General features: G+C 41.9%; 51 protein-coding genes and 2 pseudogenes. 42 read left to right on the top strand and 11 right to left on the bottom strand.

Features of this window, described 5'->3' with window-relative positions:
* Positions 1–296 precede the first annotated feature (296 nt).
* Positions 297–677, bottom strand: coding sequence for a hypothetical protein (locus tag MHB71_RS08750; RefSeq protein WP_076327486.1), 381 nt, complete (start codon positions 675–677; stop codon positions 297–299).
* A gap of 368 nt (positions 678–1,045) precedes the next feature.
* Between MHB71_RS08750 and MHB71_RS08745 the strand changes: the two genes are divergently transcribed.
* The 12 genes from MHB71_RS08745 (at position 1,046) to MHB71_RS08690 (ending at position 12,339) form a co-directional block, all read left to right on the top strand.
* Positions 1,046–1,195, top strand: a complete 150-nt coding sequence (locus tag MHB71_RS08745) for a hypothetical protein (protein ID WP_179086457.1) — start codon at positions 1,046–1,048, stop codon at positions 1,193–1,195.
* A gap of 575 nt (positions 1,196–1,770) precedes the next feature.
* Entirely contained in the window at positions 1,771–1,938 is a 168-nt protein-coding gene (locus tag MHB71_RS08740) for a hypothetical protein (RefSeq protein WP_155985137.1), read from the top strand.
* 21 nt (positions 1,939–1,959) lie between these two features.
* Positions 1,960–2,484 (top strand): DUF3841 domain-containing protein, encoded by a 525-nt coding sequence (locus MHB71_RS08735; RefSeq protein WP_340029327.1) that lies wholly within the window; start codon positions 1,960–1,962, stop codon positions 2,482–2,484.
* Positions 2,485–2,813: 329 nt separating this feature from the next.
* Positions 2,814–3,296, top strand: coding sequence for a MarR family transcriptional regulator (locus MHB71_RS08730; protein WP_017688279.1), 483 nt, complete (start codon positions 2,814–2,816; stop codon positions 3,294–3,296).
* Between the two features lie 20 nt (positions 3,297–3,316).
* Positions 3,317–3,892, top strand: a complete 576-nt coding sequence (locus MHB71_RS08725; RefSeq protein ID WP_340029326.1) for a nitroreductase — start codon at positions 3,317–3,319, stop codon at positions 3,890–3,892.
* A 17-nt stretch (positions 3,893–3,909) separates the two neighbouring features.
* On the top strand, positions 3,910–4,395 hold the full coding sequence (locus MHB71_RS08720; RefSeq protein WP_100527562.1) for a nitroreductase family protein: 486 nt from the start codon (positions 3,910–3,912) through the stop codon (positions 4,393–4,395).
* 93 nt (positions 4,396–4,488) lie between these two features.
* On the top strand, positions 4,489–4,635 hold the full coding sequence (locus MHB71_RS08715; protein WP_340029325.1) for a hypothetical protein: 147 nt from the start codon (positions 4,489–4,491) through the stop codon (positions 4,633–4,635).
* A 368-nt stretch (positions 4,636–5,003) separates the two neighbouring features.
* The gene (locus tag MHB71_RS08710; RefSeq protein ID WP_338706117.1) at positions 5,004–5,870 is read left to right on the top strand and encodes a sugar ABC transporter permease; all 867 of its coding nucleotides are present in this window, start codon (positions 5,004–5,006) and stop codon (positions 5,868–5,870) included.
* Between the two features lie 17 nt (positions 5,871–5,887).
* A complete protein-coding gene (locus MHB71_RS08705) occupies positions 5,888–6,766 on the top strand; it encodes a carbohydrate ABC transporter permease (protein ID WP_340029324.1) in 879 nt (292 codons plus the stop codon).
* A 36-nt stretch (positions 6,767–6,802) separates the two neighbouring features.
* Entirely contained in the window at positions 6,803–7,960 is a 1,158-nt protein-coding gene (locus MHB71_RS08700) for an RND transporter (protein ID WP_340029323.1), read from the top strand.
* A 40-nt stretch (positions 7,961–8,000) separates the two neighbouring features.
* Positions 8,001–9,332: an ABC transporter substrate-binding protein gene (locus MHB71_RS08695; protein ID WP_340029322.1), complete on the top strand. Its 1,332-nt coding sequence runs from the start codon at positions 8,001–8,003 to the stop codon at positions 9,330–9,332.
* Between the two features lie 94 nt (positions 9,333–9,426).
* Positions 9,427–12,339: a hypothetical protein gene (locus MHB71_RS08690; protein ID WP_340029321.1), complete on the top strand. Its 2,913-nt coding sequence runs from the start codon at positions 9,427–9,429 to the stop codon at positions 12,337–12,339.
* Between the two features lie 168 nt (positions 12,340–12,507).
* On the opposite strand, the gene MHB71_RS08685 is transcribed toward MHB71_RS08690, so the two are convergent.
* Entirely contained in the window at positions 12,508–13,452 is a 945-nt protein-coding gene (locus MHB71_RS08685; protein WP_340029320.1) for an NAD(P)-dependent oxidoreductase, read from the bottom strand.
* Between the two features lie 484 nt (positions 13,453–13,936).
* On the opposite strand from MHB71_RS08685, the gene MHB71_RS08680 reads away from it, so the two are divergent.
* Together MHB71_RS08680 and MHB71_RS08675 are read left to right on the top strand one after the other, a co-directional pair.
* A complete protein-coding gene (locus MHB71_RS08680) occupies positions 13,937–14,683 on the top strand; it encodes an ABC transporter ATP-binding protein (RefSeq protein WP_340029319.1) in 747 nt (248 codons plus the stop codon).
* Positions 14,667–16,295 carry a hypothetical protein gene (locus tag MHB71_RS08675; protein ID WP_340029318.1) on the top strand — a complete coding sequence of 543 codons (1,629 nt, stop codon included), beginning with the start codon at positions 14,667–14,669 and terminating at the stop codon, positions 16,293–16,295. The genes MHB71_RS08680 and MHB71_RS08675 overlap by 17 nt, the downstream gene beginning before the upstream one ends.
* Positions 16,296–16,562: 267 nt before the next feature.
* Here MHB71_RS08675 and MHB71_RS08670 read toward each other — a convergent pair whose 3' ends face one another.
* Both MHB71_RS08670 and MHB71_RS08665 read right to left on the bottom strand, forming a co-directional pair.
* Positions 16,563–18,119, bottom strand: a complete 1,557-nt coding sequence (locus MHB71_RS08670) for a BCCT family transporter (RefSeq protein ID WP_340029317.1) — start codon at positions 18,117–18,119, stop codon at positions 16,563–16,565.
* Between the two features lie 336 nt (positions 18,120–18,455).
* Positions 18,456–18,596, bottom strand: a pseudogene (locus tag MHB71_RS08665) (nitroreductase family protein); the annotation flags it as partial.
* A 142-nt stretch (positions 18,597–18,738) separates the two neighbouring features.
* Between MHB71_RS08665 and MHB71_RS08660 the strand changes: the two are divergent.
* The gene (locus tag MHB71_RS08660; RefSeq protein WP_340029316.1) at positions 18,739–19,674 is read left to right on the top strand and encodes an NADP-dependent oxidoreductase; all 936 of its coding nucleotides are present in this window, start codon (positions 18,739–18,741) and stop codon (positions 19,672–19,674) included.
* Positions 19,675–19,798: 124 nt separating this feature from the next.
* Here MHB71_RS08660 and MHB71_RS08655 read toward each other — a convergent pair.
* Positions 19,799–19,909, bottom strand: a pseudogene (locus MHB71_RS08655) (GlsB/YeaQ/YmgE family stress response membrane protein); the annotation flags it as partial.
* Between the two features lie 156 nt (positions 19,910–20,065).
* On the opposite strand from MHB71_RS08655, the gene MHB71_RS08650 reads away from it, so the two are divergent.
* From MHB71_RS08650 to MHB71_RS08640, 3 genes are all read left to right on the top strand, one after another.
* Entirely contained in the window at positions 20,066–20,773 is a 708-nt protein-coding gene (locus tag MHB71_RS08650) for a response regulator transcription factor (RefSeq protein ID WP_340029315.1), read from the top strand.
* A gap of 71 nt (positions 20,774–20,844) precedes the next feature.
* Positions 20,845–22,209, top strand: coding sequence for a HAMP domain-containing sensor histidine kinase (locus tag MHB71_RS08645; protein ID WP_340029314.1), 1,365 nt, complete (start codon positions 20,845–20,847; stop codon positions 22,207–22,209).
* Positions 22,210–22,310: 101 nt separating this feature from the next.
* A complete protein-coding gene (locus MHB71_RS08640; RefSeq protein ID WP_338706142.1) occupies positions 22,311–23,015 on the top strand; it encodes a hypothetical protein in 705 nt (234 codons plus the stop codon).
* A gap of 122 nt (positions 23,016–23,137) precedes the next feature.
* Here the strand turns inward: MHB71_RS08640 and MHB71_RS08635 are convergent, their stop codons facing one another.
* The 3 genes from MHB71_RS08635 to MHB71_RS08625 all read right to left on the bottom strand — a co-directional run bounded on the left by MHB71_RS08635 (position 23,138) and on the right by MHB71_RS08625 (position 26,067).
* Complete coding sequence (locus MHB71_RS08635; RefSeq protein WP_340029313.1) at positions 23,138–24,028, bottom strand: HAMP domain-containing sensor histidine kinase; 891 nt, start codon at positions 24,026–24,028, stop codon at positions 23,138–23,140.
* Positions 24,029–24,419: 391 nt separating this feature from the next.
* Positions 24,420–25,118, bottom strand: coding sequence for a response regulator transcription factor (locus MHB71_RS08630; RefSeq protein WP_076317761.1), 699 nt, complete (start codon positions 25,116–25,118; stop codon positions 24,420–24,422).
* Positions 25,105–26,067: a phosphatidylinositol-specific phospholipase C/glycerophosphodiester phosphodiesterase family protein gene (locus MHB71_RS08625; protein ID WP_340029312.1), complete on the bottom strand. Its 963-nt coding sequence runs from the start codon at positions 26,065–26,067 to the stop codon at positions 25,105–25,107. Before MHB71_RS08625 ends, MHB71_RS08630 begins: the two co-directional genes overlap by 14 nt.
* Positions 26,068–26,414: 347 nt before the next feature.
* Between MHB71_RS08625 and MHB71_RS08620 the strand changes: the two genes are divergently transcribed.
* Positions 26,415–26,780: a nuclear transport factor 2 family protein gene (locus MHB71_RS08620; RefSeq protein ID WP_245838029.1), complete on the top strand. Its 366-nt coding sequence runs from the start codon at positions 26,415–26,417 to the stop codon at positions 26,778–26,780.
* A gap of 302 nt (positions 26,781–27,082) precedes the next feature.
* Here the strand turns inward: MHB71_RS08620 and MHB71_RS08615 are convergent, their stop codons facing one another.
* Positions 27,083–27,652: a TetR/AcrR family transcriptional regulator gene (locus tag MHB71_RS08615; protein ID WP_076327468.1), complete on the bottom strand. Its 570-nt coding sequence runs from the start codon at positions 27,650–27,652 to the stop codon at positions 27,083–27,085.
* Positions 27,653–27,817: 165 nt separating this feature from the next.
* Here MHB71_RS08615 and MHB71_RS08610 point away from each other — a divergent pair, with 165 nt between their 5' ends.
* From MHB71_RS08610 to MHB71_RS08600, 3 genes are all read left to right on the top strand, one after another.
* Positions 27,818–29,323 (top strand): FAD-dependent monooxygenase, encoded by a 1,506-nt coding sequence (locus tag MHB71_RS08610; protein ID WP_340030144.1) that lies wholly within the window; start codon positions 27,818–27,820, stop codon positions 29,321–29,323.
* A gap of 423 nt (positions 29,324–29,746) precedes the next feature.
* On the top strand, positions 29,747–31,171 hold the full coding sequence (gene ascB, locus MHB71_RS08605; protein ID WP_340029311.1) for a 6-phospho-beta-glucosidase: 1,425 nt from the start codon (positions 29,747–29,749) through the stop codon (positions 31,169–31,171).
* 134 nt (positions 31,172–31,305) lie between these two features.
* Positions 31,306–32,478: an MFS transporter gene (locus MHB71_RS08600; protein ID WP_338706147.1), complete on the top strand. Its 1,173-nt coding sequence runs from the start codon at positions 31,306–31,308 to the stop codon at positions 32,476–32,478.
* Between the two features lie 91 nt (positions 32,479–32,569).
* Here the strand turns inward: MHB71_RS08600 and MHB71_RS08595 are convergent, their stop codons facing one another.
* Positions 32,570–33,322: a MurR/RpiR family transcriptional regulator gene (locus tag MHB71_RS08595; protein ID WP_076250570.1), complete on the bottom strand. Its 753-nt coding sequence runs from the start codon at positions 33,320–33,322 to the stop codon at positions 32,570–32,572.
* Positions 33,323–33,737: 415 nt separating this feature from the next.
* Between MHB71_RS08595 and MHB71_RS08590 the strand changes: the two genes are divergently transcribed.
* The 6 genes from MHB71_RS08590 to MHB71_RS08565 all read left to right on the top strand — a co-directional run bounded on the left by MHB71_RS08590 (position 33,738) and on the right by MHB71_RS08565 (position 40,882).
* Entirely contained in the window at positions 33,738–35,600 is a 1,863-nt protein-coding gene (locus MHB71_RS08590) for a beta-glucoside-specific PTS transporter subunit IIABC (protein ID WP_340029310.1), read from the top strand.
* 500 nt (positions 35,601–36,100) lie between these two features.
* A complete protein-coding gene (locus MHB71_RS08585; RefSeq protein ID WP_340030143.1) occupies positions 36,101–37,264 on the top strand; it encodes an MFS transporter in 1,164 nt (387 codons plus the stop codon).
* Between the two features lie 587 nt (positions 37,265–37,851).
* Positions 37,852–38,097, top strand: coding sequence for a hypothetical protein (locus MHB71_RS08580; protein WP_340029309.1), 246 nt, complete (start codon positions 37,852–37,854; stop codon positions 38,095–38,097).
* Between the two features lie 303 nt (positions 38,098–38,400).
* The gene (locus MHB71_RS08575; protein ID WP_340029308.1) at positions 38,401–38,964 is read left to right on the top strand and encodes a GNAT family N-acetyltransferase; all 564 of its coding nucleotides are present in this window, start codon (positions 38,401–38,403) and stop codon (positions 38,962–38,964) included.
* Positions 38,965–39,060: 96 nt separating this feature from the next.
* The gene (locus MHB71_RS08570) at positions 39,061–39,636 is read left to right on the top strand and encodes a TetR/AcrR family transcriptional regulator (protein ID WP_253508804.1); all 576 of its coding nucleotides are present in this window, start codon (positions 39,061–39,063) and stop codon (positions 39,634–39,636) included.
* Positions 39,637–39,841: 205 nt separating this feature from the next.
* Positions 39,842–40,882 carry an NADH:flavin oxidoreductase gene (locus MHB71_RS08565; protein ID WP_179087849.1) on the top strand — a complete coding sequence of 347 codons (1,041 nt, stop codon included), beginning with the start codon at positions 39,842–39,844 and terminating at the stop codon, positions 40,880–40,882.
* Between the two features lie 320 nt (positions 40,883–41,202).
* On the opposite strand, the gene MHB71_RS08560 is transcribed toward MHB71_RS08565, so the two are convergent.
* Positions 41,203–42,222: an alpha/beta fold hydrolase gene (locus tag MHB71_RS08560; RefSeq protein ID WP_036613928.1), complete on the bottom strand. Its 1,020-nt coding sequence runs from the start codon at positions 42,220–42,222 to the stop codon at positions 41,203–41,205.
* 145 nt (positions 42,223–42,367) lie between these two features.
* Here MHB71_RS08560 and MHB71_RS08555 point away from each other — a divergent pair, with 145 nt between their 5' ends.
* The 14 genes from MHB71_RS08555 (at position 42,368) to MHB71_RS08490 (ending at position 57,538) form a co-directional block, all read left to right on the top strand.
* Positions 42,368–43,276 (top strand): LysR family transcriptional regulator, encoded by a 909-nt coding sequence (locus MHB71_RS08555; protein ID WP_036613927.1) that lies wholly within the window; start codon positions 42,368–42,370, stop codon positions 43,274–43,276.
* A 66-nt stretch (positions 43,277–43,342) separates the two neighbouring features.
* Entirely contained in the window at positions 43,343–44,059 is a 717-nt protein-coding gene (locus MHB71_RS08550) for a class I SAM-dependent methyltransferase (protein WP_036613926.1), read from the top strand.
* Positions 44,060–44,314: 255 nt separating this feature from the next.
* Positions 44,315–46,246 carry a fructose-1,6-bisphosphatase gene (locus MHB71_RS08545; protein WP_076317751.1) on the top strand — a complete coding sequence of 644 codons (1,932 nt, stop codon included), beginning with the start codon at positions 44,315–44,317 and terminating at the stop codon, positions 46,244–46,246.
* 193 nt (positions 46,247–46,439) lie between these two features.
* Entirely contained in the window at positions 46,440–47,327 is an 888-nt protein-coding gene (locus tag MHB71_RS08540; RefSeq protein WP_340029307.1) for a chromosome condensation regulator, read from the top strand.
* 353 nt (positions 47,328–47,680) lie between these two features.
* The gene (locus tag MHB71_RS08535; RefSeq protein WP_047843207.1) at positions 47,681–47,881 is read left to right on the top strand and encodes a cation transporter; all 201 of its coding nucleotides are present in this window, start codon (positions 47,681–47,683) and stop codon (positions 47,879–47,881) included.
* A 29-nt stretch (positions 47,882–47,910) separates the two neighbouring features.
* The gene (locus tag MHB71_RS08530; protein ID WP_339282700.1) at positions 47,911–50,349 is read left to right on the top strand and encodes a heavy metal translocating P-type ATPase; all 2,439 of its coding nucleotides are present in this window, start codon (positions 47,911–47,913) and stop codon (positions 50,347–50,349) included.
* Between the two features lie 27 nt (positions 50,350–50,376).
* On the top strand, positions 50,377–51,255 hold the full coding sequence (locus MHB71_RS08525; protein ID WP_340029306.1) for a hypothetical protein: 879 nt from the start codon (positions 50,377–50,379) through the stop codon (positions 51,253–51,255).
* A 16-nt stretch (positions 51,256–51,271) separates the two neighbouring features.
* Positions 51,272–51,901 (top strand): nitrite reductase, encoded by a 630-nt coding sequence (locus MHB71_RS08520; RefSeq protein WP_282321244.1) that lies wholly within the window; start codon positions 51,272–51,274, stop codon positions 51,899–51,901.
* A 5-nt stretch (positions 51,902–51,906) separates the two neighbouring features.
* On the top strand, positions 51,907–52,110 hold the full coding sequence (locus MHB71_RS08515; RefSeq protein WP_076210398.1) for a heavy metal-associated domain-containing protein: 204 nt from the start codon (positions 51,907–51,909) through the stop codon (positions 52,108–52,110).
* Positions 52,111–52,143: 33 nt separating this feature from the next.
* Positions 52,144–52,383, top strand: a complete 240-nt coding sequence (locus MHB71_RS08510; protein WP_340029305.1) for a glutaredoxin family protein — start codon at positions 52,144–52,146, stop codon at positions 52,381–52,383.
* 240 nt (positions 52,384–52,623) lie between these two features.
* Positions 52,624–52,953, top strand: coding sequence for a metal-sensitive transcriptional regulator (locus MHB71_RS08505; RefSeq protein ID WP_127549284.1), 330 nt, complete (start codon positions 52,624–52,626; stop codon positions 52,951–52,953).
* Positions 52,954–53,212: 259 nt separating this feature from the next.
* Positions 53,213–54,052 (top strand): PRD domain-containing protein, encoded by an 840-nt coding sequence (locus MHB71_RS08500; RefSeq protein WP_340029304.1) that lies wholly within the window; start codon positions 53,213–53,215, stop codon positions 54,050–54,052.
* Between the two features lie 146 nt (positions 54,053–54,198).
* Positions 54,199–56,064 carry a beta-glucoside-specific PTS transporter subunit IIABC gene (locus MHB71_RS08495; protein ID WP_340029303.1) on the top strand — a complete coding sequence of 622 codons (1,866 nt, stop codon included), beginning with the start codon at positions 54,199–54,201 and terminating at the stop codon, positions 56,062–56,064.
* A gap of 13 nt (positions 56,065–56,077) precedes the next feature.
* Positions 56,078–57,538 carry a glycoside hydrolase family 1 protein gene (locus MHB71_RS08490; protein WP_340029302.1) on the top strand — a complete coding sequence of 487 codons (1,461 nt, stop codon included), beginning with the start codon at positions 56,078–56,080 and terminating at the stop codon, positions 57,536–57,538.
* Positions 57,539–57,671 lie beyond the last annotated feature (133 nt).

Raw genomic sequence — 57,671 nt, 5'->3', positions numbered from 1 at the left:
GTTTAAACTTTAATTTTAATCTAGGTATTCTTCGAGTTGCTGACGAGTTGAAGACATTAACTGGCGAAACCATCTTTATCGGTGTCTTGAATGATGATTCCTTTTATTAAAGAGCTTGAGCAAATTAAAAAAATCGGGTTTTGCGGTAGATAACGAGGAAGCCGATCAAGGAGCAAAGAAAACAGAATAACCCTTCTCAGAAATGAGGTGGGTATCCTGTTTATAAATGTTGGCATTTTAAAGTGCCCTCAATCATCATGGAGAGCCTTTTTTTGGGGGAGTAGTATAGTTTAGTGTTAATCATCTGAACTAGTGAGTAGAAATTTTCCGATAATATTCTCGTTGCTATCGTACAAGTTTATATACTTATCGAATTTTGGTTCATTCATACTCTGAATTGCTTCTTCGGGAGTTTGTGGCAAATCTTGATTCATATCTGAAGTCTTGATGTAACCTTCAGTTCCGTCTACACCAAAAGCCTTAACTAGATCTAATTCTGTTTCATCATGATAAATAAATGAACCATATGTTTGACCGTTATCATTGATTTTTATTTCCATTTGATCTTTAGAGGGACTAGTATCGGCAGATGCAGCTCCCCAGCCATAAACTCCTATTCCAATCCCTAAAGCACAAGTCACACCAACTGTAATTAATTTTAGTGATTTTGTTTTCATTAGAATATCCTCCTAATGTTGAATGAATGGTGTTTTAGAACCACCGTCATATTCATACTTACCAGACTGTCAAACGGCAAACACTGCCTCAGTTTCGTAATCCCCAGATCCTTAACCCCAGTCGAATCTATTAAATTACTCAATTTCAAATTAATGTAACATTTAATGTCGTAATTGTAAACCATTTTTAGGTTATTTAGATTCTTATGTAACCACGGAAAATTCACTGGCATATTCAGTCGCAATAGAGGGCAACCGGAGGAAGGAACAAATCCTTTTACAATCATTGTCAGTACGGTTATAATACAATCACCCGATGGATTACCCAACAAAGTTAAATATTGTAATTAGACACTGGAGGTATGGTTATGGTCAAGAAGAAAATGTCCAAAGCCCTCAGCGCAGCTTTAATCGTTTCTATGCTGGCTACTGGCGTGATAGTCGCTATCCAAGGTAAAACAACGTTAGAGGCATCATCAGGTGATAAAAAGGTTGAAGTAATTAAAGCACAAGCGTGACCTTACTATGAAGAAGCTTAGGTGCGACTATATCGTCCCAATTAGGGCATATTGAGCACCTGATGCGAAAACCTCAGCTCGGTTAACCGAGCTGAGGTTTTTTCATTATCATTATGAATTGATGTCGAGGGACAAGATCATGGTGCGCAATTACCAATTATACATTGGCACCTCGTGCAGGTACCTGGGCAATTTTACGATGGCATTCAGCCACCACTTGGCATGCCTTACGGATGGATTCGATTTCATAATCACTTTTTAAAATGATCATGTTCGTATCAGGCCTCATTCGTAATAGCTTGCATAATTTGTTCACAGTTTGTCATGTCAGCTAGAAACCGTTACGATGTGTTATATGGAATTTATCTTTGAGGCTCAATCAGTTATAGAAAAGAGAAAGGACAAGCGGCATGATACAAAGAGAAGGGAATGTAGCTTGGAACGCCAACTCAGAATATATATGGTGAGCAACGGGACTTGTTTAAGGAATTAAGCAAAAAAGATGAGTTATCTGTACTTCAGAGAGATCCAAAACTTATCTTAGTTGAACTATATTTTATAAGGAGACACGTAAGATGGAATTAAAATTTAGGGAAAAGGCTCTGTTATTTTATTTGATCGAGGCTAGATACAATGATTTGGAGTTACGAGAGGAGCAAGTATATCAGGAAATTGAAGATCTATACTTTAAATTTAAAGATGAGTTAGAAAGAGAATATGGGGAAGACTGGCGAGAAATTTAAAGCAAGGAGGTACCCAAGAAAATGATTTATTGGAGTATGCAGACATTAGAGGTTTGGAAACAAGCTCAAGAAACAGGTTACTTGGAGGGAAGCTCTGAACACTTAATGTTTCCAAAACAATACATATGGATGATGGAACAAATGAAAACAAGATTACCTAATTATAAAGGTGAGTATTCAATCTGGCTATGGATCAAAAAGCCGGATATGAGATCTACCGGACATTTTGAGGGAGGAACTAAATGCGTAAGATTGACCATTGATCTCAAGGAGACAGATGTACTAATATCAGATCTTGATAGATGGAACCTGGTACTGAACAATGGATTTTGCTCTGATAATGAACATGAAGAAGATGAGTTTAATAAGGGGATACTAGAAATGACGAAAGAAGAAAGTTGGGAGCGGATTTTTGATTTAAATCGAGCGGTTGATGTTAATTGGACAGGTAATGGTGCATGGCTTCAGGGAACTACGGGACGAATCTACTTAGAAAAAGTGAAGAGAGTAGAGCAATATATTAGTCGTAAATCAAAGTTATACTAATAACAATTATAACAATAAGGTAAATAAGACATATCATGACCTCTTTTCAAATGTTGTTGGGGGAACATTGAAAAATCCTTCCCTTTAATCGTTACTTACAATTCCAAGTTAGGATATGGCCAATAGCCTAAATGTGTGAGGGCTAAAGTCATTAATCTGGTGGTTTAGTACTCTAAACTCATCATTCATAATGTCAGAGAATATAGTTGATAAGCATTATCATTCATGATATATTGTTAACCAGTAAACTAAATATAAGAATTTATTTAGAATAACTCTATTTTTAAAAGAATATTTTTGTTTACAAGTAAATAAGGAGCGATCAAAGAATGATCTCAAAAGATCGAACAAAACAGTTGCTTTATGACCAATTTATCCGTTTTTTACATGTGTATGAGAACCACAAGGATACAGAAATCGAGCATTTCCTAAGTATCGCCCAGCGTGAAAGCATCGAGAAAATCCCTCAGCATTTGACCGCGGTTCATATGATAGATTGCATAGGCAAGCATGAGCCCATTAACAACACGGGTATTGCCGAGGCGATGAACTTGTCCAAAGCAAGTATCACCAAAATTGGCAACAAACTGCTCGAGGAAGGATTCGTCAAACGTACGAAAATGAACGACAACAAAAAGGAGAGCTATTTCCGGTTGTCACCGCAAGGCAAAAAAATCTTTGAATTGCATGAACGTCTGCATATACATGAGGCTGAGCGCTTCTATCGTACTCTTGACAAATATTCGGAAACGGAGCTAAAAGTAATCCATCAATTTCTACAAGACAGCAGTATAAATATTGAATCCAGATAGAACAAAGGAGAGTGAAGCATATGAGTCTGGCGGAATTGATCAGGGAGCGCAGGAGTATTCGTAAATGTAACTCTACGCCGGTGGACCAGGAGTTGGTTGTTGAACTACTGCGTAAGGCTATACGGCTTCAACCATTTGTTGAGTCTGGCTCATGGCGTGTAGTGTATGCCGGAACGCCAGAAGCACGCAAACGGTTGGTGGATTGCATGCTGGAACAGATGTCACAAAGCAAGCTCGGCAAGCTGATTCCTGGGAAACTTCTGGATGTTTTTAAAAAGAGATTTACCGATATTCCTGCGCACGTCATTGTTATGTCGACTGTAGGACCGAATCGTCTGACCAATGACCGCAATTATGCGGCTGCCTGCGGGGTGATGCAGAGCTTCCAACTGCTGGGCTGGGAACGAGGGTTAGGAATGTTATGGGATACAGAGTCCATGATTCAGCATGAAGGGTTCTTCAATGGAATTGGCTTACGTGAGGATGAAAGATTTGTTGGTATTCTTCATATAGGATATTACGACAAAGCGCCAAGAAGTCGGAAAAGGACACCAGCCGAGCAGAAGTGGACCGTATTGCGAGGACAGTCTACATAGGAGAGGAGGATAAGAAAATGAAATTGTCAGATCTGGAAGGAGACATGGACGGTCCGAGTGAGTTTTTGGATCAACCGGTATCGCAGGACCTAATCCTTGAATTGCTCAATCATGCCGTATGGGCGCCAAATGATGGCCTCCGAGAGCCGTGGCGATTTATCTTTGTTGATAACCAGTATGGGGACTTCATGCAGGGATTACAGAACCAGGCCCCTGCGTATCTTCTGGTCTTGGTGAAGGAAGAGGCGGATCAATATAAGCGGGAAGAGGATTTTGCAGCTGTCTGCTGCCTAATTCAGAATTTCCGCTTGCTGGCTCATGAGCAAAGTCTGGGTGTGCACTGTACCTTACATGACTGGATGTACGACCCGAGCCGTACTGAAATGTTTGGTGTACTGAGTAACGAGCGCATTGCTGCGGTTCTGGAATTGGGTTACGGTGCACATCAGTGGAAAGGAAATACGAAGTTACCTGAGACTCAACTTCATTTTGAACTGCTGTAAGGTGGGGACGATGGGATGAGACTCCAAATGGAAAACCTCGGCTCGTCATCGTCTTGAGCCGCTTATTACATAATAAATATAGGAGGTATGATTATGGTCAAGAAGAAAATGTCCACAGCACTCAGTGCAACTTTAATCGTTTCTATGCTGGCTACTGGCGTGATAGTCGCTATTCAAGGGACAACAACGTTAGAAGTAGCGAAGTCAGCAGGGGATAAAAAGGTTGAAGTTATTAAATAAAGCATACGTGAGACCTGCTAGAAAGTTAAAAGAACCTCATCTCGGTTAACCCGGCTGAGGTTTTTTTCTGTATCATTATGCATTGAAAAAATGCAACCCTAGATGAAATAAGAATAGAAAAAAAGTAAAGTGATGCCGCGGGGCAAGAGCTTCTACCAAGTGCCTATTAGGCGTATCTAATCATTATTTTGCCCTTTAATTCGTTAAGCTGCTCACGAAACCGCAAAATCAGTAAGAAACTTTAGAATTTTTTAATATCTTACCACTATTTTCTTAAACACTCTTTTCTAAAATGAGTGGAAGGGAGGCAAAACAGGAAACAGAATGAAAGACTAAAGTTAACAGTGAAAGGATGAATTTAGAAAACCATGAAAAAATGGCTCCGTAAGGATGCTTCGGCGGCCATGTTCTTCCTTGTGCCAAGCGGCATCGGATTTGCACTCTTTTACCTTATCCCGTTTGCCATGGGCGTGTATTATTCGTTTATGAGCCATTCGGTAGACGGTCATTTTGTGGGACTCGATAATTATCGTGAGCTGCTCGGAAGTGCTTCTTTCCTCAAAGCAGCTTCCAACACGTTATATTTCAGTACGATCAGTGTTCCACTTATGATCATGCTGTCATTGGGGCTCGCGATGCTTCTACATAAAAATGTCTATATCCAAAAATGGCTTCGAACAGCTTATGTGATGCCGCTTGTTGTGCCCACCGCCTCGATCATCATGATTTGGCAGATCCTTTTTGATTGGAACGGGTCCCTTAACGCCTGGTTGGATAGTTTCGGATACGGACGGGTGGATTGGATGAAATCCGAATCGGCACGTATAGTCGTGATTATGGTCTATATATGGAAGAACATAGGTTACAACGTTATTTTATTCCTTGCCGGACTTCAGCAAATACCGAAGGATTACTACGAAACGGCTCGTATTGAAGGTGCTGGTCGTTTACGGCAATTTCGGAGTGTTACACTGGTTTATCTGACTTCGACGATGTTTTTTGTAGTGATTATGTCCATTATTAACTCATTTAAAGTGTTTCGGGAAACGTATCTGATTGCTGGCGGTTATCCCCATGACAGTATTTACATGATGCAGCACTATATGAATAATATGTTCATATCACTCGACATTCAGAAACTAACCGCAGCGGCATCCTTGATGTTTGTCAGTATACTGCTGATCGTTCTAGCTCTGTTTGCGATGGAGCGTCGGCATCGGCAGTACATGGAATAGGAGGTGAAGTAAAGTCTGTGCGAATAGTCTACATATTGAAAAATGGTGTATTAACATTCATCCTGAGTGTTATTGCCTTGATCTTAATATCACCAATTGTGATTATATTCACAAATTCGATGATGACAGAACAGGAAATTGGGATCAATTATGGCCTCATCGGGCAAATGAATGAAGCAGCCGTAGGTAGAGACGATGCATTTGCAAACCTGAAGCTGATTCCGGATAAGGTCTCCTTTGCACAGTACGGGAAGGTATTTATCGACAACCCGAAATTTATGATGATGTTCTGGAATTCGGTGTTCATGGTCGTACCGATTATTGTAGGTCAGACTCTTGTTGCGGCTCTGGCTGCCTATGCATTCTCCAAGCTAAAATTTCGCGGCCGGGACTCTATGTTTTTGGTATATGTCATGACGATGCTCATGCCATTCCAAGTCACGCTGGTACCCAATTACATTATGGTCGATATGCTTGGGATGCTGAATAGTACAAGTGCCATCATTCTTCCTGGCATCTTCGCAGCTTTTGGCGTGTTTATGCTCAGACAATTCATGCTGGACATTCCCTACGCCTATATTGAAGCTGCCAAAATGGACGGAGCAGGACATTTAAGGATATTTGTTACGATGATTGTTCCGATGATCAAGCCAGGATTAGCCGCACTTGTGATTTTGCTCTTCGTTGATTATTGGAACATGGTGGAACAGCCTCTTATTTTTTTAGACGACCCGTTCAAGCAGCCGCTTTCCGTCTTTTTATCCACGATTAATCAAAGCGACAAGGGTATTGCTTTTGCTGCATCCATGCTCTATATGGCCCCGATGGTGATGGTATTTCTGTATGCGGAGTCGTATTTCATTGAGGGTATTCAATTATCCGGAGTTAAAGGTTAACTTTTCAGTGCTGGTTTTGGGAGGAGAAGAAAGGATATGGAGTTAAATACAGGGGCTGCTGAGCAAAGACAAAAGCGAATCATTCTAGTCGTGTTCATAAGCTTTATGGGATTGCTGCTGGTCTTCACATTGTTTAGCAATACGCTTCAATCGCTGACCTTACCGAAAGTGACTACGGAGCAGCCGAAAATGGGAGACATCCAGTTAGTTATTGAAGGTAGCGGAATCCTTCAGCCGATCGCTGAAGCCAAGTTATCCGGTTCAACCGAGCGGAAGACTCAGCAGATTCTTGTGAAAGAAGGCGATCGTGTAAAGAAAGGACAGAAGCTCATCACCTATGATAGTCAATCGACAAAACAAGAAATTGAACTTGAAGTAACAAATCTGGATAAGCAGAAGATTGAGCAGCAGAATCTTCAGGACCAGTTCATCCAATCGTCCCTCGAAGAAGATGAACTTAAGCTGCGCAGCGCACAACGTGAAATTGAAAAAGGCAAACTTGATATTGCTGCGCAGGAGCGCAAGATCAACGAAATGAGAGAACAACTGACCAAAGATCAGGTACTGACCGCTCCGTTCGACGGTATTATAACGAAGTTGAACGCGGTAGAAGGACTGGCTTCCGCAGGTGAGCCAGATATCATTGTCTCGAACAGCGGGCAAGGGTACAAGTTCGAGGTTAATGCGGATGCAAAGCGTTTGTCCAGGTTAGGGATATCCATCGGAGAGCGGATCAAGGTAGAGGTAGATACAGATCAAGAGCGGCAAGCCAACAGCATGGACGGCATCATTGAAGAAATCATTAATGCAGAGCCACTTATAGAGGGAGCATCTGATGAAGGAGCGGGGATGGTAACCCTCCCTCAAAAGATCCTTCGTATTAAGCTCCTCGATGCCGAACTGAAGGGAGGTGAGCAGGCTCGGGTTAAAATCGAGAAAAGTTCTCTCGATCAAGGGCTGCTTGTTTCCAATGAAGCTATTCATCAGGACCGGGAAAGCACTTATGTTTTTGTAGTCGAGGAGCAGCCGGGGGCACTCGGTAATGTATTTGTTGTTCGCAAAGTCAAGATTGAGTCCAGCGAGAAGAATCACAAAGAAACGATGATCCAAACCGACATCATCTATGCAGAGGATAAGATCATTCTGAAAAGTAGCGAGCCTCTGCAAGATGGCGACCGTATCCGCTTGGAATAGTGAGACGTAACAATAAGAAGAGTTCAGGAGGAATTATACAATGAAAAAGTGGATTTTGATCCTTTCTATGGGGGTTCTTATCACGAGTTTAACCGCATGCAGTTCCGGGGGAAGTAGTACAGCGGATAAAGTGACATCGAAAGATGGAAAAACAGTCCTTACCCTGTCTGTGACAGAGTCGACCCCATTCTATCAAACAGTGGAGAAAAAGTTCGAAGAGAAATACCCGGACATCGATCTGCAGATCAATGCATATAAGACGGGAGAACAATGGGGATCAGGGGACTACGAGAAGTATCGGAATTCTATGAATACAGCCATGTTATCGGGAAAAAGCATGGATATCAATGAAGTTGATGACCTCCCATTCAAAGAATATGTAAGCAAAGGTTTCCTTCTCGACATGAACGACTTGCTCAATAAAGATCAGACATTGGATAAAGACGATTTGCAAATGAATATTTTGGACGGTTTGAAGGTGAATGATGGAATGTATACCGTACCTTTGGGGTACATGTTACGAGCATTTGTAGGAGATGGGGAAATGCTGAGCAACGCTAATGTTAAGTTTGATGATAAGACCTGGAACTGGAAAGAGTTTGAGAAGGTTTCAAAGGAAGTAATCCAAAAGAAAAGCGGTACCGATGAGGTTTATGCGTTAGCGTCCTACCCGCCCGAACTCCTCTTTCAGGAAATGCTTGTTGAGAACTATGCTGCATTTGTCGATCCTTCGGCCAAAAAGGCCACATTCGATTCTCTCGAATTTGTGAATCTGTTCGAGCAGGTTAAACAAATGTACGAGGAAAAGATTGTGACATCGGAAGAAGCAAAGCCGGGCAATCAAATGTTCAATTCCACGTCAATTACGTCGCCAATTGATTTTATCGAAGGTCCCTACATGCTTTTTGATCAACCCAAGCTGCTGCAATCACCGCAGGCGGGAGAAACCGGAGATCGAAAAGGCTCGCGAGTAGCTACTATAAAACAGTTCGCAATCCATGCTAAATCGCTCGTAAAGGATGAAGCCTGGAAGTTCATCAGCTTCTTATTGTCGGAAGAAGTGCAAATGCTAAAAGATCGAGAAGGATTCTCGATGCTTAAATCCGTGAATGAAAAGAAAATTGATGATCTTCAAGAAAAAGTTAAAAATGGCGAATACAAGCTTCCAAATGGGGAGATGGCAAAAGTATCGGATGAACAGTTCGCCGTGTTTAAACAAATTGTTCAATCCGCTGATCAATATGTAGATCTGGATGTTAAAGTGTTAAGTATTGCCGGAGAAGAGTCCGTTGCATTCTTTAGCGGACAGAAAACTGCCGAGGAAGTAGCTAAACTGATCCAAAACCGGGTCACAACTTATCTAAACGAATAGGTAAATGGCGGGAAGCAGCCTGCATTCGTGCGCTGCTTCCTGCTTCACAGAATGAAAAGCGGGCAAATGTCTTTTTATACAGGGAGGTAGATTCATGTATAGGCCGAAAAAAACAGTTGTGACAATACTACTCAGTGCCGCCGTGTTGGGTCATTTCATGGCCCTTGACGTATACGGGGCATCCACGGCTGATCACCTCGTTTCCAAATCTGCTGTAGCCGCGTCTGGTCTGACATTAGATCAACTGGGCTCAGTTTCGTTGAAGCAGAGCGTCCATGTAAAGCTGACCGGGACGGATGTTTTTACACAGCCAGGCGGAAGTATTCTCATATATACGCTTCATTACAGTAACAGCAGCGGCAATAGGGTGGATCTTATCGATTATTTTTCCAAGATTTCTACGCCGAGTGGTACGACTATAAAAGGAAAAGCAGTGACCCGTGATGCTGATAAACGAACGGTGCCTGCGAACAGCAGCCTATCTGTGACGTACTATGCGAACATTGGAAACTCGACAAAGGTCAACGGGATCAAAATTTCCATGTTCGGATGGGATTTTAACAGCGCAAATTATCAGAAAAAGCTGGGACAATTCACGATTCCTGCTCAGTACTCATCTATAATTCCGATAGGTAAGAGCAAAAAGATCACAATAAATAATCTTCTTGTCACAGCCAAGGTGGATACCTTGCAGAGGTATAAAATTAATGGAAAAGTGTATGTTCAATTGGGACTCAGGCTCTCAAACGGAGGAACGAAGATGCTAAGTGACCCTGGATATAAAGCATATCTAAGGTCAGCGGGCGGTTCAACATTTGAGCTTATACCCGATTCAGCCAGCTCCGGCTACAGACTTCAGTCTCAGGAGAGCAGAGTCATCAGTTATTGGGCTGAGATACCCTCCACGATGAGGACACATGGCATGACTCTGCAGCTTGCACAGGAAGATGAAGTATTGAAGATCCAGCTCCCTGTGCAATCGTTCAACCTTCCCGATGCAACCCCGGATGTTGCTGTAGTGAAGGGCAAAAGCACCAAGATCATGATGAAACAGCAGCCAGTCACGGTCAAGGCGGAACGGATGCAGCGAATGAATCATAATGGAAAAGCATACATGAGAGTGGCCGTTCAATTTGCAAACGGGGGCAAGAAGGTACTAAGCGATCCCGGATATAAAGCACAACTGAAATCGGCGGGGGGCTCAGTATTCGATCTTTTGCCTGAGGATGATACAGGGAGTAACTTCAAGATCCAGCCAGGGCAGAAACGAACGATATATTATTTGGCAGAGGTTCCATCCAACCTCAAAACAGAACATATGACGATGCAATTTACGCAAGAAGACGAAACGTTGAACATGATGCTACCAGTAAAAACCTTCAAACTTCCAGCTGTTACCGCTGATAAGCCTGTGCCGGATTATGGCATCAGAAAAATTTCGGTGAACCATCAAACGATTGAAACCCAGTTGAAATATGCTTTTGTATATACTGAGAACAATACTGGCAAATGGAATATTCAATTCCGCATTAAAAATCTCAGTGAAAAATCCGTGAAGCTGCCAGCTTATGAGCTTTCCATCTTTACGGATGAAGGTTATAGCATTCCGGTGAATGCCAAGGCATTTGACCAACAAACGCTGAAGCCGATGGAGGAGAAGCTTATCGATCTGGATGTAGATGTGCCATTGCATATGAAACAGAATACGCTGCAGCTGCAATTGACGGAGCCTGCTACGGAAGGGAAGATTAGCTTCCCGACGGCCCTTTATAAAATTCCATATGCTCATGAAGGCAAAAGCCATCAGGGCTCAGAGAATATCATCGAGAATAGTCACGGGACATTTGGCGTGAAGCTTAGCTCATATCAGCGGCTGCCATGGGGAGATAAAGATCAGATCGTAGCCCGAATCAGCATTCGTAATACCAAAACGACGACCGTGCAGCTGCCTGTGTTAAAAGCAGCAATAAATGCTGGAATGCGGGATCTCAGTAATACAGGCCAAATTGTGGTACAGGATAACCAAACGACCTTGGCGCCCAATGAAACCGTGGAATTCTATGTCCTTGCCAACATACCATATTCGTATAATTTCAATCAATTACGAATTGAGCTCCAGGAAACAGCAGGCGAGGATATTACTAAATTTCTGTCGTTGAACTTTAACGCGTTCAACAACGCTATGAGCCTGGTTCCTGCAGGCGATTCTTATCCCATCCATACTCCGGGCAAGAAATCAGAAGTCCGTGAACGCTTGACCACCATTTACCATGACGCTAAGTCCAATCTAATGTACACGGAACTGGAAATGACCAACCAGGAAAAACGGCAATCCAAGCCGTCACAGTTAGTTGCTTACTACAAAACACCAGATAACGAGTATTTTGAGGCAGAGGTTAGCCAATCGTCCGCCAAGACCAGTCCGAAAGGGAAAAACCTGGTGACGGTCTGGAGCAAGCTTCCACTAAATGTGAATACTTCGCAGCTTGAACTGTATGTCGGAGAAGGGGTTGCGAATGGAAAGATGGCAGATGTGGGGGATGAACTCACGGGTTCTATTAATACTGTTCGTTTAGCACTTAGCCCTAGAGTTGTACAACCAGCAACGAATCTGCAACATGTGGAATTGTTTCCGTATCAGCTCAACATTACGAGAGGTGAGGGAACGCTTAGCGCAGCGAAAGATATGCTTAATATCGTTATTTATTATGATCTCTTAAGAAATGGAGATTATGAGACAGGTTCTACTGACCATAAGCTCATTATGGAAGTCATTGACCCGAGCGGGAAATCCATAGAGAAGGTATTAACACTTGGTACCGATTTAACCGTTGGCAATAATAAATCATACTTCATGAACTTGAATACCAACTTAAGCAAAATCGTAAATAGTGGGACAGTTCGAATCAATCTGTATGATGAGTTCCAAGGACGAAGAATATTGCTCGGAAATCAAGTCTATCCATTCATATATGAAGAGCAGGCCAATAAACCAGATAGCGAATAAAGATAATAATATACAAGCTGTTGGAGGACAACATCTCTGAAGATATGATACTATATTTTCGGAGATGTTTTTTGTCGACGGACAAGAACATACTCCCATCAAGGTCGCTATTTTAGGCGACTTTTTATTTTATCGGTACACGGGGAAAGGTACCCCTGCACCAAAACATCATAACTGATTAAGCTTGCTTTCAGGCTCTTCACCATTTTCTACACGTTTTATATTCTTTATAAAGAAATCATATCTTGTTTTATGAAATTTCCGACCATCAGGCATTCCTGCTGTATGGGGAGTAAGTATCACATTACCCAGATTCCGGAGCTCGCTGTCAATAGGAAGCGGTTCAGATTCAAACACATCCAGGCATGCGCCTGAAATATCCCCGTTTTTTAATGCATCAATCAAGTCTCTTTCGTTGACAATGCCTCCTCGGGCTGTATTGATAAAAAGAGTGGTATTTTTCATTTTTTTGAATGCCGCTTTGTTGATCAGCTGTTTGGTTTGCTGATTCAAGGGTACATGTACACTGACTATGTCCGATGTGCTTACAAGAGTATCGAAGTCCGTCATTTTCACAAAACCGTCCGATTGTACAGTGGCATTTCTCGCATAAGCCAGCACATTCATATCAAAAACCCTGCAAAACGCAGCTACTTTTTTTCCAATAGCACCCAAACCGATAATTCCAATCGTTTTTCCTTTTAACTCACTCCCTGCATAGTCCAATTGATTTTCATCCATCTTGTTTTTCATGAAAGTATCCAGAAACGGTATGTTTTTATAATAAGACAATATCAGTGCCATGACGTGTTCGGCCACTGCCTGTGCATTTACTCCTCCAGCATTGGCCACCCAGATGCCGCGCTGTGTACAGGCAGGGACATCCACATTATCAAATCCTGCACCCGTCTGTACCAATTTTATTTTTTTTGCGTTAGAAAGAAGATTGTGATCCACCTTAATATGTTCAGGGATGAGTACCTGGCAATCTTCAATATGATCCAGCATTTCTTTTCCGGGCGGAACAATTACAACGTTCCAGTCTTGCGGGAAACACCTTACAATATTGGATTTTGAGGTCTCGCTAAAATAGCCCACTATGAGAATTTTCATTGCTAAACCACCTTTCATAAGCTATACCATTCTTCGAATAAAACCGTTGATGCTCGTCATTTTATCCTTTTAATACAATTTTATCAAGAAAATCTCATCACGTTCTATTGAACCGGAGTGGAGAAAGCGAGTTTGGAACAGTTATATCAAACCAAATCTAAATTAACGTCTGCGGGGATTAACCCGGGAACTGTTTAGATGACGCATTAATATATTGGGGGGGGACGTTTGTAGTGTTGTATCAAATACTCTTTTATATGTAAATACAAGGAATTATATCGTTCGAAATAGAATATTAGTTTAGTGTGATTGTCTATTTCCAAGATTAGTTATATCCTTTTATGAAAAAAATCGAAGGGATTGATACGGATGAAAACTATACAATTATCGGATATGAATAAAAACGTGAACAATGGCATGGTTGGTTTTATTGAATTTTCAGGTAAACAAATAATGAATTGGTTTGAAAGCGAGGAACAAATAAATGGAATTGGTCTTACAAAATGTAGAGAAGAGTTTTGGTGAAAAAAAAGTATTAACTAATTTAAATTTTCAATTTGAAAAGGGAAAGATCTATGGCCTTCTTGGGCGCAATGGGGCCGGCAAAACAACGTTATTCAATTGTTTAGGTGGCGAGATCCAAGTGGATGGCGGCAAAATGAAACTTGTCAACGAATCAAAATCGCGGGACTTGGAAATGGATGATGTAGGATACGTTTATTCATTGCCACTGTTACCAGAATTTCTGACGGGATATGAATTTGTACGTTTTTTTATTGATGTTAACGTAGATGTAATTGAAGGACGAGGAAACAATATTGATGACCTGTTTGATATGATGCACATTGCGCAGGATGACCGACATAAGCTCATTAAACATTACTCGCATGGAATGAAGAATAAAGTTCAAATGTTGTTATTTTTACTCATAAAACCTACAGTGATTCTGTTGGACGAACCTTTAACTTCCTTTGATGTCATCGTTGCGAGTGAGATGAAACAATTGTTACGTGATATAAAAAAAGATCATATCCTAATTTTCTCGACCCATATATTGCAATTGGCAACGGATCTGTGTGATGAGTTAATTATTTTAAATCATGGGAGTTTAACACGGATTTCACCCGAAATCCTTACTCAGCCCGACTTTGAAGAGCAGGTAATTGAATTATTACGGGATGAAAGCCAAAATGGAAGTACGAAGGAGAACGCCGATGACGGGAATGATTAGTACAATTTCTCGCATCTGGCAGTTACAGATGATTACGTTGGTCAACCGTTTGATCTATTTCACGCAAAAGTTACCGTTTGTAGGGAAATTAATCAGTGAACAAACTTATGCTGCTTTTCGGACGAAACGTACCATCGGTGCAATTGCGGTTATTTTATTATTTGTCGCTGGGTTATTGGAAAGCTTATTATATTTCGGGGGAATGTTTGCATTGCCCATGCTCTTATGGACGGAAGAAGTTAATCGTACGGAGCATTTTAACCTTCTTATTCACATGTATTTTTGCATAAGTGGCGTAATGGCTGGGGTAACGAGTGCAAAAGTGCTGGAATCAAACAAAATGAAGTATACATCTATCCGCCTTATGCGGATAAGCCCAACCAAATTTATGCGAGCTACGCTATTTTATCGGTATACGACATTTTTTATCTATCAAGGGATTGCAATGACTCTGGTTGCCGTACTCTTTAAATTCTCAATTACTCATGCATTGCTGATTGTGGGAATGATGACTTTTTGGCGAGTGATATGTGAATTTTTACATTTGGCATTATTTAAATGGAAAGGCATTATTCTTGTACAGAAAACATGGGCTACGAGTTTGAGCATGTTGCTGGCACTGACTTTTGCTTACCTTCCTTTCACAAAACTGAACCTTCCTCTATTTGGATCTGTGATATTTGATCAACCGGGGCTTTTGATACTGATATCGTTATCTGGGGTTATCTGTGGGTATATTTTACTAAAACATACGGATTTCACATCTGCAGTGCGCGCAGTAACAAACCATGCTGATCCATTGTTAAATCCAGAAATACGGATGGCTGATCTTCAACAGAGAATGGTTCAGTCAAAAGAACATGATCTTAGCAGGCCAACCTCGTCTAACCTTCATGTCAACGAGCAGCGCACATTAGAAAAAAAGGGATATGAGCAATTACACGAAATTTTTGTTACCAGGCACACCGCTCTCCTGCGTGCACCGTTCAACAGACGTTTATTGGCTATTATGATCATAGGCATACTCCTACCTTTGTTGGTACTCATTTTCAAAGATCATCTTTCACTAAATTCAATTGAAAGATTCTCACCTTTAATCATTATGGTCATGCTAAATATGACAGTAGGTGGCCAGATTTGTAAGGCTCTATTCTACCATGTTGATAAGCCGCTGATGCGCTATCCATTTTACCGCCAGCATGCGAAGAAGCATTTTCTGTTAAGGTTTAGAAGTATATTAAGGATAAATCTAAAGTTAGGTTCTTGTTTAGCAGCTGTAATAAGTGTATCTATACTTGTATTAACTGGAGGACAGGATATACGTTTACTACTTCCTATCTGGGTTATAACCATTGCACTGGCTGTATTTTTCTCAGTACATCATCTGTTGTTATACTATGTAATTCAACCCTACACAACGGAGTTGGAAACCAACAGTCCTCTTTTCTCATTCGTAAACGGCCTTGTTTCATTGAGTTTTGTTGTGGCGATGTTTCTAGGTCCTACACTATGGGGACTAACGGCTGTCATCACGGTGTTGACTTTAGCCTATCTATCCAGCGCTGTCTTTCTCGTATCCAAATATGCTCAAAACAATTTTAGAGTGAGATGAGAAGGCGATTTAAAGTTTTGAGATCGTTATCGTTGTAATTTGTTATTATCCCCGGGTATAAACACTAAAAGCATTGAGTCTCACCCCCCACGAGAGCCTATGTAATGTAGGAGGGAAGAGATTCAATGCTTTTTTTGATTTAGAGAAGGGTTGAATGTTCGGCAAGTTCTGCAACTTGTTGAAACGGTATACACAGCTAATAGTGAAAACAATGCAGTGACTTGGCCAAACGATCTACTATGATTTTGTTCCAGGGCAAGGCAGATATTACCTGCTGGAAATTTCATTCAGCGAGATTTCCTGTTCCTCCAGCAGTCGTTTCAGCTTTTGGCGCTGCCGTTTTTCCTTCTGACGGCGCTCTTTGTCCTCAGCCTTTAGAGCCTTGAGCAGGGAGAAACACATACCGATAAGGACAATAGCGAACGGCAATGCGGTTACAATGGATGCTGTCTGGAGGCCAGTTAACCCCCCGCTGATTAGCAGTACTACCGCGATGGAGGACTGCATGATTCCCCAAGTTAATTTCACTCTTGCACTTGGGTCCAGTTTGCCATCTGAAGTGAGCATGCCCAGTACAAAGGTAGCTGAATCAGCCGACGTAATAAAGAAGATCATGATCAGCATTGTGGCGATGAATGCCACGATCGTGCCCAAAGGCAGCTGCTCCAGCATAAGGAATAAAGCGGTTGTTGTATCTTCCTTGACAGCCTCCGCCAGATGAGCGGCATTGAACAATTCCATGTGAAGTCCTGTTCCGCCAAAGACGGAGAACCAGATAAATCCGAAAAGACTTGGAATAACCATGACGTAAATTACAAATTCCTTTATGGTTCTTCCTCTGGATACCCTTGCGATAAAAGTGCCGACAAAAGGAGCCCACGAGATCCACCATGCCCAGTAAAATAACGTCCATGCTCCAATCCAGGTTTCTCTTGAGAACGGCGTCAGTCTCAAACTCATGTTAATAATATTCTGCATGTAACTGCCCAAGGTTGTTGTGAATGTGTCAAATATAAAAGAAGTCGGTCCAGTCACCAATACAAACAACATCAATAACAAAGCTATAACGAGGTTGACGTTGCTCAGAATCTTAATACCTTTATCCAGACCGGAGGTTGCCGAGATTAAAAACAGTACGGTTACAACTATGATAATGACAACCTGAGACAGAGTCGAGTTAGGAATACCGAATAAGTGATTCAGACCCCCGCCGATCTGAAGAGCACCCAATCCAAGCGAGGTCGCAACACCAAAGATGGTGGATATGACCGCCAGAATATCAATAACCTTACCAAGCCAGCCTGCAGCAAGACGCTCACCGATCAGAGGAATAAAGGTGGAACTGATCAACCCTTTGTATCCTTTCCGGAACTGGAAGTAAGCAAGTGCTAAGCCGATGACGGTATAGATAGCCCAAGGATGCAGCCCCCAGTGGAAAAAGGAATAACGCATTGAAAGTATGGCTGCTTGCGTTGTTTCGGGTACCGCCCCCTCAGGTGCAGATAAATAGTGGGACAGTGGTTCAGCAACTCCCCAGAAAACCAGCCCAATGCCCATACCCGCGCTAAACAGCATGGACAGCCAGGAAATCGTAGAATACTCCGGCTCATCATCGTCATCCCCAAGCCTAATACCCCCAAACCGGCTGAACGCCAGATAAAAAGCAAAGATCAGGAAGAACAGTGTCGCTAGCAAATAAAACCAGCCAAAATTCTGAATAGAGAAGTTGTAGGCAACATTAGCCACATCCGCTAGCTGATCAGGAGCGACGGCTCCCCATATTGCAAACAGTGCAACGATGATAATTGTGATTGTAAATACCATGATGAGACCTCCATTATGTAAGCTTCAGCCAACTGTTTCCTTAGTATGTGCTAGTCCAACTTGTAATATTTCGAAAAGCTAGCTGTTGATAAATTAAAACAAACCGCCATGTAATGAAACACTCAGCGGTTTGTTTTGAACTTGCATGAATAATATATGGTCTATAATCTCTTGTTAATCTTAGATATTGTATCATCTCATCTAACTAGTTTTATTCATTTATGAAAAGATATCTGGAGAAGGCTGACTGTCATCTTAAATCTACATATCCTTCAGATTATATTGCATGCGTGTAAGCATGTCGGTCATCATTGCAACTTCTTCTTTACTGATTCAGGAAGGGGCAGTGCTAGCTTCATTGATGATTTGAGTCATTTCTTCCCTGCTGATTTTTACGGATGAATCGTATATCTTAATGGAGCGGCGTCCATAAATAATTTCGTTAAAATCGTTTATTTGTTGGTGTACACAACTCAAAATCCCTAAAGCTTTTGCATAATTTTATCCTGGTTGTTTAAAAATGAGTAAGGATAATATGCATGAACCCCAGTGACTAGATACAAATAAATAATCAGGAATAGCACGTAAAAGGCTATTAGCTTAGAGGAGTGATACAAAAATGAAAGCAGTTGTGATTAATCAATATGGAAGTAAAGAAGAGTTAGTTGAGCAGGAAGTGAATAAACCGAGGGCAGAAGCCAATCAAGTGGTTGTAAAATTAGAGGCTACATCCATTAATCCAATCGATTGGAAATTAAGAGAGGGTTACTTAAAAGAAATGTATGATTGGGAATTTCCTATTATCTTAGGCTGGGATGTAGCCGGGGTCATAACTGAAATCGGTTCAAACGTTAGCAAATGGAAAGTTGGAGATCGAGTATTCAGTCGTCCTGATACAACACGTTTCGGTTCGTATGCTGAATATACAGCAGTTGATGAGCACCTTCTGGCAAAACTACCTGATTCAATCTCATATGAGGAGGCTGCGGCTGTACCTTTGGCTGGTTTAACAGCATGGCAGGTACTGTTTACTCATGGCGATCTAAAAGAAGGTGAAACTGTACTTATTCACGCTGGAGCTGGTGGTGTAGGTATGTATGCCATTCAATTAGCAAAAAATGCCGGCGCTCATGTTATTACAACAGCAAGTGAAAAAAATCATGAACTTCTTTATTCTTTAGGTGCTGATCAGGTCATTGATTACAAAAAGGAAAACTTTGAAGAGATTCTAAAAGATATAGATTTAGTGTTTGACACGATGGGTGGAGAAGTAGCTGAAAATAGCTATAAGGTGCTTAAGCCAAATACCGGAAGACTGATTACCATTGTTGGTGAACCCAATCATGATACTGCTAAGTCTCACAATGTTTTAGCAAAGGGGATTTGGCTACAGCCAGATGGTGATCAATTGCAGAGAATGGCAGATCTGATGGAAGAGAAAAAGATAAAGTCGATTGTAGGGGCCACATTCCCGTTTAGTAGACAGGGGATTTATGATGCACATGCTTTGAGTGAAACTCACCACGCTGTAGGTAAGATTGTCATTACATTTTAAAAAAGGACCGTAAGTGTTCATCTTCCATCGATGAATGCTTTCGGTCTTTTTATGTTCATCCTGTACTAATGAACGACGGGATCGGTTTCCGCCTATCTTTGTTAACGTCTTCGAAAGGCTCCGCAAAACCCGCAATAATGTTCCCAAGTACACCACCCGGTACGTCCCGCCCAATCAAGTTGCCGCTTAACCAGCCAATAAGTCCACCAACAATGAGTACCCAGAGCAGATCCATGGATTTTTCTCCTTTCTTCGAGTTTATTACAGTTATGTTCGGCTGAGTGGAATATACCTCACCTTCCAGTTGGTGGAGGAATCTAAAGTGTCTGTGCTAAGATGGGTTAATAGTTGATTGAAGCTGGTGAAAACAAGGCTAGATAGGGGTGTACAGTTGAAGAAAATCCTAGTCATTGATGATGAAATCGCAATTCGAGATTTAATTGAGCTGGTGCTAAGGCGAGAAAACTACGATGTGCAGACCGCAGAGGACGGCAAAACGGGCTTGCAGCTGCTCGACTCTTTTCAACCCGATATAGTGGTGCTTGATTTGATGTTGCCTGACTGCTCCGGATATGACCTATGCAAGGAAATCACCGGGAAACGTGCCGTTCCTGTGATCATGCTCTCTGCCAAAAACGAGGTAATCGACAAAGTGTTGGGACTAGAGCTAGGGGCGGAAGATTACATGACCAAACCCTTTGACAATCGTGAATTGCTCGCTCGGATCAAGGTCATTCTGAGAAGAAACGAGAACAAGGAAGAATCAAGTGAAGGTACAGAATTGAAATCTACACGCATCATTCATGAAGAGCTGACATTTGATCTGGAAAGCCGCAGGGTGCTGAAAAACGGTGTACCCGTGTCTTTAACGGCCAAAGAGTTTAAAATTCTGGAAACGTTACTCAAAAGGCCAGACAAAATCTTTACCCGGGATGAGCTGCTGCAGATCGGATGGGGATATGATTTTATGGGAGACAGTCGCAGTGTAGATATGACCATCATGCGATTACGGAAGAAGCTGGAGGATAACGCAGACGAACCGAAGTATGTCAGGACGATCTATGGATTTGGCTATCAACTTGGAGGTGGCGAGGCCTGAAGTATGCAACCCGGTTACTGCTGAATTATTTATTTTTCTCCGTGCTGTCCTTTGGCATCATCATTTTTGCGGTGAATAAAGCCATCGATTACTACAGCTTCATTACCATTGAGAAACAGATGATGGAGAAAGCGGATCTGTCCGAGTTGTCCTTCCGTGAGGTGTTATCTCAGCACAGGTCATCCTCAGGAGAGCCGCAGACAAAAGAAATTGTCAGACTTGCTCTAGAGAAGCTGAAAGCTTCGGGCAAGGAAGTACGTATCTATGACAGCTCCAAGCAGTTGCTGGGCCTGGCCGTGGATGGCATCATCATTAATGATGGCAAACCTCTTATTTTTGAAAAGAATATTGAGAAAGCACTGAGCGGCAGTTATGCCTACACCGTTACGGAAAATCATCTGCTTTATTTTGCTACGCCCATTCAGGATCAATTCTACGAGAACGCTTATGTGTATGAGTTCGTGGAGGACATTTCCTACTTTTATGCGATTATGGATCAAATCCGTTATATCCTGTTTGTCGGTGCAGGCGGATTTATTGTGCTGATTACCTTATCCAGCCTGTGGATTGCCCGTAACACAACCAAGCCGATTAAACTGTTGCTTAGCGCTGCGCAAAGTTTCTCTAGACAGGAGTTTCGGAGAGTTCATCTCAACCGGAAGGATGAACTGGGCATGCTGGCAGATGGACTGGATTCCATGGGGCGGCAGCTTCATGACTACATTCAGTACCAGAAACAATTTGTCTCCAACGTATCTCACGAGTTAAAAACACCCTTGGCAGCCATTCGTGGTTTCTCTCAGTACTTGGTTGAAGGGGAGAACGAGGACAAGGAGTTGCAAAAAATCTATGCTCACCTGCTGCAGGAATCAGATCGGCTGACACGTTTGATTAATGAACTGTTGTTGTTATCCCGATTCGACAAGGCTGGTTCTAACGAACTGGAAGTCGAGAAAACGGAGATGAACGAACTGATTCAGCAAGTTGCAATGAGTATGGGTGCCAAGGCTAAGGATAAAGGGATAGAGATCAGAGTTAGTCAGGAGGAGGAAGAACCGGATGATGAGGGTAAAACAAGAGTTTACGCCAACGTGAATCCAATGCTGATGTCCCATGCAATCGCCAACGTTGTGGACAATGCCATCAAATATTCCGGCAGTCCATCGCTGATCGAATTAAATTTGGAACATACGCCAAGCGAGGTAGTTATACGGATACGTGATCAAGGTATCGGTATCTCGGGCGAGGAGCTGGAGCGAGTGCAGGAACGTTTTTACCGGGCCAAAAATGCTAGCACAGCGAACGGTTCAGGTCTTGGGCTTTCTATTTGCAAGGAGATTGTCGAGCGGTTTAATGGTTATATTGACATGGAAAGTCAAATCGGGGAAGGAACAACCGTTACGATTGTGTTGCCCCGTGCGGAAACACGCGGGTAAATAATTAACGTTACAAGATTGGTACATTTCTGTTATGAGACTAACAAATGTTTTATTTATAATCACTTCATAAGAACAAATCACACATTTATGGAGGGATCATGATGAAATTGATAAACAAAGCAACAGGTGTTATCGTACTAGGTGCTCTACTAACGGTGGCATTAGCGGGCTGTCAGTCCAATGATGCTACGCCCCCAGCAACCGGACAGAACACAGCGAATGAACAGAGCAAAGGCGAAGGAGCAACCAATTCTCCTGCGCCTGCTTCCGAAAGTTCGGAAGAAAAGGGTACTGAAGCTATTAAAGAAGGTTCGATGGAGAAGGAAGGTAATGTGGTGCTGAAGGAGCTTGCTTTTGTCTATAATGAGCACACCATTGCGATTTCGGATACAGCGAATGAAGATCAGATGGAACAGATGCTGGGCAAACCGGATAACCTGAAATCTCATACGTACAGTGCCGACGATGGAACCAACATGGATACGTTAATCGGTTTTACAGAAAAGGTCTATACGTATCCTGGTCTGGAGATTAAAACAATCAGTATACCAGAGGGAAAACAAGACTCCATCTTTCATATCGAAATCACAGATCCTAAGTACGCGACAGTGCGAAACATTAAAGCAGGAGATAGCCTGGATACACTCAAAAACGCCTACCCTGAGGGGAAACTGCTTGGTGATGGAGCCCCTAATGAGGAGGATGACTTCCGTTACGAGCCATCCAATTATGTGGATGTGATGTCGTTCCATATCAAGGATGCCAAGGTGGAGAGCATTCAGATCTACAGCCTTTTGGACTAATATTTAGGAATCGATGTTGGTAAGCCATTCATACGATTCACCTTTAATACCTGATAAAAATGAAAAGTTAACCCTCATACTCCTGAAAAGGAGCATTGAGGGTTAACGTAGTTTTAGGACTTTTAAATTAAGCGCTGCTTGGGCAAATGCAGAATAACGTTGAATTGATCACCATGAATTTCGATTTTGATCTCCCCGCCGTGCAGCTCAACGATACTTTTCACAATGGACAGCCCTAGGCCGGAGCCTTCTGTCTGGCGGGATTCATCTGCTCTTTTGAAACGTTCGAACAACTCTTCCGCAGCAAAATCAATCTCATAAGCAGCAGTATTTTGAATTTTGAATAGCACCAGATCATCAGACTCGTCCAAATAAATATAGATTCTGGTTCCCGGAAGCGAATATTTCTGCGCGTTACCAATTAAATTTTCGAATACACGCCAAATTTTATTGCCGTCCAAATGTGCATGGATCGGGAATTTCGCAATCCTCTCCCGAATCACAGGCGACGCTTGTCCCATACTGGTGTTGGACTCGGCAATCGCCTGTGTCAACAATGTCGCGACATCGACGTACTCAATATCCAGCTCTACTGTACCGCTGGCCATCTTTGAGATTTCGAACAGGTCTTCAATCAACAGCTTCATCCGTAGCGCCTTCCGGTCCAGGGTTTCAATATAGGATCGGGTGGTCTCTGTAGACAGATTTTCTTTTTTTAATAAATCAACATAGTTGATAATAGAAGTAAGTGGGGTCTTCAAATCATGCGATACGTTGGTAATCAGCTCTGTTTTTAACCGTTCGCTCTTCATCTGATTCTCCAGCGCGCTTTGATACCCGGCTTTCATATTGTTAATATAGCCAGCAAGCTTGGATAGATCATCCTTGCCGGTATCCTGAATTGTGTTCTGAATGTTCCCTTCGGCAATCTCTTTGCTCCCGTTGATAATGGCGATGAATCTTCTAAGCTTGGAAAGTATATATGGAACCAAGAACAACACGTAGAGCAACAAATAAAGTAGAAGCCACCCCTGTCCGTAATATGTGACTGCCTGCCAAATACAAATGCCGGCTATCGCGGTTAGCAAAAGCATCATGATGAGGCCAAACGTTAGTCTCCCGTTTTGTAAACTTGCTCTAAGACCGGTCCTCCAAACATGAAAGTAATCCATCAGCAGACTGCCATGCCAGAAGGAACGCCTACTATGGGGTGCCTTAAAATAAAGAAACAGTCTGCTTGCCAGCAGGCAAAGAATAATTAAGGCAAGCAGTGTCTGGATATAACTTGAAGTTGAATAGCTCAGACTCAACCCCGTGTATGAATACCTGTTTATGAGCACGAGGCTCCATAAAATCGCGGCGACAATGATGACAATAAGGTCAATTGGAACCTTCCGATCGGCTTTATTTTTTCTCGATTTTGTATCCAATTCCCCATACCACCTTTAAATATTTTGGGTCTTTGGGATTGATTTCAATTTTTTCACGAATGTTTCTCACATGTACGGCAACCGTATTCTCTGAAGTGAAGATCAGTTCATTCCACACGCGCTCATAAATCTCTTCGATTGAGAAAACTCTGCCCTTGTTCTCCATCAGCAGCTCCAAAATTTTGTATTCTTTCGGGGTCAATCTGACGTCCTCTCCATCTATCTCAACAGTCTTCGAGCTTTTGTTCAGCACGAGTCCTCTTACTTGAATGAGCTCATCCCCGTTTGACTGGAAGGAACCTAAATTCGTAAACCGGCGCAGCTGAGATCGGACTCTAGCGATCAGCTCTAGAGGATTGAACGGTTTCGTAATATAGTCATCAGCCCCAACGTTGAGTCCCAAAATCTTGTCGCTATCTTCTGACTTGGCGGAAAGCATAATGATCGGTATATTTTTGTTTTCACGAATTTTAAATGTCGTTTTAATTCCATCGAGCTGTGGCATCATGTTGTCCATGATAATAAGATGAATGGTTTTTTGTTCAAGAATTTCCAGCGCCTCCAATCCGTTAGAGGCAGTTAATACATCCACATCTTCGCTTTTCAAATAAATAACGAGCGCTTCTCGAATTTCCGGTTCATCGTCTACAACAAGAATGTTATTTATAGCCATTATTTCTCACCTTCATCACGATATTTCTTATATTTACTAATCCGGAACTCATGTATTCCGAAAATTCAACATGGCCTGGGGGAGCGTCTGCAAGCATCAGCTCCTCTGGTGATTTTTCCTGATCCGTGTAAAATCCATGCACCCCGAACCTGGACAGAATCTGCATAACCGGTCTGCTGTTGACGGTGTGAACATAGCTTTTTACCCCAAACTTATGTAGTGTTGGAACTAAATTGGGGTTTAGATACACACGGTATACAGGCATGGCGACCGCTGTCAGTTGTTTGTCCCTTACGAATTCTACAATACTTTCGGCGGAGGCGCCAGTTTTGTAAAGTGAATATATTTTGTTTGGAAAGGGGTGGATTCCCATAACCGTGTCATACATTTCCGGGCTGAAAATTTCAGGTATAATCCGGTTGAGCAGTGCAGGATCCGTACGTCGAACCTCATCGACTAGATGCGCAAACTGCTGCTGAATTTGCTCTTTGCTGCCTGCTTTCGTATCCACAATTAAGTCAAAATCAGGATATTGCTGCATCATCTGCAGTATGTCCGGCAGGGTAAGAGGGCGGAATCTTCCCATAATAAGCGAGTTTGCAAACTGATGCTTTGTTACGTTTCGTCCGCGATGAGTGGCCAAATCCGGCTGTAGCTTCTGCGACCAATCATGTCTGGCTACAAGCTTCCCGTCCGTCGTCTGCACAAGATCAACCTCAAACAAACGGTACCCTCTATTGTAATTGGTTATAAATGCCTCATAAGAATTGGTGTAGCTAGCACCGTTAACTCCACCAAATGCATGTGCAATAAGCCTATTTTCCTGCCAACCGCTGGTGCCAAATGTAGAGTCCGGCTGATTCTGACCTGTCCTAACAAGCCCCCAGTTGAACCAGATCATTCCTGCCGTAATGACTATGAGTAAGGTTAACATTATCGTTTTCTTCATTCGTTGTGCTCCTTCGTTATCCCGATGTAAGACATACTACAGGACGCAAATGAAGAAGGAGTCGTATAAAAACGAAGGAATTTATGAAGTTTTTACATTTCACTACCAAACGAGATTTCTTCACTGAAGAGAAGACATTCACAGTCACAACTTTCCGCCTAGTCACGCCCCCCGTATGCACTGTTCAATGACCCCGAATGAAATGAAATTGGTACTTCAGAGTTTAAGAAGAGTTTTGGTAATCAACAAGTATTAACAGATCTGAATTTTTAATTTGAAAAGGATAGATTTATGGCCTTACCGCTGGCAATACTACCAACTCTCTGAACACCGATGCAAACATCACGATGTTAAATAATTATTTTCGCTTGTTTGATGCATCTCGCACTGACGATCGGGCTATGAAGGACTTGTTATCCCTGTTCACGCAGAATGCTGAAATTGTTTCAAACGGTAGCAGTCGTACAGGATTCGAGGTGGTTATTAAGACTTTTTATGAATACAATAAAGACATTAAACATATGTGGGATGCATGGGTTCTTCAGCCCGACGGCAGTTATCGAACTAACTGGGCAGTATGCGGGCAAGCAGTAGATGGCACGGTGTATGCGAAGGCGGGTATAGATATTATGCGTGTGAACGAGTCAGGGCAGATCGTGTATCTGAAGAACGTGCAGACGACTGAAGATGCTTACAATGAATATAACTCGTAAGATGAATATAGGTGGTTGTTACTTCATAGGCCTCTGGTAAGCAACCATTGCTAGTTTGCTACATAGTAACCCATTTTTTTGATCAGTAGACATAATTTTATCGACTTATATTTTAGATTCACAGCATCTGTGGCCTTCAACCGAACTATCCTAAAACTAAAGAAACCGATGGGACTTTACATAAGTAAAATGCCCATCGGTTTTTATTTTATCTCAACAATAAGATACCTTCTTATTCTGGTGGTGAAAATAGGTCAGGCTGGATAACTTGGCTAGGTACGTCGCGTAGAATGAGCTTCATGCTAGTCTAACATGATTTTCTCGTTAACCATTTGATAGTAATACTCATCCATCTGTTCTGCCGTAACATCTTCTTCAAGATGATATATCCACCACGTCACAAGTAAACTAATGACCCCTGAATGATATTCGGCTAAGAGTTCTATGGGAGGTGAAAATGGTTTACCTCTTCTTTTTAATTCCAGAAAATCTCTTCTGGATATATCTCCGATATAGTTTTTGAAAAAGTCAGTAAATCCCTTGTCATTCTTCTGGTTTTGAACAATCGGCTCCAGTAAATTCTCCAACATGAATCTAGATAGGCTTTGCAAGGGCTGCCGAAGCCGATCTTCTATACTCATTTGTAAATAATCCTGAAGAACCCACGTGAGGGTAGCGGATAACAGCGCAAATTTATCCTCAAAATGTTTGTAAAACGTTGTACGGTGAACCATTGCTTTATCACATATCTCATTAATCGTGATATTGCTGAATAGTTTGCCTTGCTCAGATAACAGATCTCTAAAGGCCGTAATTAACAATTTATGAGTCCTGGCAACTCTTAAATCAAGCTTTTTTTCATTGATTTTCATCTACACCACTTCCATATCGTAGTTTAACTATATACCATCGCTATATTGATTCTTACTATAAAAGAAATTTTGATTATATATTGGTATTATAAGTAATATTTTGATTGATCTACAAGTGTAGATTAAAATCTAATTTCTAGAAAGGATGAATCTTCAGTGTCTGACATGAAAAAAGCTGTGGTGATCGGAGCAGGGATTGCTGGATTAATTACTGCAAGAATGTTAGCTGATTATTATGAGGAAGTATGTGTAATTGAGAGGGATGAATTCCCTTCGGAGCCAAATAACCGACAGGGTGTGCCTCAATCTTTTCATCCACACCGTGTACAACCACGTGGTGGGCTGATTATTGAACATTACTTCCCAGGATACAATGAAGAATTGATTGCATTAGGCGCCATCTCTTCACACGAAGAGAAGCTTGTGGTTACCAATAAATACGGTACATTAGTTAATAAGGAGGATCCTTCTTCATTTAAAATTGCATCAAGCAGCAGAGCCTTGATGGAATGGGTACTACGAAAGCGAATCCAGGAAATCTCTCATATAAGCTTCTTAACGAATACGGAAGTTACGGGGCTACTGGTGTCTGAGGATAAGCGTTCCATTACAGGCATTTATACAAAAGAAAGACGCGGGGAAAAGTGTGAAAAACAATTCCCAGCTGATATGGTTATTGATGCCTCAGGACGTTCTTCCAAATTAATCAGATGGCTTGAACAGATCGGATTGTCTGTGCCGGAACCGGAGGTGTTGAAGGTATCTCTTGGTTACAGCACCCGCTATTACAAAATTAAATCCTCTATTCCAAACGAATGGGTGATGTCTGATTCAGATCCTGAGCAAGGTATTCGTGCAGGCATATTTACGCGCATTGAGGATGATATCGCTGGACTCATTCTTTTTAACGCAGGAGGAGATGAATATCCTTCAACTCAGCCAGAGGAGTTTCAAGAACAACTCAAACATTTGTTTGCTTCAGATAAAATTGTGGAGTTGATGGAACGGTTGGAGCCTGTGCAAGGTCCGCGCGGATACCGTATATCCGAGTCTGTTCGTCAGCATTTTGAACTCATGGAAGATTGGCCATCTGGATTACTTGTCCTTGGTGATGCATTTTGCAGCTTTGATCCAATTCATGGACAAGGCATCACAGTTGCTGCGATCGAAGCTGAGACTATAGGAAAATGTTTGGAAGCACAGCGCTTGCATCCCGATCCGCAGTTTGAACGGAACGTATTGCTGCGTATGCAGCAGGCCATCGATCCGGCTTGGTGGCTTAGTTCCGTGGCTGACCTGCGTTGGAGAGGGGTAGAACATGGTGGGCCTTATGAACTGAAAGGAGTAGATTTTGCTCAGAAATATATCAACTTATTTACGAAGCAAGCGATGAAAAAAGCGGATCAGGAAAAAGATAACCATCTCTTTTTTATGCAATTCCTGATGAATGCTTTGATCCTTCCTCCAAGTGAATATTTCAAAGCGGATGTCCTGGACATGATTTTGAACGACAATGGTTCAGAAGAAGAAATGGAATTAAGAGCAGCGCTTCGTGTCCAGGATCCGGAATTGTACCAGCAAAAATTAGATGAGGTAATTCCATTATTCCAACTGGACTATGATGAAGAGATTAAGAAACTGCTGGAAACTCTTCAGCCTGCGATGAGCTAATAAAACAACTTAAAAGCTGTGTGTAGGGGTGAGTACAACCACCACAACTAATAGTCGAGAAACCCAGGTGATTCATAGACCTTGGGTTTCTTTCGTGTTTGAATGAGGACGTACAATTGAATAACGAGGTGACGGTGCTCGCAAGTGAGGAGGCTGCACCCTGTTTGACCGGAGCCATTCCGCTTATTAAAAGTAAAGTTACCCTCGAGCTAGCATGTAGCAATCCTTTGAAACACTGTGTTTCTTTTATGTTACAAATGTGAATCTGTGATACCTTGAACTAAATTCGAAATAACATGTATTTTATGAATTAATCTATGTAACATAAGTTGTGAAAACAAATACATGATAAAAAACCGATAAAGCGGGATTCGTTTTTTATCCAGATCAGCTGAAGGTTTAAAAGAAAGGTGGGCTTACTAAATGAGTCAAACATTTCAATTTCCTAATGGTTTTTTGTGGGGCGGTTCCGTCTCTGCGAACCAAATTGAGGGTGCATATCTAGAGGACGGGAAAGGACTATCCATTTCGGATATCATGCCGCACGGCATTCAGACACCTCCAACAACAGAACCAACAGAGGAGAATATGAAGTTAATCGCAATTGACTTCTATCATCGATACAAGGAGGACATTAAACTCCTTGCCGAAATGGGTTTCAAAGTTTTCCGCACGTCTATCGCCTGGTCCAGAATCTTCCCCAAAGGGGATGAACTTGAGCCAAACGAAAAAGGCCTCCAATTTTACGACAACCTTTTTGACGAGTGCCGGAAATACGGAATTGAACCTCTAGTTACGATCTCTCATTATGAGACTCCTCTACATCTCGTTAGGGAATATGATGGCTGGGCGAATCGAAAAATGATCGGTTTCTATGAACGGTATGTGCGAGCCATTTTCGACAGATATAAAGACAAAGTGAAGTATTGGCTTACATTTAACGAGATTAATTCTATTCTGGAACACCCGTTTGTGGGCGGCGGGATTAACACGCATGCGGATCAGCTTAGCAAACAGGATCTGTACCAAGCGGTTCACCACGAGTTTGTTGCAAGTGCTCTGGCGGTTAAAATAGGGCATGAAATTAACCCTGATTTCAAAATTGGTTGTATGGTCATTGCTATGCCGATTTACCCATTGACTCCTGACCCTAATGATATGATCAAAGTGATGGAAGCTGATCATAAGAATACAGGTTTCACGGATGTCCATGTGCGTGGTTACTACCCAGGCTACATGAAACGTTATTTGAAAGATAACGGAATTACCATTCATTTTGAACCTGGCGACGAAGAAATATTGAAAAACACCGTTGACTTTATTTCCTTTAGCTATTATCAAAGTTGTTGTGAAACGGCTGATCCTGCCAAGCAAATTAAAGGAGAGGGAAACTTGATTGGGGGTGTTCCAAATCCGCTCTTGGGCGCGAGTGAATGGGGTTGGCAGATCGACCCCCAAGGCCTGAGGTACATCATGAATGCGATGTATGACCGTTATCAGAAACCATTATTCATCGTTGAAAATGGATTAGGAGCCGTAGATGAACTGATCACGGACGAGCATGGCCACAAAACAGTTATTGATGATTATCGCATCAATTATTTGAAGGAGCACTTGCTTCAAGTCGCTGAAGCCATCCAAGATGGTGTTGAATTAATGGGCTATGCAACATGGGGTTGTATTGACTTGGTTAGTGCAACAACTGCAGAAATGAAAAAACGGTACGGATTCATCTATGTGGATCGTCATGATGATGGTTCAGGAACATTGGAACGCTATCGTAAGAAGTCCTTCCACTGGTATAAGGATGTCATTCAGAGCAACGGGATCAGCTTGTTTCGTGAATAGCGACAGCTGCTGATGTTGGAAATACGTTTATTACAGATTAGCGTACAGGCCTACAGAATAAATTAAGAAAGGGCCGCCAGTCAGCGGCTCTTTCTTAGTTTAATATTGATATTTGAACGATTAGGGAGCAGAATATGAGAAAAAAAATGTTTTTAATAATTGCATTATTTGTTGCTACATTGAATTTGCGCCCAGCTATTAATTCTATATCTCCGCTGCTAGATACGATTCGGGAAGATCTGGGGATGAGCGCTGCACTAGCCAGTTTGCTAACTTCTATACCTGTACTGTGTATGGGCGTATTTTCACCTTTTGCCGTCAAAGCAAGTGGGAAATGGGGAATAGAACGAATTATTGGATATTCCCTGATTGTGGTGGGAATCGGAATAGCCACTCGGCTATTTACACAGTCTACGTTCGTTTTACTTTTATCTGCATTAATCGTAGGTATCGGGATCGCTTCGATTGGCCCGTTAACTTCAGGTTTTATTAAAAAGTATTTTCCCGATCATGTTCCATCTATGATTGCACTCTATAGTATTGCAATCACTGTAGGGGCTGCGGTCAGTTCAATGGTATCCATTCCTTTAGAAGCATACTTCAATTCTTGGCAGATAGCAGTAGGAGGGTGGGCAGTAATTGCCTTTGTAGCAGCGATCATTTGGTGGATCATGGTGAAGCCGCGATCTGAATCTGCTCATGTGAGTGAACGAAAAGAACGTCCGCAAATTAAACTTCCCTGGGGAAATAGAAGCGCATGGACGCTTACGCTTTCATTTGGATTAATGGCTATGTTGTTTTATTCTTTTACAGCGTGGCTCCCGTTAATGATTCAGGAAATGGGGTATAGCAAATCCTATGCAACGCTTTGTCTGACCATATTTGTTGTCATCCAAATCCCGATTAGCTTTGTACTTCCTGTATTATTGAAGAACTTTCCTTCAAGAAGAGTATGGATGGTTGGTGAATCTCTGTTCATGATTGTTGGGTTGATTTTATTGATGATGAATTTCATACCGATGGTTTCCGTTGTACTCTTTGGAGTTGGAGCAGGGGGCTTGTTCACTTTAAACCTGATGTTACCGATTGATTCTACAACCAATGTGAACGATGCAACTTCCTGGTCTGCGATGCAGCAATCTGCTGGGTATGTTATTGGAGCGATGGGTCCAATATTGCTAGGTTGGATTCATGATGCTTCCAATAGTTTCACACCTGCTATGATTGGAATGATTGTGATCATCATTCTAATGATTATGACGCAAATTGCAGCAACACGAGGAAAAAAAGTAATGGAAAGCGTCTAACGTGTCATCCCATAGAGAGTCATTAAGACTGAAAAGAGAGCCTAGAGGGCTCTCTTTCTGGTGCGTGTTTATAAAAAGATCGAGTTCTCTCTCATAGCTCTAATTCTGTATTTACCATTTCTTTGAAAACCTCTCGTCCCAGCCATTCTAAAAGGAACGCAACAGGAACCTGAGTGGTGATGTTAGTGGATTCATAATACTCTTCTTTTACATAATAAGGGATATTCACATCTGATATTTTAGCCATGGTGGATTGGCGATTGTTTGTTATCGCCACAATTTTATTTTGCTCCTGCTTGATCCGTTGGAGATAAGGTAGAACATACGGGTTTTCACCTCGCGTAGATAATGCAATCGTAACGCTGTCTTTTTGCATTTTGATATGAACAGGATAATGAGGATCTTTTATGTACACGGAGCATATCCCTAGATTTGAGAAAAATCGGGCTCCATACTCACCCATTATTCCGGAGCTCCCGATACCAATAAAAATGACGCTACTGGCTTTAGCAATTAATTTTGCTGCCGTTTGAATTTTTTCCTCCAATTCAGGAGATTGAGAACGTTCAAAAAACTCATACACAGCATGATGTGGACTTTTTAACTCCTGCTTCGTTAGTTTACCCTTTTGGGAAATGAGCATCTTAAGTTTTACTTTAAATTCCGAAAATCCCTCACATTGATTCTTTCTGCAAAATCGCATAATGGTTGCTGTAGATACATGAGTTTCATCGGCCAGCTCTCTAATCCGCATGTACGCCACTTTTTCCATGTTCTGAGAAATATAGTTATATAAAGATAATTCCAATTCATTATAGGATGAGATTTGTTCACTGGTGAACATGGATATGCACTCCCTTAGACCATAATAAAAATAATAGGTAACCTGCTTAGGCAGTATACATTACCTGTATTCAAAAAACAACACGTTACATTTTTGTTACAAAAATCATTTCGTGTCAAAGGAAACTAAACACTTAAACAATATATATTTTCTTCTCTGTTCTGAGTAACATGACGTTATAACATATGTTTCGCACTTCCATTATAACTGGCTAACGCGTCCATGGTCAGAGAACGAAGGTGGCAACGAATAAACCAACCTACCCTTAACTAGTTCCAGTTTCAAGCTTGTTGAGCTTCCTTAGTCTGCTTAAGAATGTCACAATAGCTGTCATATGAAAACATAATGAGTTTGTTTTGCCATCCTCAAAAATTTAGCTTTACTACCTTAATATACGTCGAAGGAGCCTTACATCATGGATAAACAACAATTGTCCAAAGATATTCTCAAACTGGTTGGTGGGGAAGAGAATATCGATCAAGTTACGCACTGTATGACTCGACTCAGATTCAATCTAAACGATAACAATCTAGCAGACAGAACGACGTTAAAAAACACACCTGGCGTTATGGGTGTAACGGAAAACGGTGGACAGTTTCAGGTGATTATTGGCAGTGAAGTTTCCGAAGTGTACAAAGCACTAGTGAACAATATGAGCATGAAGCCTAACGCAGAGAGTGCTCCAAAAGGCGGAAAGAAACAAAGGAATCCGATCAGCGCATTATTTGATTTCATATCGGGCATGTTCACGCCAATCCTGCCAGCAATTGCTGGCGCAGGTATGATCAAAGGGATCGTGTCCATTCTGGTGGCTCTTGGTTGGATGACGAATACAAGTTCAACCTATATCATTTTGTCTGCGGTTGGCGATGGCGCATTCTACTTCCTGCCCATTATTCTGGCCATTAGTGCTGCGAAGAAAATGGGGAGCAATGTTTATGTAGGTGCTGCACTAGCGGCTGGTCTCATGCATCCAACCATTACAGCGTTGCTTCAAGAGGGTAATACTTCGTTTGCAGGCATTACGGTTATTGCCACATCCTATGCATCATCGGTTATTCCCATCGTCATTGCAATCTGGATCGCTGCTTACGTGGAGAGAGCGATTGACCGCATCACTCATTCTTCACTGAAACTGATTGTTGTACCAACTGTTACGTTACTCATCATGGTACCACTAACCTTGATCGCGATCGGGCCACTGGGTGGCATTATTGGAAACGGGTTATCTGGGGGTATCAGATGGTTATTTGATAACGCATCCATTTTGGCAAGTATCTTGATTGGTGGCACAATGTCTGTGCTGATTATTACAGGCATGCATTATGCACTGTTGCCGCTTGCAGTTGGTTCGATTGCAACACTTGGTTACGATTTTATTGTTCCGTTAATGTTCGCAGCTAATATGGCCCAGGGTGGTGCTGCATTTGGTGTGGGCTTCAAGTCTAAAAACACCCAAACCAAATCACTTTCATATTCTACAGGACTGACCGCTCTTATGGGAATTACGGAGCCTGCCATGTACGGAATTAACATGAAATTCAAAAAACCATTTATTGCAGCGCTCATTGGGGGCGCAGTCGCTGGGGCGTTTCTGGGAACCTTTTCTGTTAAAGCCTATTTCATTAGCACTGTAGGTCTTCCAGGAGCTGCCTCATATGTCGGTCCAGACATTAGCAACCTGCTCTTTGCACTGATTGCTGCTTTCATTGCATTCGTTGTAGCTAGCGTAATTACTTATTTTCTGGGCTTCCAGGAAGAGGTACCTGCACCATCAGCAACGTCTGCAACTATACCTGTAGTAGCTGAAGACACTAAATTACAGGATGAACAAATATTCAGCCCTATGAGTGGGGAAGTTAAGCCACTTAGCCTGGTTCCTGATCCTGCTTTTTCAGAAGAAATGATGGGTAAAGGATTTGCCATTCAACCTTCAGAAGGACGTGCAGTTTCCCCAGTTAACGGCACAGTATTCTCTGTTTCTAAGAGTGGTCACGCTATTGGTCTCGTAAGTGATCTTGGGGCAGAGATGCTGATTCACATCGGGATTGATACGGTAAAGCTGAAAGGCCAATTTTTCTCGCCCAAGATTCAGGCAGGAGCAAAAGTATCCGTAGGTGATCTATTGATGGAATTTGACCGTGAAGAGATCGAAAAAGCGGGTTACAATATGATTACTCCGGTCATTATTACGAACATGGTTCAATATACCGATGTCCAATCGGCTGGGCGTACCACAATTAATGAAAAAGAATTGATGTACACAGTCAAAGCCTAATTTGATGTTATTAATAGCGGCAGTGATTCCAAGTTATTTCTGGAACGCTGCCGTTTTTGTTATGGTGCTACATAGTAAAACCAAAAAAATTGTTCTTTCTACATAATATTAAAAAACACTGCGTTACTTTTGAGTAACAAATGTGATCTCATGTTAATTCAAACTAAAATGCCAAAATGTATATATTTATTTAAATAATAAAAGTAACATAAGTTTTGCAAAACAAAATTTATTACAGACGGATAAGTAGGATTACTCTGAATATGGAGAAATCTCTTACGGAGTTAACACTGAAAGGTGGAACACACAAATGAGTCTAACCATTCGATTAGCGGATGTTTTAATGTGGGAAGATCTTTAGCTACTAATTCAATAGAAGGGTCTTATATAGAAAATGGTTTTGTCCCAGATGAGTGAATGTAGAATATTTATTTTAGTGAATAGTTAATTAATCTATTTTTCTAGAAATACAGAATAAGAAGGTGCAATTGTTGAAAAATATGTGGAAAATATATTTATTAGCTGTAATTAGTTTTCTTAATGGCGCATCAGAATATGTTATTGCCGGGATCCTAGACAAAATTGCTGAATCTAGCAACATTTCAGTTTCTTCTGCTGGACAGCTAATTACAGTGTTCTCTATAGCATTTGGCGTAGGTACTCCTTTTTTAATTGCTTTCACATCTAAATTAGATCGAAAAAAACTCTTAGTTTATGCATTAACTGTATTCTCTGTTATTAACATTTTAATTGCAACGATAACAGGATATGAGATGCTTATCGTAGCTAGAATTATTTCAGCACTTAGTGCCGGTGTTATTCAGGTTACGCTCCTTACTCTTGCTGCGGTTTTGGCTGCTCCAGGAAAGCAAGGCAGTTCAATTGCTACTGTTATTATGGGAAATAGTACGGCATTAGTTATCGGTGTACCCATAGGCAGGGTTGTAGCTTCCCATTATGATTGGAACATCATATTTATTGGTCTTGGGGTAATAGGACTTATTCTCTTATTCCTAGCGCTGCTGATCATACCCAAAGTAGTTGCTGAGGAAGTTGTTCCTTTGCGTGATCAGTTTAAATTCATCATGCAACCGCGTATCGCAGCAGCGTTACTGATTACGTTCGTGTGGTTAGGCTCATATTCCATTTTATTTACGTACATTTCACCGTATCTCCTTGATATATTTAGTATGAGTGATCAAGGTGTAACGGTAGCCCTGTTTATATTTGGTATCGCTAGTGCTATTGGTTCCAAAATAGGAGGACTCAGTACAGATAAATGGGGTACATTCCGTACCCTAGCTGGTGGAATGATACTCCACGCCACTGCATTACTGTTGTTCCCGTTTATAGGCCAATCCATATTTCTTCTATATATATTACTTATTTTCTGGGCAATAGCAGCCTGGTCCTCAGGTACGCCGATCCAATTTCAGCTTATAAGTCTCGCTCCCGCTGCTTCAGGCATTGTACTTAGTTTGCATAGCGCGATTGGACAAGTTGGAATGGCTGCCGGAGCTGGTATCGGGGGTATTGCTGTCAACCACAGTTTGTTGAACTACATCCCATGGATCGGTGCGCTTGCCCTTGTGATTGGCATCGTAACAACGCTGCTTGATAACTCCCTATCTAAAAGAAAACAAACGAAACAATCTTTGCAATAAATAAACACTTGTATCATCTTCGTTTGATACGATGTACAAAACCTCTATAGCAATAAGAAAGCAGCTGACCCAAGTGATCAGCTGCTTTCTTTGTTTTATAATTCATAACTCATTAACCCAATGATAGTAGGTCCAACTGCACCAAAGTTTGATGTGATGGGATTAAGTTCGCAGCGAATGAAGCCGTAGACACGATCTCGTCAAGCTTATCGACGGTTTCCGCATACATTTTATGTACCGATTGAGGCGAGTACTAACCTCCAAGCCTTGTTACACCACAACTAACAATTCTCAAATTTGCATCTTTCATCTGATAATAGGAAAGTATTTATTTCATCGTATAGCAAAGTAAATCAACTGGAAGAGAATTATGTCGAGTTATTAGAAGAATTTTTTATTTGGTCGATATGAACAACAATCCTTAGCGGCAAATTTTCCATCAGTTATTGAAAATTATTTTAGGAAATATCTTAAAGGAGAAATTTTTTTGTTAAACTAAGGAGTAGGTTAGTGTAATTTCCCGTTTTAGATAACGTTATAATATAAACAGTGTCCTAGACATGAATAAAATAAATGGAGGGGTAGGATTGAACAAGTATGTGTTACATATAGTTGCAAGTATAGTTTGCATATTGTTACCTGCTGTTGGTCTCTTATATGTTTTGTGGGATAGCCACCAACCCAAAATAGGACCTGTAGGAGACGGAAAACCAAATTATCCTTCAATATCTCAATGGATATCTATTAGCTCTTCTTTTATTCTTGGAGTAGTTAATTTACCTCTTTCCATAATTCGATATAAACAAAAGGCTAAAGAAGATATTAAAAGTTAATGCTTATTACGCTAACGGGCAGGATAGATGAATTTTGTGAATATACGCCAGGTATGCGAACGATAAAAATATAAACTTTTAAGATTAAAGACATGCTACAGTCTTCAGAATCGCAGAATTCGTCAAAGGAAGTACGATCGCAGAAAAAAGAGGTCGAACCCGTCCGAATTTTATGGCTATCAGCCCTTCGATGGTGAAGTGCCTTCATGTACAAGATACGATCATAATCCATTAAACCGGAAGGAATATCTCTTACATGTCTTGAATCACGATAAATCTGAATTAAAGCTGGAGGCGAATGAGATGCTGGAATTAGAGTTTACGACTATAGAGGAGTGGGATGAAGCATTGTGGGCGCGGATGGAGCGAATCTATCATGAGGCTTTTCAAAGCGGCGCTAAGACAAAAGCGATTCTGCGCAGTATGCTGGACCGAAGGAATGGTTATTTACACACGGGCGTGCATCATGGAGAAGTGGTTGCGATGGCTGTTACTGGACTGGAGGGGAAGGTTGCGGACCGCATCCTGATCATCGATTACCTCGCGGTTGAACAGAAGTTGCGTGGGTGGGGCATAGGGACCTGGATGCTAGAGCAACTCAGAGCCTGGGCCTTAAGGGAACACCGGATCAAAGGTATGATTATCGAGGCGGAGTTCGGGACAACGGAGGCTCATCAGGAACGCATTCAGTTCTGGCAACGCAACGGGTTCATCCTAACCTCCTATGTCCATCAATATAGAATGGTGCCAGAGCCATATCAGGCAATGATGCTGCCACTGGATACAAGTACGCATGTGCCTGATGATGGTGAAGCACTGTTTCGTTATATCAATGCTTTTCACAAGGTTGCTTACCGGAAGAGTTAGACCGCATTCAATGGACCTGCAGGAAAATACCGTAGAGATTAGTATGTAAAATGATCTGTTCTTGACTGCATGGTCAATAACTGATACATTAATCCCATGAGCAGACCAAGAGAATTTGATGTCGATCGTGTATTACACCAGTCTATGGAAGTGTTCTGGAATCAAGGTTTCAAAGCAACTTCTTATGAGGACCTTACGCGTACTACAGGAGTCAAAAAGCAAAGTTTGTACTGTGTTTTTAAAGACAAGCGATCGTTGTTCCTGAAGGCGCTGGCACTTTACCGTGAACAGGTTATAGCGAAACTGAAAGAGATTGAAGCCCTGGATTCGTCTCCCGTTGATAAACTGGATACCTTACGATATTCCCTTTTAGACGATGAAACTAGCTGCCAAGGGTGTCTAATTGTGAATGCATCACTCGAATTCGGAACAGATGACGAGCAGGTCACACGAGAAGCTGAGCTCATGGCAGAAGAGATTCAACTGGTGTTAGAGAAGATCATAAGTAGTGGCCAGAAACAACAGTTAATTTCCAACCGGTATACGAGTATAGAGCTTGCATCTTATCTAAACAACACCATTCTTGGTGTGAGAGTTATGGAGAAATCAGGTTCATCCCGTGAACAGATCGAGACGGTTCTGCGTACTTCATTTGGCATGATCATGTCTTGATCTTTTTTTTGTGGAATTCTTGACTACGAAGTCAAAAATAATTGAAGGCGGATTAATACACCACGAAACCTTGAAGGAGGTGGGGCTTTTCGATAAAAATCGTGTATTGATTCATTTGGAAATAACGTCTAGCTGTTAACCAGGCTGATTGCTGTTTAACATCTCCTAGGTCAATTTATATAAAATGAAATATGTGGAGGTTATTATGAATTATTCTCAATCCGTAGAAGCATTGTTCCAACCTATAGAGTTAGGTCACTTGAAGTTATCCAATCGGATCGTGATGGCGCCGATGACGCGTCAATTTTCTCCGGACGGTATCCCGGGTTCGAATGTTGCGGGCTATTACCGCCGCAGAGCAGAGAACGCAGTGGGGCTTATTGTGACAGAAGGGACAATAATTAATCATCCGGATGCATCCAATCAAGCCAATGTGCCGCACTTTTATGGCGAAGCTGCAATGAATGGTTGGGCACATGTTGTATCTGAAGTACATGAAGCTGGCGGTCGAATTATTCCACAGATCTGGCATATGGGAGCCAAAGGTCATGTTAATGATTATTCGGAAGCTGAGATCGCTACAATCGTTCAGGAATTCGCACAAGCAGCCTCAGAAGCGAAACGCGTTGGGTTCGATGGTGTTGAAATCCATGGAGCACACGGCTATCTGATCGACCAATTCCTGTATGAGAAAACCAACTCTCGTACGGATCGTTACGGTGGAGATATGTTGGCTCGCACACGTTTTGCAGTTGAAGTGATTGAGGCTTGCCGTAAAGTAGTGGGACCGGAATTCACGATTGTACTGCGTTTATCTCAGTGGAAGACAGATGATTATCAGGCTAAATTGGCTGAAACACCGGAATTACTGGAGCAGCTTCTCGCACCGTTGGTTCAAGCTGGAGTCGATATCTTCCACTGTTCCACACGTCGTTTCTGGGAGCCGGAATTCGAAGGGTCTGATCTGAATTTTGCTGGATGGACCAAAAAACTGACTGGTAAACCGACAATCACTGTTGGATCGATTGGTCTTGATGGTGACTTTACAAGTCTGTTCACAGAAGGTAAAGGCGCAAGTAACGCCAGTATCGAAGGATTGGTACAACGACTTCAGAATGATGAGTTTGATCTGGTTGCTGTAGGCCGTGCTCTTCTGGTCGACCCTGAATGGGTTAAGAAAATTCAAGAAGGACGTACCGATGATCTGGTTCCATTCACAAGAGAGGCGATGACTGTACTTACTTAATTATAGTTATAATCATTAGGAATATGTATTAATCAAACACACCTTCAAGAGAATGAAACCTTGTTGTAAGATAGGGAGATCATCTTGGAGGTGTGTTTGTAATGGCAACCAGAGGAGTTATCCGGTGGAATTAAAGATGAAAGACATAGAGATGAGACTGGCAGAGGATGCAAAAGAAACATCGGAATAAGGTCCTCAACTTCATTATTGCTGGTTCCTTCATTTCTACATCATCACTCAACAACACCACTGCTTGGGGGGAGCCCTCCCTCCGAAAGATCAACGCTGCTCTTCACTGAGTTCCCAATTCAAGTGGCGATCTATTCATTAGTGCTAAGTGACAACAACTGTTTTAGATTGTCATCAATAAATTGATTATCGGCACTGTTGATTCCACGACCGGCAAAATGGCCCCAGATCGATTGGATTGGTTTCAAGACAGCATTAGGTATACGCTTAGCTTCGTATTCATTATCAGCCGCAGTGCAGAAGAGATCCGTGCTTCCCGGCATGATACAGGCATAAGCTTTTATGCTCTGAAGTGCTTTATCAAAGTCTCCGTTATAGGAGGGGTTTGCACTGATATCTGCATGTTGGCCTGTCCATAACATGGCCAGAACATTATGCGGATCCATATTCATAAAGCTATTTTCCCAGACACCAGCTACAAAATCCTCCAATGTGTCAAATCCCATCTCACGGTATAGCTCTTCTCTATAAAACGCATGTGATAGTCCCCATCCCGCATACACCCGACCAACGGCACGCATGTCTGTAGAACTTAGTTGGTTTAATTTACTTGAGTCGAAGCCGACTGCGGATAGCAGTGAAGCTTTCACGCCTTCCAGGACCACAAATGTGTGAGGCCAAGGTTTGGCGATGCCTCCGAAAGGTGCAATTCGTTCAACCATCTCCGGGTAACTTGCCCCCCATTGAAATGCCTGAATGCCGCCCATCGACCACCCGACGACGAGAGCAATCTTTTCAATACCGAATTTTTCGGTCAGCAGTTGTTGCTGGAATCGAACGTTGTCATAGATGGTTACCTGTGGAAAGTTAGCCCGATCGAATGGAGGAGGCGTGTTACTGGGAGAGGAAGAGAGCCCATTGCCCAGCAAATTGGGAACGATAATAAAATATTTCTCTGGATCCAGTGCCATCCCGCTGCCAATGAGCCATTCATTCTGAATATGCTGATCTCCAAAAGCCGTTGGATAGACAATAACATTGTCTTTCTGTTCATTTAATTTTCCGTAAGTTTGATAAGCGAGATAAGCGTTTGGTAACGTCACTCCTGATTGTAAGAGTACATCACCCAAATTAAAAATTTCATAATCCATCGTATAATTGCTCCCTTCAAAATGAAAAACCACAGGTTCACTGTGATCTCTTGTACTCAGTATAGAGCTGTGATACTCTCAATAAAAGTGAATAGAATTCATAATAGTATTCAATAAAATTGAAAGATGAAGGGGGAATCATCGGATGGAATTGCGTCAACTGAATACGTTTTGTACGGTTGCAAAAACATTGAATTTCACGCGGGCAGCAGAAGTGCTGAGCTACGTTCCTTCCAACGTCACGATGCAAATTAAAGCATTGGAAGATGAGCTAGGTGTTCGCCTCTTTGATCGGTTGGGCAAGCAACTCGCGCTCACAACTGCGGGTAAACGCTTTTTAACACACGCCCAAGGCGTTCTTGAAAAAATGGACGAGGCTCGTAGTGCTGTCCATGATAATGAAAAACTAAGTGGTACCTTAACGATAAGTGCGAATGAGGTTATTTGCTCCTATCGGCTTCCAGCTGTCTTCCAACGGTTTCGTTCGCAGCATCCGGGAGTTCGCCTAATTTTCCGCTCAGTTCCGAATCAAGAACTCAAGCAAACGCTCTTTGAGGGAACCACGGATATTGTTTATATGTTGGATGAACCCATTCGCTCGAGTGGACTTTCCGTGGAACCTTTGCTGGAAGAACATTTCCGATTGTTAGCTGCTCCAGATCACCCACTCGCCAAACGAACTGTGCTGCAATTGGAAGATTTTCATGATGAAGTGTTCCTGACAAATGAGAAGGGTTGTCCCTATCGAACGATGTTTGATCGGTCATTTGAGAAAGAGGGCATTGATAACATTACATATTTAGAGTTTCAAAGTGCTGAAGCCATTAAACAATGTGCAATTTCAGGAATCGGTATTGCCTTTCTTCCTGAGATCGTCGCGGAATCTGAAGTTGAACGCGGAGAACTTGTTGTCCTCCCTTGGCAAATTCCGGACTTGCAGGTATATACACAGATGTTGTGGCATAAAGACAAGTGGCTTTCACCAATGATGTTATCTTTTATAGAAGCAACCAGGGTAGTGTTTGGTTCACAGAGTGAGAATAAAACAGGATAACTTATGTACGAGACATCAAACTGTTGAGCACAGTAAAATGCTGTTGAAAGTGAGGAGACATTATTTATGATTCCATTAGTATATGACCAGATTAACCATTGGGGAAAAGACGATGAATTTTTCCTTTCATTATTAAAGAGATTACAAGTAGAATCTATAGCTGACCTGGGCTGTGGAACAGGAAGATGGACTACTCATCTTGTTCAGTGCGGTTATAAAATTACCGCTATAGATCCCAATGAAGAAGCGATGGAAATAGCGAGAAGTAAAGATAATTCTGAAAGTGTGGAATGGATTATAGGTGATAGTGCGGATTTACAAACCAATACCTATGATGCGGTAATTATGACAGCGAATGTTGCACAGGTATTTCTTACAGATGATAGTTGGAAGCGAGTAATCTCAGACGTATTCCGATCCCTAAAAATCGGGGGTCACTTTATTTTTGATACAAGAAACCCTTTGGTAAAAGTATGGGAAGAATGGGAGAAGGACAAAACTCCTGACTTAGCTAAAGATAGACTAAGCGGAGATCCTTTAGAAATTTATACAGAATATGAAGGGTTTGAGGGAGATATTTACACTTTCTATGAAATAGTAAAAAATACTAAAACAGACAAAGTGTTAGTTCATGAAAAAATGCAGCTGAGGTTTCGAAATCAAGAAGAATTCAATGAGTCGCTGAAACAAATCGGTTTTTCAAAAATTAAAACATATGGGGATTGGGAATTCAAACAAGCAAATTCTGAGAATAGATCGTTTATTTTTCATTGTGTAAAATAGCAGTTAGTAAAAAAATGTCGAGGGACCAGAACAGATTGAACACAGTTCTTATTCCTAAATAACTACAAACATTGTTTCATTCAAATCCATTCAATGAAATTTGTTCATATATGATGAACTGGAGTATGATGGGGGAAGGCGATGCTGATAATTACCATATAATCAATGCCAAGTATAGAGTGTAATTTGATATCGGTCTAAAGCTTTTGGACCCGGCTATACAACACCATACTTCCTTGAAGGGGGACATCTGTTTTGGATGAGCAGTTTCTAGATTTATTGGCCGAGAAATATGATACGGAAGAAAAAATTATAACAGAGATCATCAACCTTGAAGCGATCTCCAATCTCCCGAAGGGAACCGAGCATTTTGTCAGTGATTTGCATGGAGAGTTTCAGGCTTTTCAGCATGTACTACGAAACGGTTCGGGTACCGTCAAAGAGAAAATCAAAGAATTATTCCGGGAGGTTTGGACGGACCAAGAAATCAATGATTTTGCGGCGTTGGTTTATTACCCGGAAGAAAAAATACAGCTGGTTATAGGGGAACTGAGCAATAAACAGGCTTTGAACCAGTGGTATAGACTAACAATTGAACACATGCTTAAGCTTATTTCTTATGCCTCTTCCAAGTATACACGCTCAAAATTGCGTAAAGCTCTGCCGGAGCAATATGTATATATTGTCGAAGAGCTTCTATACAAGACGGATTCGACCAACAATAAGGATCCTTATTACGAGGAAATATATCGGCAAATTATATCCTTGGGCCAGGCGGACAATCTCATTATCGGCCTTGCTTATACGACACAGCGCCTGGTGGTTGACCATCTTCATGTGGTTGGAGATATCTATGACCGGGGGCCGTACCCCGATAAAATTATGGATACGCTGATCAACTACCATTCTGTAGACATACAGTGGGGGAACCATGATGTCCTCTGGATCGGAGCCTACGCAGGTTCTCTGGTCTGCCTTGCGAATATTATTCGGATCTGCGCCAGATACGATAATCTGGACATCATTGAAGATGTATACGGAATCAATCTGCGCCCACTGCTAAACCTGGCGGAGAAATATTACGAAGACAATCCGTCCTTCAGACCTAAGTTACAGGCTGGACATAATGTATCGGAGCAGGAAATTCTGCAGATCACCAAAATTCACCAAGCCATTGCCATGATTCAGTTTAAACTTGAAAGCCCGATTATCAAGAGACGCCCATACTTTAATATGTCTGAAAGACTTTTGCTGGAGCAGATTGATTACGACAACAATGAAATCAACATCTGCGGTAAAACGTACCACCTGGAAAACACCTGTTTCGCAACCGTAAATCCGCAGAAGCCCGAACAATTGCTTGAGGAAGAACGCCAGGTGATGGAAAAGCTGTTGTTTTCCGTTCAGCATTCCGAAAAGATGGCCAGACATATGAATTTTCTCATGAAAAAGGGCAGCCTTTATTTAAAATACAACGGGAATTTGTTAATCCACGGCTGTATTCCTTTGGATGAAGAAGGAAATATGGAAGAAATGCAGATTGAAGACAAGACATATGCGGGCCGTCAATTGCTTGATGTTTTTGAAGATTATTTACGTTACGCCTTTGCGCATCCGGAAGAGACAGAAGATCTGGCGACGGATATGGTATGGTACATCTGGACAGGAGAATGTTCCTCGCTCTTTGGAAAGAGAGAAATGACCACTTTTGAACGGTATTTTATCCAAGATAAAGAAGCACATAAAGAGAGAAAGAATCCTTACTACCATTTACGTGAAAATGAAGATATCTGTCGAATAATCTTGCAGGAGTTTGATTTGAATCCAGATCATGGACATGTCATTAATGGGCACACGCCAGTCAAAGAAATTAGTGGAGAGAGCCCTGTTAAAGCAAACGGAAAAATGATCGTGATTGACGGCGGTTTTTCCAAAGCCTATCAATCCACAACGGGCATTGCCGGATATACCTTGTTGTACAATTCCTTTGGCATGCAGCTCGTCGCCCACAAGAAATTTAATTCAAAAGAAGATGTGTTATGTAACGGAACGGACGTGTTATCTCTAAAAAGATTGGTGGACAAAGAACTGGCGCGGAAGCTGGTGAGGGAAACCAATGTCGGAGAAAAGCTGTTGCAGAAAATTTCAAATTTGAAGGATCTATTAGACTATCGCTACATGAAATGAAACGATTGCTAAAAGTACACATTCGGATCAACCGTTTGAGTGCAATATGACATAGACGCTCGTATTGGGCAGGGAAGTAATAATCTCCTGTCTGTACGAGCCTTTCTTTTTTCACAGTGCGATTTAACAACAAACTTTATGACTTAACAGTTGAACTAACGGCGGATTTTCAATTGGTGGAGGGGAGAAAGATATGGACTACAATTCACGGAAGGAAGCGGTTTTTGAGACGAAACGGTTCCGTAACTGTACCATAGCGGCAGGTCGCCGTCATACCGTTGCTCTTAAATCTGACGGAACAGTAATAGCTGTGGGTGATAATAAATATGGTCAATGTAAGGTAAGCGATTGGTGCCATATCGTCGCAGTTGCAGCGGGTAATGTTCATATGGCTACGAACATCGGTAATGCACATACCGTTGGTCTTAAATCTGATGGTACGGTAACTGCTATAGGTTGGAATAAGCATGACCAATGCAATGTAAGCGAATGGCGCGATATTGTAACCGTTTCGGCAGGTTGGTGCCGTACGGTTGGGGTTAAATCAGATGGCACCGTGGTTGCAGTGGGGCGAAATAATGAAGGCGAATGCAACGTGAGCAGCTGGCGCGATATTGTATCGGTCACGACGGGTGACTGGCATACAGTTGGTCTAAAATCAGACGGAACGGCAACAGCAGTTGGTAACAATAAATATAACCAATGTAGCGTAAACGACTGGGGCGACATATTGGCTGTTTCGGCGGGGTATCTTCATACGGTTGGGCTTAAATCGGATGGTACGGTAGTGGCTGTGGGAAGAAATAATGAAGATGAATGCGACGTAAGCGGATGGCGCGATATTGTAGCAGTTGCAGCGGGGAGTTATCATACTGTTGGTCTTAAGTCCGACGCTACAATGGTTGCTGTGGGTTCGAATAAACATAACCAATGTGATGTACGTGGCTGGCACGGAATTAGAGCTGTTTCGGCGGGGTGTGCCCATACGATTGGACTGAAATCGGATGGTACGATGGTTGCTGTGGGTGATAATGATTATGGACAATGTGATGTAAGCGGATGGAGTAACATTCAACCATAAATAAAGGAATTTTATATCGAGGGACAAGATCATGGTCCCATTGAAGTCGCTATTTTAGCGGCTTTTTTGTTTTATCGGTACAAGCTTTATTCCCAAGTCAAGGACAAGAACATGGTCCGATTACCAATCAGCGTATAAATAATCGATTCTTCTCTCCATGAATTCATTGATCTAACGAGAGAGATAGTCCATATAGGGTAGGGGGGTATAAAAATATGTTGACTAATATAGGGTAGGGGGGTATTGTATTGTACAAGAGCTTGATGAGACCTGAAAAACTGGCCTCGAGAGTTTAGCCCATCGTTTAGGTCAAACTAAACCAAAAAATCACCCACAAGAAGGGACGAAATAAGATGAAAAACATTGTTTTGAATGTACAAGGTATGAGCTGCCAACATTGTGTAAACTCCATCGAAGGTGCTCTGAAAGAAATTGGAGTGAGTGGCAAGGTGAACCTCAGTGATGATTCGGTTGAAGCGACGTATGATGAAAATCAAGTCTCCTTGGAGCAAATTAAAGAAGTTATTGAAGAGCAAGGCTACGAAGTAGCGTAAGTAATGGACGATGAGGGGAGTGAGTTATTGTGGCAACAGCAGCGGCTCAGACAAAACAGTCGAGTATACAAATTACAGGTATGACCTGTGCAGCTTGTGCAAACAAAATTGAAAAAGGCCTCGGTAAGATGGACGGGGTCACATCAGCAAATGTTAACTTTGCTTTGGAAAAGGCGAGTGTAACGTATGATCCCACGAAAGTGGAAATGAAAGAACTTGAGGAAAAAATCAAAAAACTTGGATATGGTTCCGTATCAGAGGTTGCGCAATTCAATCTTGAAGGCATGACCTGTGCAGCATGTGCGAACAAAATTGAAAAGGGCCTGAACAAATTGCCCGGCGTGACTAACGCTTCAGTAAACTTCGCCATGGAAACGGCTCGAGTTGAATTTTCTCCTGGTGAAGTTTCCATCGAAGACATGAAAGACAAGGTAAGAAAACTCGGTTATACAGCGATCAGCAAAGCAGACGGTTCCAGTGGTGGTGCAAGTGAGCATCGTGCTAAAGAACTGAGCAAACAAAAACGGAAATTACTGATTTCGGCAATTCTTTCCTTGCCGTTGTTGTGGACTATGGTAGGTCACTTCTCGTTCACTTCATGGATCTATGTACCGGAATTGTTTATGAATCCGTGGTTCCAACTAATTCTGGCTACACCAGTACAATTTTATATTGGTAGACAGTTCTATGTGGGTGCGTATAAGGCTCTCCGAAACGGGAGTGCCAACATGGATGTTTTGGTATCACTTGGTACCTCTGCAGCCTACTTCTATAGTTTGTATTTAACCATTCAATGGTCAAGTATGGCTGACGGGATGCATCATGGTCCATCCCTCTATTATGAAACGAGTGCGGTCCTTATTACATTGGTTCTTATGGGTAAATTGTTTGAATCACTTGCGAAAGGCCGAACATCAGAGGCAATTAAATCACTGATGAGTCTGCAGGCGAAGACGGCATTAGTGGTTCGGGATGGCAAAGAACTTACCATTCCAGTGGATGAAGTCATTGTAGGAGATGTTGTCCTTATTCGCCCAGGAGATAAAGTTCCTGTAGATGGAGAGGTGCTGGAAGGGATCTCATCTGTAGATGAATCCATGCTTACAGGTGAAAGCCTTCCAGTAGAGAAAAAAGTCGGAGATGCTGTGATTGGAGCTACGATTAATAAAAACGGTATTCTTCGGATCAAAGCAACCAAAGTAGGTAAAGAAACCGCTCTTGCACAAATTATTAAGGTTGTTGAAGAAGCTCAGGGATCAAAAGCACCAATTCAGCGGGTAGCCGATGTGATCTCGGGCATATTCGTCCCGATCGTTGTAGGAATTGCAATAGTTGCTTTCGTGGTTTGGTACTTCTGGGTTACACCAGGCGATTTTGCAGGTTCGTTAGAAAAAGCAATTGCGATTCTTGTTATCGCATGTCCATGTGCACTTGGACTTGCAACCCCAACATCCATTATGGCGGGGTCTGGTCGTTCGGCTGAACTAGGGGTGTTGTTCAAAGGCGGAGAGCATCTGGAGCAGACGCATAAAATTGATGCGATCCTTCTGGATAAAACCGGTACTGTTACAAAAGGTAAACCTGAATTGACTGACGTCGTCGCTCTTGGCAATGAAAATGAATTCCTGAAACTTGTTGGAGCTGCAGAGAAAAATTCTGAGCATCCACTTGCAGAAGCCATCGTTGTAGGCATCCAGGAACGAAATATCGAACTACCAGGAACACAATCCTTTGAAGCATTTCCGGGTTTCGGAATCCAGGCAATGGTTCAAGGTAAACAACTACTCGTGGGTACACGTCGACTGATGGAAAAGTATAATATCGATGCAAAAGCAGCTTATCATTCGATGTCACGTTTGGAAGAAGCGGGGAAAACTGCGATGCTGGTTGCCATTGATGGTCAATATGCAGGTATGGTCGCTGTAGCGGACACGATTAAAGAAACTTCGAAAGCTGCAGTGAGCCGTCTGAAAGAAATGGGCATTCAGGTCATTATGATTACAGGTGACAATGAACGGACGGCAAAAGCCATCGCTGCTCAAGTAGGTATTGACCACGTTCGTGCAGAGGTCTTGCCGGAAGGAAAAGCGGAAGAAGTGAAAAAACTGCAATCTCAAGGTAAAAAAGTGGCCATGGTTGGCGATGGTATCAACGATGCACCGGCTTTGGCAACTGCAGATATTGGTATGGCGATTGGTACGGGGACAGATGTAGCGATGGAAGCAGCTGATGTAACACTCATGCGCGGCGATCTATCCAGTATTCCTGATGCTATCTACATGAGTCGTAAGACCATGAACAACATTAAGCAAAACTTGTTCTGGGCACTTGGTTACAACACTTTAGGCATCCCTATTGCAGCTATCGGTCTGTTAGCACCATGGGTTGCAGGCGCAGCGATGGCCTTGAGTTCGGTATCCGTCGTTCTGAACGCCCTGCGATTGCAACGCGTAAAAGTACGTCACTAGTCAAAGTACTAAATAGGAGCGAACATAATGATGATGAGGAGTAAAAAAATCATGCTAATGTTAACCGGTGTTTTAGCTTTCGGTGTGTTGTCTGCTTGCGGAACCCCTAAAGAAAGTGCACATACAGATGGACATGGTGGTATGAATCATACTGAGATGAATTCTGAAACTGAAGGTGCGAGTCATGATCACGCAGGGCCTCATGCTGATTCAACAGCAAGTGCCCTTGAAACCTCGTTCTCCTTTGCATCAGATGTGAAGGCCAATGAAAATTCGCATCTGACAATCCAAATCACGGACGTCGATGGTAATCCGGTTAATGAATTTGAAATGGGTCACGAAAAACGAATGCACCTTATCGTGGTGAGTAAAGATCTTTCTTACTTTAATCACATTCATCCAGATTTTAAAAGCGATGGAAAGTTTGTGATTGAAACTTCATTTCCAGCTGGTGGAGAATACAAAATTCTTGCCGACTTTGTTCCAAAAGGTGGAGCGAGTACTACACCCAGTGAATGGGTGAACGTTGGGGGTCCAGAAAAAACCCAAGAGCCTGTTCAAGCGGATTCCAACCTTATAAAAGAAGTGGATGGTAAAAAAATCGAACTTTCATTGAGTACCAAAAAGACCAACGAAGACGTAAATCTGACCTTTAATATCATGGATGCGAAAACGGACGAAGGGATCAATAATCTGGAACAATACCTCGGTGCTGTAGGTCATGTTGTTATCCTTTCTGAGGATGCAGAGCAATATCTGCATGTTCATCCAACAGAGGAAAAGGTAACAGGTCCAAAAGCGGAGTTTATGACCTCCTTCCCGCATAGCGGAATCTATAAAATCTGGGGCCAATTCCAACATGATGGGGAAGTCTTTACAGTACCTTTCGTAGTAGATATAAAGTGAGTAAAGAGGTATGAGCATGGGAGATCAAATTAAAATAGCGATTAGTCCAGCAATCCAACTTGGTGGAAGCTTATTCACTCCGGAGCAACTAGTTAAAATTGGCGAGATTATTGGTCCAGATTCAAAAGTGGAGATGACACCCTTTAAGCAACTCTACACAGAAGTATCGATTGAACAACGAGATCAGATCACAAATGAACTTGAGGATCACGGTCTTGAAATAAACCCTGCAGGATTTGTAACCAAAAGTCTGATCGCTTGCAACTTTTGTAGAGGTGCAGAAGAAGCAGGCATGGAAACAGCCAAAAATTTAAATCAGGCCATTTCCGGTATCGATACGCCTACACCACTCAAGATTGGATATGCTGGATGCGCCTTAGGCACAAGTGAACCGTTGATTAAGGATATTGGGATCGTAAAGATGCGCGATAAGTTCGATGTTTATGTTGGTGGCGAGTCGAAGGGGCTTAAACCCTCCTTCGCCAAGCTTCTACACTCCGGATTAATGGAGGATCAGCTTATTCCTTTCGTTACCGCAATTATTGATTATTATAAGATGCATGCAAAAGGCAAAGAAAAGTTCAGCAAATTCGTTAATCGAATGACACTGGAAAACTTGAAGTCTATGACGCTTGAAAGGGGGTGAAAACAGTGAAAGAAGCAACTGTAAAAATTCAAGGTATGTCTTGCCGTTCTTGTGTATCTAAAATTGAAGGTGCAATTAGCGCTCTTGGCGCTGAAGGCCACGTAAATTTTGAACAGGGAACAGTAGAAGTTCGATTTGACGATTCTAAAGTTCAAATCGCTGAAATTGAAGAAGCGATCCGTAAAAAAGGATATAACGTCGGAGCGTAATATATATTGAAATACAAGGGAGAGTAATTGGGCATGACGGAATCCATTCAGATTTATTCAATCCCAACCTGCAGCGATTGCAATTATGCTAAACGTTACTTTAAAGAGCATGAGCTTCCCTATACGGATTACAATTGTGAAGAAGATGCCAAGTACGCTGAGGAAGTCTGGAAGTTGACTGGCAAACAGGTTGTTCCAACCATTGTCATTGGAGATATGGTCTTTGTAGGCTTTGCCGAAAATCTCACTGAAATCAGCGAGTTAGTTAAGTAACTCTTACGACCCCGGTCAACTTCCGACTGGGGTTATTCTTAATAAAAATATACCTTTGACTGATATATCTTTGTAGGAGTGGAGGGTATAATATGCTTACAAGATGCAGTAGATGGTTGCCCAACCGATTCATTCTTGGTTGATGACAAGCCGTTCTCTTAGCACGTACCATGATACTTCTTGCTCCCTTTACATAGGGTAGGGGGGGATGGTAATGTGTTAATAAAGGAGTTGATCTACATGGATGATACGATACTTGAGGACGCCTCATGTGACCATACATCTTCAAACGAGCGGAAAAGCCATCATTCGGAGAGTACAAAGCGAAAATTAATTAGCCGGTTGAATCGGATTGAAGGGCAAGTGCGTGGAGTAAAAGGAATGATTGAGAAGGATACGTATTGTGATGACGTGTTGCACCAAATTGCCTCCATTCAATCCGCGTTGAATGGCGTAGGAAAGCAGCTTTTGGAACATCATATGAAAAGCTGTGTCATTGAACGCATTTCAGAAGGCGATCACAAAGTTTTGGATGAACTGATGATCACTGTAAATAAGTTAATTAAGTAAGCTAGGATAGGGAGATATCCTCTTGTTTTATTCAGGCAAATGCCCCATCAGTACTTCAAATGACCATATTGACAAATCTAACGCCTTCCACTAAGATAATCGTACAAGTAAATAATGAATATAATCAGGATTGTTACTGATCAGCAGGCAAGACCGATTAATATGCAAACATGTAGAGTATAATTACCATGTGTGCACTATTAATGGTCTTTTTTATTTGCTAAATTCTGTTAACGTTTCATTTTAAAAGGAGATTCGTATGAAAATCACGCGAATTATTAATAATAATGTCGTCTGCGCTGTAAATGAAAGACGCCAGGAGATGATGCTTCTAGGAAGTGGCATTGGTTTTCAGAAGAAAAAAGGAGACGATGTGGACACAGAGAAGATCGAGAAAGAATTTTTCCTGAAGTCCAAAAATGTAACTGGCAAATTATATGCCCTGCTCGCGCAGATTCCGATGGAGTACATCCGTGTGTCCGATAGTATTATTCAATATGCCAAGCACTCCTTGGATAAAGAGCTGAATGAAAATATATATTTGACGCTAACAGACCATATTAACTTCGCCGTATCACGCTATAAACAGGGAATGAACTTCAACAATGCGTTATTGTCTGAAATTAAAGCATTCTACGCCAATGAGTATCGAGTGGCTTTGAAGGCTTTGGATATGATTAATCAAGAATTCAACATTACGTTGCCTGAAGATGAGGCCGGCTTTATTGCGCTTCATATCGTCAATGCAGAACTAGGATCTGAAATGGAAGATACCATGAAGATGACACAATTGATTCAAAAGGTCTTAAATATTATTCGTTATCAGTTCAAAATTCACTTTAACGAAAGCTCCCTTCACTACTCCAGACTGGTCACGCATCTAAAGTTTTTTGCCTATCGTCTGTTTAACAATACGGTGATGAAAAGTAATGATAACGATTTCCTCAATATTATTAAAGAAAAATATAAGCTAGAGTACCAATGTAGTCTAAGAATTGCGCAGTTGATTCGGGTAGACTATGGGAAAGAATTAACCGAAGACGAATTGGTGTATTTAACTGTTCATATCAAAAGGGTGACTGATGAAGAAAGGGATTGACCCATCATCGCTCCATAATGACTATACTAGGATTGTTACTGGTGATGCAGGCAAGACCTAGAGTTCCATCGTGTATAGAGCATATCTATATTCGATAGAACTCTAGGTCTTTTTTTGTAAAATAATACATTGAAGGGGGAACAAAAATGAAACATGAACAAACGGCTACCGACATTCTAAAACTTGTTGGTGGTGAAAAAAACATCGAAAGTGTTACACACTGTGCTACCAGGCTGCGCTTTAACTTAAAAGACGAGTCGATTGCAAACAACGAAGCACTGAAAAACGTACAAGGAGTTGTGGGCGTTGCCAGTAGTGGAGGTCAGTATCAGGTCATTATTGGTAATGAGGTCAACAACGTCTATAAAGCCCTTGCGCAACTAGGGAACTTTACAAGCAAGAATGATGCTCCAACTGTGAAAAAAGGAAAAGTCTCCACTGTTCTGGACACGATTTCCGGAATCTTTACACCCATCCTACCGGCGATGATCGGTTGTGCCATGATTAAGGCAGTTCTTCTTATTTTGAAAACCTTTGATCTCGTTGACCTTGACGGTCAATTTAATACGATTATGACTTTCGTCGGGGATGCGGCTTATTACTTCTTGCCAATGCTGCTCGCTTGGAGTGCTGCTGTTAAACTTAAAGCTAATGTGGGTTTTGCGTTAACCATTGCGGGTATCTTGTTACATCCTAGCTTTTCGGCATTGATGTCTGCGGGTGAGCCTGTTACGTTCTTTGGTCTGCCTGTCACACAAGCGACGTATTCTTCTTCCGTTATTCCAATTATTCTAGCTGTATGGATCCTGTCATATGTGGAACGATTTGCTGAAAAGTATTCTCCTTCCGTGATCAAATCCATTTTGAAACCTTTAGTTGTAATACTTGTTATGGCACCTCTAACATTAATTATTCTAGGACCATTGGGTGCGATTGCCGGTAACTACCTTGCTTCTGCTGTATCCTATGTCAATACACACGCAGGATGGTTAGTGTCTGGTATTATCGGCGGGGCATTCCCATTCCTGATTCTGACGGGGATGCACTATAGTTTGGGACCCGTTGTCCTCACTGCTTATGCACAAACAAAAACCGATGGCATTGTTGGCCCAGGTATGCTCGTACACAATATTGCTCAAGGTGCAGCTGCGCTCGCGGTCGCATTAAGAACCAAAAATAAAGCGTTTAAACAAGTTGCTTACTCTACTAGCGTAACTGCGCTGTTAGGAATTAGCGAACCTGCATTGTTTGGTGTAAATCTACGGTTAAAAAAACCACTGATCGCTGTTGTCATTGGTGGTATTGTAGGCGGAATATACGTTGGCTTGTTCGGTGTAGCTCGATCTGCTCTAGGCATTGCCGGCTTGGCTACGTTACCAGCATTTATCACTGATAATCCATGGAACCTAATCCATGCAGCAATTGGTCTGGTCATTGGCTTTGTTGTTACCTTCTTGATGACGCTTATTTTAGGATTTGAAGATGTGCCTGAGGATGGAGAGGATCAACGAACACCAGCCAATTCATCTTCAACAAACCGTGTGCCTGTTGTTAGTGTTTCTGAACATGTACTCACAGCACCAATGACTGGTCGAGTTCTAGAGTTATCAACAATAAAGGACGAAGCCTTTGCAACTGGAGCTATGGGAAAAGGGATCGCCATTGAACCTACAATTGGAAAGCTTGTTTCACCAGCCGATGGTGTCATATCCGCGGTATTCCCTACCTTCCACGCAATTGGTATTAGCTCGAATAATGGCGCTGAACTCCTCGTTCATATCGGCATGAACACGGTGAAGCTGAAAGGTGAACATTTCAAGGTGCATGTACAAGAAGGTGATGAAGTAAAAGCTGGGGATTTACTTATCGAATTCGATACAGATGCAATAGCCGCCAAAGGTTATGATCTGACTACACCTATTATTGTTACGAATTCAGATGACTTTACAGATGTAATTGGTATAGACAAACCATCGATTACGATCGGGGAAAAACTAATTAAGATCATATAAGGAGGAATTTCCAATGAAGAACACAACCGTATTCCCAGACTCTTTTATGTGGGGCGGCGCAACAGCGGCGAATCAATACGAGGGTGCCTGGAACATTGATGGTAAAAAAGCAAGTACAGCAGATATGATGACGGGTGGAACGCATACTATTCCAAGACGGATCACTAAACACATTGAGGAGGGTGTAAACTATCCTTCCCATGAGGCAGTAGACTTTTACCATCATTACAAAGAAGATATCCGTCTGTTTGCAGAGATGGGCTTTCGATGCTTCAGAATGTCCATTGCTTGGTCCAGAATATTCCCCAACGGGGACGATGTAACGCCAAATGAAGCAGGACTTCAATTTTACGACAAGGTGTTCAGTGAACTGAAAAAGTATAATATTGAACCTATCGTTACGATCTCACATTACGAAGCTCCGTTTGCGCTAACAGAGAAATTCAATGCCTGGGCTTCCAGAGAGATGATCGACTGCTACGTACGGTATTGTGAGACCATTTTCACCCGTTACAAGGATGTCGTGAAGTACTGGATTACATTTAATGAGATCAATAGTTTAATTGTTCCAGCAGGTGCATATATAGCAGGGGCATTATTAGTTGATGATAGTGGTGTATTTAACAATACGGTTGTGGATAGTACGCAATTAAGATTCCAGGCTTTACATCATCAATTTATAGCAAGTGCAAAAGCTGTCAAACTTGCTCATGAGATTAATCCGGCGCTCCAAATCGGTTGTATGATTAATTATAGTCATGGTTACGGAAGTACATGTAAACCGGAAGATATGTTGAAGGCTCTGAGAATGGATCAGATTAACAATATGCTGAGCAGCGACGTGCAAGTTAGAGGGGAATACCCTGACTTTGCCAAAAGATATTTTAATGAGAACAATATTCAGATTGAGATGGCAGAAGAAGACGTAGAAGTGCTAAAACAAGGCTGTGTTGATTTCTATAGCTTCAGCTACTACAAGTCTCATGTAGTGGGTACCCGCCCAGAAGGTGATGAGACCCAGGGGAATGTCTTTGGTGGATTCAAAAATCCTTATTTGAAGGCAAATGATTGGGGATGGCAAATCGATCCAGTTGGACTTCGTTACGTACTCAATCATGTGTACGATCGGTATAGAATCCCTGTAATGATCGTTGAAAATGGTCTGGGAGCGGTTGATATCATCGAAGAGGATGGCTCTATCCATGATACGTATAGAATCAATTTCCTACGAGATCATATCGAACAAATGAGAGAAGCTATCCTCGATGGCGTTAATCTTATCGGCTACACGGCTTGGGGTTGCATCGACATCGTTAGTGCCTCAACTGGCGAAATGGAGAAACGCTACGGATTCATTTATGTAGATAAGGATAACGAGGGCAGTGGTACCCTGAAAAGAAGTAAAAAGAACAGTTTCCACTGGTATAAAAAGGTGATTGAATCCAACGGGGAAAGATTGGATTTGGAAATATAATTTGCAATCGAACGAAAGATGATCCAATCTTTAAATTCCATCAAATAGACCAAGTACTTATCACTTTGTGAGACAAGTACTTGGTTTTTTGTGCATCAATAATAAAACTAAAAATTAATTATTTGGATGGCTA

The sequence above is a fragment of the Paenibacillus sp. FSL H7-0940 genome, assembly GCF_037979415.1.
GTDB classification, from domain to species: Bacteria; Bacillota; Bacilli; order Paenibacillales; family Paenibacillaceae; genus Paenibacillus; species Paenibacillus amylolyticus.
Note: the sequence above shows the minus strand (reverse complement) of the source record. Positions and strands in the feature narration are given on the sequence as shown.

What these genes read in the sequence shown, in the direction of transcription:
- MHB71_RS08750 (WP_076327486.1), bottom strand. Translation starts at nt 677, where the DNA reads ATGAAAACAAAATCACTAAAATTAATTACAGTTGGTGTGACTTGTGCT.
- MHB71_RS08745 (WP_179086457.1), top strand. Translation starts at nt 1,046, where the DNA reads ATGGTCAAGAAGAAAATGTCCAAAGCCCTCAGCGCAGCTTTAATCGTT.
- MHB71_RS08740 (WP_155985137.1), top strand. Translation starts at nt 1,771, where the DNA reads ATGGAATTAAAATTTAGGGAAAAGGCTCTGTTATTTTATTTGATCGAG.
- MHB71_RS08735 (WP_340029327.1), top strand. Translation starts at nt 1,960, where the DNA reads ATGATTTATTGGAGTATGCAGACATTAGAGGTTTGGAAACAAGCTCAA.
- MHB71_RS08730 (WP_017688279.1), top strand. Translation starts at nt 2,814, where the DNA reads ATGATCTCAAAAGATCGAACAAAACAGTTGCTTTATGACCAATTTATC.
- MHB71_RS08725 (WP_340029326.1), top strand. Translation starts at nt 3,317, where the DNA reads ATGAGTCTGGCGGAATTGATCAGGGAGCGCAGGAGTATTCGTAAATGT.
- MHB71_RS08720 (WP_100527562.1), top strand. Translation starts at nt 3,910, where the DNA reads ATGAAATTGTCAGATCTGGAAGGAGACATGGACGGTCCGAGTGAGTTT.
- MHB71_RS08715 (WP_340029325.1), top strand. Translation starts at nt 4,489, where the DNA reads ATGGTCAAGAAGAAAATGTCCACAGCACTCAGTGCAACTTTAATCGTT.
- MHB71_RS08710 (WP_338706117.1), top strand. Translation starts at nt 5,004, where the DNA reads ATGAAAAAATGGCTCCGTAAGGATGCTTCGGCGGCCATGTTCTTCCTT.
- MHB71_RS08700 (WP_340029323.1), top strand. Translation starts at nt 6,803, where the DNA reads ATGGAGTTAAATACAGGGGCTGCTGAGCAAAGACAAAAGCGAATCATT.
- MHB71_RS08695 (WP_340029322.1), top strand. Translation starts at nt 8,001, where the DNA reads ATGAAAAAGTGGATTTTGATCCTTTCTATGGGGGTTCTTATCACGAGT.
- MHB71_RS08690 (WP_340029321.1), top strand. Translation starts at nt 9,427, where the DNA reads ATGTATAGGCCGAAAAAAACAGTTGTGACAATACTACTCAGTGCCGCC.
- MHB71_RS08685 (WP_340029320.1), bottom strand. Translation starts at nt 13,452, where the DNA reads ATGAAAATTCTCATAGTGGGCTATTTTAGCGAGACCTCAAAATCCAAT.
- MHB71_RS08680 (WP_340029319.1), top strand. Translation starts at nt 13,937, where the DNA reads ATGGAATTGGTCTTACAAAATGTAGAGAAGAGTTTTGGTGAAAAAAAA.
- MHB71_RS08675 (WP_340029318.1), top strand. Translation starts at nt 14,667, where the DNA reads ATGACGGGAATGATTAGTACAATTTCTCGCATCTGGCAGTTACAGATG.
- MHB71_RS08670 (WP_340029317.1), bottom strand. Translation starts at nt 18,119, where the DNA reads ATGGTATTTACAATCACAATTATCATCGTTGCACTGTTTGCAATATGG.
- MHB71_RS08660 (WP_340029316.1), top strand. Translation starts at nt 18,739, where the DNA reads ATGAAAGCAGTTGTGATTAATCAATATGGAAGTAAAGAAGAGTTAGTT.
- MHB71_RS08640 (WP_338706142.1), top strand. Translation starts at nt 22,311, where the DNA reads ATGATGAAATTGATAAACAAAGCAACAGGTGTTATCGTACTAGGTGCT.
- MHB71_RS08630 (WP_076317761.1), bottom strand. Translation starts at nt 25,118, where the DNA reads ATGGCTATAAATAACATTCTTGTTGTAGACGATGAACCGGAAATTCGA.
- MHB71_RS08625 (WP_340029312.1), bottom strand. Translation starts at nt 26,067, where the DNA reads ATGAAGAAAACGATAATGTTAACCTTACTCATAGTCATTACGGCAGGA.
- MHB71_RS08620 (WP_245838029.1), top strand. Translation starts at nt 26,415, where the DNA reads ATGTTAAATAATTATTTTCGCTTGTTTGATGCATCTCGCACTGACGAT.
- MHB71_RS08615 (WP_076327468.1), bottom strand. Translation starts at nt 27,652, where the DNA reads ATGAAAATCAATGAAAAAAAGCTTGATTTAAGAGTTGCCAGGACTCAT.
- MHB71_RS08610 (WP_340030144.1), top strand. Translation starts at nt 27,818, where the DNA reads ATGAAAAAAGCTGTGGTGATCGGAGCAGGGATTGCTGGATTAATTACT.
- ascB (WP_340029311.1), top strand. Translation starts at nt 29,747, where the DNA reads ATGAGTCAAACATTTCAATTTCCTAATGGTTTTTTGTGGGGCGGTTCC.
- MHB71_RS08600 (WP_338706147.1), top strand. Translation starts at nt 31,306, where the DNA reads ATGAGAAAAAAAATGTTTTTAATAATTGCATTATTTGTTGCTACATTG.
- MHB71_RS08595 (WP_076250570.1), bottom strand. Translation starts at nt 33,322, where the DNA reads ATGTTCACCAGTGAACAAATCTCATCCTATAATGAATTGGAATTATCT.
- MHB71_RS08590 (WP_340029310.1), top strand. Translation starts at nt 33,738, where the DNA reads ATGGATAAACAACAATTGTCCAAAGATATTCTCAAACTGGTTGGTGGG.
- MHB71_RS08585 (WP_340030143.1), top strand. Translation starts at nt 36,101, where the DNA reads ATGTGGAAAATATATTTATTAGCTGTAATTAGTTTTCTTAATGGCGCA.
- MHB71_RS08575 (WP_340029308.1), top strand. Translation starts at nt 38,401, where the DNA reads ATGCTGGAATTAGAGTTTACGACTATAGAGGAGTGGGATGAAGCATTG.
- MHB71_RS08570 (WP_253508804.1), top strand. Translation starts at nt 39,061, where the DNA reads ATGAGCAGACCAAGAGAATTTGATGTCGATCGTGTATTACACCAGTCT.
- MHB71_RS08565 (WP_179087849.1), top strand. Translation starts at nt 39,842, where the DNA reads ATGAATTATTCTCAATCCGTAGAAGCATTGTTCCAACCTATAGAGTTA.
- MHB71_RS08560 (WP_036613928.1), bottom strand. Translation starts at nt 42,222, where the DNA reads ATGGATTATGAAATTTTTAATTTGGGTGATGTACTCTTACAATCAGGA.
- MHB71_RS08555 (WP_036613927.1), top strand. Translation starts at nt 42,368, where the DNA reads ATGGAATTGCGTCAACTGAATACGTTTTGTACGGTTGCAAAAACATTG.
- MHB71_RS08550 (WP_036613926.1), top strand. Translation starts at nt 43,343, where the DNA reads ATGATTCCATTAGTATATGACCAGATTAACCATTGGGGAAAAGACGAT.
- MHB71_RS08540 (WP_340029307.1), top strand. Translation starts at nt 46,440, where the DNA reads ATGGACTACAATTCACGGAAGGAAGCGGTTTTTGAGACGAAACGGTTC.
- MHB71_RS08535 (WP_047843207.1), top strand. Translation starts at nt 47,681, where the DNA reads ATGAAAAACATTGTTTTGAATGTACAAGGTATGAGCTGCCAACATTGT.
- MHB71_RS08525 (WP_340029306.1), top strand. Translation starts at nt 50,377, where the DNA reads ATGATGATGAGGAGTAAAAAAATCATGCTAATGTTAACCGGTGTTTTA.
- MHB71_RS08520 (WP_282321244.1), top strand. Translation starts at nt 51,272, where the DNA reads ATGGGAGATCAAATTAAAATAGCGATTAGTCCAGCAATCCAACTTGGT.
- MHB71_RS08510 (WP_340029305.1), top strand. Translation starts at nt 52,144, where the DNA reads ATGACGGAATCCATTCAGATTTATTCAATCCCAACCTGCAGCGATTGC.
- MHB71_RS08505 (WP_127549284.1), top strand. Translation starts at nt 52,624, where the DNA reads ATGGATGATACGATACTTGAGGACGCCTCATGTGACCATACATCTTCA.
- MHB71_RS08500 (WP_340029304.1), top strand. Translation starts at nt 53,213, where the DNA reads ATGAAAATCACGCGAATTATTAATAATAATGTCGTCTGCGCTGTAAAT.
- MHB71_RS08495 (WP_340029303.1), top strand. Translation starts at nt 54,199, where the DNA reads ATGAAACATGAACAAACGGCTACCGACATTCTAAAACTTGTTGGTGGT.
- MHB71_RS08490 (WP_340029302.1), top strand. Translation starts at nt 56,078, where the DNA reads ATGAAGAACACAACCGTATTCCCAGACTCTTTTATGTGGGGCGGCGCA.